Annotated in this window: 51 protein-coding genes and 1 tRNA gene (1 of these 52 only partly in view); 33 read left to right on the top strand and 19 right to left on the bottom strand. The window is 59.3% G+C overall.

The features are described from left to right. Both FPT12_RS11225 and radA read left to right on the top strand, forming a co-directional pair. On the top strand, positions 1-58 hold the final stretch of the coding sequence (locus FPT12_RS11225; protein WP_145016317.1) for an ankyrin repeat domain-containing protein. The gene continues 497 nt to the left of window position 1, outside the view; the window shows 58 of its 555 coding nt (coding positions 498-555); its start codon lies off the left edge, out of view; it ends in the stop codon at positions 56-58. 45 nt (positions 59-103) lie between these two features. Further along, entirely contained in the window at positions 104-1,471 is a 1,368-nt protein-coding gene (gene radA, locus FPT12_RS11220; RefSeq protein ID WP_019691594.1) for a DNA repair protein RadA, read from the top strand. Between the two features lie 28 nt (positions 1,472-1,499). On the opposite strand, the gene FPT12_RS11215 is transcribed toward radA, so the two are convergent. Continuing rightward, complete coding sequence (locus FPT12_RS11215) at positions 1,500-1,868, bottom strand: PilZ domain-containing protein (RefSeq protein WP_145016316.1); 369 nt, start codon at positions 1,866-1,868, stop codon at positions 1,500-1,502. A 159-nt stretch (positions 1,869-2,027) separates the two neighbouring features. On the opposite strand from FPT12_RS11215, the gene FPT12_RS11210 reads away from it, so the two are divergent. From FPT12_RS11210 to yjiA, 3 genes are all read left to right on the top strand, one after another. Then, a complete protein-coding gene (locus FPT12_RS11210; protein ID WP_145016315.1) occupies positions 2,028-4,094 on the top strand; it encodes a carbon starvation CstA family protein in 2,067 nt (688 codons plus the stop codon). 15 nt (positions 4,095-4,109) lie between these two features. After that, a complete protein-coding gene (locus tag FPT12_RS11205; RefSeq protein WP_071553229.1) occupies positions 4,110-4,307 on the top strand; it encodes a YbdD/YjiX family protein in 198 nt (65 codons plus the stop codon). Positions 4,308-4,484: 177 nt separating this feature from the next. Further along, positions 4,485-5,456, top strand: a complete 972-nt coding sequence (gene yjiA / locus FPT12_RS11200) for a GTPase (protein ID WP_145016314.1) — start codon at positions 4,485-4,487, stop codon at positions 5,454-5,456. A gap of 104 nt (positions 5,457-5,560) precedes the next feature. Here the strand turns inward: yjiA and FPT12_RS11195 are convergent, their stop codons facing one another. The 5 genes from FPT12_RS11195 to FPT12_RS11175 form a co-directional block, all read right to left on the bottom strand. Further along, entirely contained in the window at positions 5,561-6,283 is a 723-nt protein-coding gene (locus FPT12_RS11195; RefSeq protein WP_145016313.1) for a GntR family transcriptional regulator, read from the bottom strand. A 43-nt stretch (positions 6,284-6,326) separates the two neighbouring features. Continuing rightward, a complete protein-coding gene (locus FPT12_RS11190) occupies positions 6,327-7,031 on the bottom strand; it encodes a FadR/GntR family transcriptional regulator (RefSeq protein ID WP_145016312.1) in 705 nt (234 codons plus the stop codon). Positions 7,032-7,099: 68 nt separating this feature from the next. Next, positions 7,100-8,413 (bottom strand): C4-dicarboxylate transporter DctA, encoded by a 1,314-nt coding sequence (locus tag FPT12_RS11185; protein WP_019691600.1) that lies wholly within the window; start codon positions 8,411-8,413, stop codon positions 7,100-7,102. A 259-nt stretch (positions 8,414-8,672) separates the two neighbouring features. Next, a complete protein-coding gene (gene glyA / locus FPT12_RS11180; protein ID WP_145016311.1) occupies positions 8,673-9,926 on the bottom strand; it encodes a serine hydroxymethyltransferase in 1,254 nt (417 codons plus the stop codon). A 200-nt stretch (positions 9,927-10,126) separates the two neighbouring features. Further along, positions 10,127-13,975 (bottom strand): bifunctional diguanylate cyclase/phosphodiesterase, encoded by a 3,849-nt coding sequence (locus FPT12_RS11175; RefSeq protein WP_145016310.1) that lies wholly within the window; start codon positions 13,973-13,975, stop codon positions 10,127-10,129. 285 nt (positions 13,976-14,260) lie between these two features. On the opposite strand from FPT12_RS11175, the gene ettA reads away from it, so the two are divergent. Further along, entirely contained in the window at positions 14,261-15,925 is a 1,665-nt protein-coding gene (gene ettA / locus FPT12_RS11170) for an energy-dependent translational throttle protein EttA (protein ID WP_145016309.1), read from the top strand. A 73-nt stretch (positions 15,926-15,998) separates the two neighbouring features. Here the strand turns inward: ettA and FPT12_RS11165 are convergent, their stop codons facing one another. The 3 genes from FPT12_RS11165 to FPT12_RS11155 all read right to left on the bottom strand — a co-directional run bounded on the left by FPT12_RS11165 (position 15,999) and on the right by FPT12_RS11155 (position 19,031). Continuing rightward, complete coding sequence (locus FPT12_RS11165; RefSeq protein ID WP_145016308.1) at positions 15,999-16,490, bottom strand: GreA/GreB family elongation factor; 492 nt, start codon at positions 16,488-16,490, stop codon at positions 15,999-16,001. A gap of 108 nt (positions 16,491-16,598) precedes the next feature. Continuing rightward, entirely contained in the window at positions 16,599-18,452 is a 1,854-nt protein-coding gene (locus FPT12_RS11160; protein ID WP_145016307.1) for a DUF4105 domain-containing protein, read from the bottom strand. A gap of 90 nt (positions 18,453-18,542) precedes the next feature. After that, positions 18,543-19,031 (bottom strand): DUF3015 domain-containing protein, encoded by a 489-nt coding sequence (locus tag FPT12_RS11155; RefSeq protein ID WP_054595506.1) that lies wholly within the window; start codon positions 19,029-19,031, stop codon positions 18,543-18,545. 278 nt (positions 19,032-19,309) lie between these two features. Here FPT12_RS11155 and FPT12_RS11150 point away from each other — a divergent pair, with 278 nt between their 5' ends. Further along, positions 19,310-21,754: a Lon protease family protein gene (locus FPT12_RS11150; protein ID WP_145016306.1), complete on the top strand. Its 2,445-nt coding sequence runs from the start codon at positions 19,310-19,312 to the stop codon at positions 21,752-21,754. 267 nt (positions 21,755-22,021) lie between these two features. Further along, positions 22,022-22,363, top strand: a complete 342-nt coding sequence (locus FPT12_RS11145; protein ID WP_019691608.1) for a hypothetical protein — start codon at positions 22,022-22,024, stop codon at positions 22,361-22,363. A 3-nt stretch (positions 22,364-22,366) separates the two neighbouring features. Here FPT12_RS11145 and FPT12_RS11140 read toward each other — a convergent pair whose 3' ends face one another. Next, complete coding sequence (locus FPT12_RS11140) at positions 22,367-24,196, bottom strand: hypothetical protein (protein WP_145016305.1); 1,830 nt, start codon at positions 24,194-24,196, stop codon at positions 22,367-22,369. 162 nt (positions 24,197-24,358) lie between these two features. Between FPT12_RS11140 and FPT12_RS11135 the strand changes: the two genes are divergently transcribed. From FPT12_RS11135 to FPT12_RS11125, 3 genes are all read left to right on the top strand, one after another. Further along, positions 24,359-24,847, top strand: a complete 489-nt coding sequence (locus FPT12_RS11135) for a TIGR00645 family protein (protein WP_145016304.1) — start codon at positions 24,359-24,361, stop codon at positions 24,845-24,847. Between the two features lie 134 nt (positions 24,848-24,981). Continuing rightward, positions 24,982-25,272, top strand: a complete 291-nt coding sequence (locus FPT12_RS11130; RefSeq protein ID WP_145016303.1) for a DUF6482 family protein — start codon at positions 24,982-24,984, stop codon at positions 25,270-25,272. Positions 25,273-25,398: 126 nt separating this feature from the next. Further along, entirely contained in the window at positions 25,399-26,016 is a 618-nt protein-coding gene (locus FPT12_RS11125; protein ID WP_054595509.1) for an FKBP-type peptidyl-prolyl cis-trans isomerase, read from the top strand. A 71-nt stretch (positions 26,017-26,087) separates the two neighbouring features. Here the strand turns inward: FPT12_RS11125 and FPT12_RS11120 are convergent, their stop codons facing one another. From FPT12_RS11120 to FPT12_RS11110, 3 genes are all read right to left on the bottom strand, one after another. Continuing rightward, positions 26,088-26,345, bottom strand: a complete 258-nt coding sequence (locus tag FPT12_RS11120; RefSeq protein ID WP_145016302.1) for a hypothetical protein — start codon at positions 26,343-26,345, stop codon at positions 26,088-26,090. Positions 26,346-26,550: 205 nt separating this feature from the next. Further along, entirely contained in the window at positions 26,551-26,892 is a 342-nt protein-coding gene (locus tag FPT12_RS11115) for a zinc ribbon domain-containing protein YjdM (protein WP_054595511.1), read from the bottom strand. 120 nt (positions 26,893-27,012) lie between these two features. Beyond that, on the bottom strand, positions 27,013-27,981 hold the full coding sequence (locus FPT12_RS11110; RefSeq protein ID WP_054595512.1) for a polyprenyl synthetase family protein: 969 nt from the start codon (positions 27,979-27,981) through the stop codon (positions 27,013-27,015). A gap of 240 nt (positions 27,982-28,221) precedes the next feature. Between FPT12_RS11110 and rplU the strand changes: the two genes are divergently transcribed. From rplU to FPT12_RS11085, 5 genes are all read left to right on the top strand, one after another. Beyond that, complete coding sequence (gene rplU / locus FPT12_RS11105) at positions 28,222-28,536, top strand: 50S ribosomal protein L21 (protein ID WP_003176051.1); 315 nt, start codon at positions 28,222-28,224, stop codon at positions 28,534-28,536. Positions 28,537-28,571: 35 nt separating this feature from the next. Continuing rightward, complete coding sequence (gene rpmA, locus FPT12_RS11100; protein WP_003176049.1) at positions 28,572-28,829, top strand: 50S ribosomal protein L27; 258 nt, start codon at positions 28,572-28,574, stop codon at positions 28,827-28,829. Between the two features lie 195 nt (positions 28,830-29,024). Continuing rightward, complete coding sequence (gene cgtA, locus FPT12_RS11095) at positions 29,025-30,248, top strand: Obg family GTPase CgtA (protein WP_019691616.1); 1,224 nt, start codon at positions 29,025-29,027, stop codon at positions 30,246-30,248. 123 nt (positions 30,249-30,371) lie between these two features. After that, a complete protein-coding gene (gene proB, locus FPT12_RS11090) occupies positions 30,372-31,490 on the top strand; it encodes a glutamate 5-kinase (protein ID WP_145016431.1) in 1,119 nt (372 codons plus the stop codon). Between the two features lie 11 nt (positions 31,491-31,501). After that, complete coding sequence (locus FPT12_RS11085; protein ID WP_145016301.1) at positions 31,502-31,966, top strand: CreA family protein; 465 nt, start codon at positions 31,502-31,504, stop codon at positions 31,964-31,966. A gap of 182 nt (positions 31,967-32,148) precedes the next feature. Here FPT12_RS11085 and rpsT read toward each other — a convergent pair whose 3' ends face one another. Then, entirely contained in the window at positions 32,149-32,427 is a 279-nt protein-coding gene (gene rpsT / locus FPT12_RS11075) for a 30S ribosomal protein S20 (RefSeq protein WP_003185593.1), read from the bottom strand. Positions 32,428-32,678: 251 nt separating this feature from the next. Between rpsT and murJ the strand changes: the two genes are divergently transcribed. The 6 genes from murJ (at position 32,679) to ispH (ending at position 40,220) form a co-directional block, all read left to right on the top strand. Beyond that, positions 32,679-34,217, top strand: a complete 1,539-nt coding sequence (gene murJ, locus FPT12_RS11070) for a murein biosynthesis integral membrane protein MurJ (protein ID WP_145016300.1) — start codon at positions 32,679-32,681, stop codon at positions 34,215-34,217. A gap of 129 nt (positions 34,218-34,346) precedes the next feature. Beyond that, complete coding sequence (gene ribF, locus FPT12_RS11065) at positions 34,347-35,285, top strand: bifunctional riboflavin kinase/FAD synthetase (RefSeq protein ID WP_145016299.1); 939 nt, start codon at positions 34,347-34,349, stop codon at positions 35,283-35,285. A 13-nt stretch (positions 35,286-35,298) separates the two neighbouring features. After that, positions 35,299-38,130, top strand: coding sequence for an isoleucine--tRNA ligase (ileS, locus tag FPT12_RS11060; RefSeq protein ID WP_145016298.1), 2,832 nt, complete (start codon positions 35,299-35,301; stop codon positions 38,128-38,130). Next, on the top strand, positions 38,123-38,635 hold the full coding sequence (gene lspA, locus FPT12_RS11055; RefSeq protein WP_145016297.1) for a signal peptidase II: 513 nt from the start codon (positions 38,123-38,125) through the stop codon (positions 38,633-38,635). Before ileS ends, lspA begins: the two co-directional genes overlap by 8 nt. A 7-nt stretch (positions 38,636-38,642) precedes the next feature. Continuing rightward, on the top strand, positions 38,643-39,080 hold the full coding sequence (fkpB, locus tag FPT12_RS11050; RefSeq protein WP_173860013.1) for an FKBP-type peptidyl-prolyl cis-trans isomerase: 438 nt from the start codon (positions 38,643-38,645) through the stop codon (positions 39,078-39,080). 192 nt (positions 39,081-39,272) lie between these two features. Further along, the gene (ispH, locus tag FPT12_RS11045) at positions 39,273-40,220 is read left to right on the top strand and encodes a 4-hydroxy-3-methylbut-2-enyl diphosphate reductase (protein ID WP_103319409.1); all 948 of its coding nucleotides are present in this window, start codon (positions 39,273-39,275) and stop codon (positions 40,218-40,220) included. Here ispH and FPT12_RS11040 read toward each other — a convergent pair. Then, positions 40,197-40,745 (bottom strand): GspH/FimT family protein, encoded by a 549-nt coding sequence (locus FPT12_RS11040; RefSeq protein WP_145016296.1) that lies wholly within the window; start codon positions 40,743-40,745, stop codon positions 40,197-40,199. The two genes, ispH and FPT12_RS11040, sit on opposite strands and share 24 nt — an antisense overlap. Before the next feature lie 123 nt (positions 40,746-40,868). Here FPT12_RS11040 and FPT12_RS11035 point away from each other — a divergent pair, with 123 nt between their 5' ends. The 7 genes from FPT12_RS11035 to thiO are packed head-to-tail and all read left to right on the top strand — an operon-like array spanning position 40,869 to position 47,649. Further along, the gene (locus tag FPT12_RS11035; RefSeq protein ID WP_145016295.1) at positions 40,869-41,342 is read left to right on the top strand and encodes a GspH/FimT family pseudopilin; all 474 of its coding nucleotides are present in this window, start codon (positions 40,869-40,871) and stop codon (positions 41,340-41,342) included. Continuing rightward, the gene (gene pilV / locus FPT12_RS11030; protein WP_145016294.1) at positions 41,339-41,785 is read left to right on the top strand and encodes a type IV pilus modification protein PilV; all 447 of its coding nucleotides are present in this window, start codon (positions 41,339-41,341) and stop codon (positions 41,783-41,785) included. Before FPT12_RS11035 ends, pilV begins: the two co-directional genes overlap by 4 nt. Then, on the top strand, positions 41,782-42,486 hold the full coding sequence (locus FPT12_RS11025) for a PilW family protein (RefSeq protein ID WP_145016293.1): 705 nt from the start codon (positions 41,782-41,784) through the stop codon (positions 42,484-42,486). Before pilV ends, FPT12_RS11025 begins: the two co-directional genes overlap by 4 nt. A gap of 5 nt (positions 42,487-42,491) precedes the next feature. Next, the gene (locus FPT12_RS11020) at positions 42,492-42,977 is read left to right on the top strand and encodes a PilX N-terminal domain-containing pilus assembly protein (protein WP_371922540.1); all 486 of its coding nucleotides are present in this window, start codon (positions 42,492-42,494) and stop codon (positions 42,975-42,977) included. After that, on the top strand, positions 42,964-46,071 hold the full coding sequence (locus FPT12_RS11015) for a pilus assembly protein (protein WP_145016291.1): 3,108 nt from the start codon (positions 42,964-42,966) through the stop codon (positions 46,069-46,071). The genes FPT12_RS11020 and FPT12_RS11015 overlap by 14 nt, the downstream gene beginning before the upstream one ends. A gap of 15 nt (positions 46,072-46,086) precedes the next feature. After that, entirely contained in the window at positions 46,087-46,488 is a 402-nt protein-coding gene (locus FPT12_RS11010; protein WP_145016290.1) for a type IV pilin protein, read from the top strand. A gap of 57 nt (positions 46,489-46,545) precedes the next feature. Then, positions 46,546-47,649 carry a glycine oxidase ThiO gene (thiO, locus tag FPT12_RS11005; RefSeq protein WP_145016289.1) on the top strand — a complete coding sequence of 368 codons (1,104 nt, stop codon included), beginning with the start codon at positions 46,546-46,548 and terminating at the stop codon, positions 47,647-47,649. A 4-nt stretch (positions 47,650-47,653) separates the two neighbouring features. Here the strand turns inward: thiO and FPT12_RS11000 are convergent, their stop codons facing one another. The 4 genes from FPT12_RS11000 to FPT12_RS10985 all read right to left on the bottom strand — a co-directional run bounded on the left by FPT12_RS11000 (position 47,654) and on the right by FPT12_RS10985 (position 51,950). After that, the gene (locus FPT12_RS11000) at positions 47,654-49,000 is read right to left on the bottom strand and encodes a sigma-54 dependent transcriptional regulator (RefSeq protein WP_145016288.1); all 1,347 of its coding nucleotides are present in this window, start codon (positions 48,998-49,000) and stop codon (positions 47,654-47,656) included. After that, complete coding sequence (locus FPT12_RS10995) at positions 48,997-50,586, bottom strand: PAS domain-containing sensor histidine kinase (protein WP_145016287.1); 1,590 nt, start codon at positions 50,584-50,586, stop codon at positions 48,997-48,999. Before FPT12_RS10995 ends, FPT12_RS11000 begins: the two co-directional genes overlap by 4 nt. Next, a complete protein-coding gene (locus tag FPT12_RS10990; RefSeq protein ID WP_145016286.1) occupies positions 50,576-50,809 on the bottom strand; it encodes a PP0621 family protein in 234 nt (77 codons plus the stop codon). The genes FPT12_RS10995 and FPT12_RS10990 overlap by 11 nt, the downstream gene beginning before the upstream one ends. A 124-nt stretch (positions 50,810-50,933) precedes the next feature. Further along, a complete protein-coding gene (locus FPT12_RS10985; RefSeq protein WP_123583149.1) occupies positions 50,934-51,950 on the bottom strand; it encodes an outer membrane protein assembly factor BamD in 1,017 nt (338 codons plus the stop codon). Between the two features lie 152 nt (positions 51,951-52,102). Between FPT12_RS10985 and rluD the strand changes: the two genes are divergently transcribed. The 4 genes from rluD (at position 52,103) to FPT12_RS10965 (ending at position 56,854) form a co-directional block, all read left to right on the top strand. Beyond that, entirely contained in the window at positions 52,103-53,065 is a 963-nt protein-coding gene (gene rluD / locus FPT12_RS10980) for a 23S rRNA pseudouridine(1911/1915/1917) synthase RluD (RefSeq protein WP_019691637.1), read from the top strand. Then, complete coding sequence (pgeF, locus tag FPT12_RS10975; protein WP_145016285.1) at positions 53,062-53,787, top strand: peptidoglycan editing factor PgeF; 726 nt, start codon at positions 53,062-53,064, stop codon at positions 53,785-53,787. Before rluD ends, pgeF begins: the two co-directional genes overlap by 4 nt. Before the next feature lie 130 nt (positions 53,788-53,917). Next, the gene (gene clpB, locus FPT12_RS10970; protein ID WP_145016284.1) at positions 53,918-56,482 is read left to right on the top strand and encodes an ATP-dependent chaperone ClpB; all 2,565 of its coding nucleotides are present in this window, start codon (positions 53,918-53,920) and stop codon (positions 56,480-56,482) included. 296 nt (positions 56,483-56,778) lie between these two features. Then, a tRNA-Asn gene (locus FPT12_RS10965) sits at positions 56,779-56,854 on the top strand. Positions 56,855-56,916 lie beyond the last annotated feature (62 nt).

The raw sequence follows: 56,916 nt of genomic DNA, 5'->3' as shown, positions 1-56,916 counted from the left end.
GGGTAACAGCGCCGCGCGTCTGGCCGCGGGCGAAATCCGTACCGCGGCGCCGCGCTGATCGTGTCCAGCTGAGCTATCATCGCGGTTTTTTCCGGGAGTTCAGATGGCCAAGGCAAAGCGCATGTACGGCTGCACCGAGTGCGGCTCGACCTTCCCCAAGTGGGCCGGCCAATGCGGCGAATGCGGGGCCTGGAACACCCTGACTGAAACCCTGGTGGAAAGTGGCGGTGCCGCGGCCCCCAGCGGTCGAACCGGCTGGGCCGGGCAGCAGGCGCAGATCAAGACGCTGGCCGAAGTCAGCGTGGAAGAAATTCCACGCTTCTCCACCGCGTCCGGTGAGCTGGATCGGGTGCTCGGTGGCGGTCTGGTTGACGGCTCGGTGGTGTTGATCGGCGGTGATCCGGGGATCGGCAAGTCGACGATCCTTCTGCAAACCTTGTGCAACCTCGCAACCCGGATGCCGGCGCTTTATGTCACGGGCGAAGAGTCCCAGCAGCAAGTGGCCATGCGTGCCCGACGTCTGGGCTTGCCGCAAGATCAACTGCGGGTCATGACCGAAACCTGCATCGAAACCATCATCGCCACGGCCCGAGTGGAAAAACCCAAGGTCATGGTGATCGACTCGATCCAGACGATTTTCACCGAGCAACTGCAATCGGCACCGGGCGGCGTCTCTCAGGTTCGCGAAAGCGCGGCATTGCTGGTGCGTTACGCGAAACAAAGCGGCACGGCGATTTTCCTCGTCGGCCACGTGACCAAAGAAGGCGCATTGGCGGGGCCCCGAGTGCTGGAGCACATGGTCGACACGGTGCTGTATTTCGAAGGCGAGTCGGATGGACGCTTGCGTCTGTTGCGGGCGGTGAAAAACCGCTTCGGTGCGGTCAACGAGTTGGGCGTGTTTGGTATGACCGACAAGGGCCTGAAGGAAGTCTCCAACCCTTCGGCGATTTTCCTCACCCGCGCGCAGGAAGAAGTGCCGGGCAGCGTAGTGATGGCGACGTGGGAAGGCACGCGACCGATGCTGGTGGAGGTTCAGGCGCTGGTGGACGACAGTCACCTGGCCAACCCGCGCCGTGTCACCCTCGGCCTGGATCAGAATCGTCTGGCCATGCTGTTGGCAGTGCTGCACCGTCATGGCGGTATACCGACTCACGACCAGGACGTATTCCTCAACGTGGTCGGCGGGGTCAAGGTGCTGGAAACGGCATCCGACCTGGCGTTGATGGCGGCCGTGATGTCCAGCCTGCGCAATCGGCCATTGCCTCATGATCTGTTGGTGTTCGGTGAGGTTGGCTTGTCCGGTGAAGTGCGGCCGGTGCCGAGTGGTCAGGAGCGCTTGAAGGAAGCTGCCAAGCACGGCTTCAAACGCGCCATCGTGCCCAAGGGCAATGCGCCGAAGGAAGCGCCCGCCGGGTTGCGGATCATCGCGGTGACGCGACTGGAACAGGCGTTGGACGCGCTATTCGAATAAACACACCCCTCGTAGCTACCGCAGGTGGTCAAATGCGGATCAGCGCGCCCAGCTCCCGCTCAAGTTCGGCTTGATCGCCCGTGTTGAGTTCGACCAGCCGTCGCAGTTTGCTGACAGACTCCAGATCGATGTACCGACAGACGAAGCCTAACTGGTGGTTATTGTCATGGGACAGTTGCACATCCATGCGGATCTCGGTGTCACTGCTCAGGTGAATGTCGACCGAAAACATCTTCTCTGTGTCCCCAAGCCAGGGCTCGGGGCGTTCGATCAACAGGCCCTTGAGTGACAGGTCGAGCAGTTTCACCGGCCAGCGATGCTCGCCTTGGCTGAGCTCGGTTTTGGCATCGAAGGCAATGCGTTTGAAGCGGCGGTGATTGGCGGGGTGGTCCCTCATGGCGCAATCCTCTGGGTGTTCGCTGACTATAGACCAGCATCCGCACAGGCTGCCACTCAAGGCCGGGTTCACGACCTATGTCGGGGTATGGTCTTTGGCGCCAGTAGCGCTAAACTCGGGGTGACTGTCTTTTTTGTCCACTCTGGCTGGAATAAGAAAATGAAAAATAATAATAGCCTGCTGCGCCACTTACCCTGGCTGTTGCTGGCAATTGTAGGCGCCTGTGCCTTGGGCGTAGTGGCTTTGCGGCGAGGCGAGGCGATCAATGCCTTGTGGATTGTGGTCGCGGCAGTGGCCATCTACCTGGTCGCTTACCGTTACTACAGTCTGTTCATTGCCAATAATGTGATGCAGCTCAATCCACTGCGAGCCACCCCAGCTGTCGTCAACAACGACGGTCTGGACTACGTGCCAACCAATAAACACATTCTTTTCGGTCACCACTTCGCGGCCATCGCGGGTGCTGGTCCGTTAGTCGGTCCAGTGTTGGCGGCGCAGATGGGCTATTTGCCCGGTACGCTCTGGCTGATCGCCGGCGTGGTGCTGGCCGGTGCCGTTCAGGACTTCATGGTCCTGTTCATGTCGACCCGCCGCAACGGCCGCTCCCTGGGCGACATGGTCCGTGAAGAAATGGGGCAGATTCCCGGGACCATCGCGCTGTTCGGCTGCTTCCTGATCATGATCATCATCCTCGCGGTGCTGGCGCTGATCGTGGTCAAGGCCCTGGCCGAAAGTCCGTGGGGCATTTTCACAGTGATGGCGACCATCCCGATCGCGATGTTCATGGGCGTGTACATGCGCTACATCCGCCCGGGCCGCATCGGTGAAATCTCCATCGTCGGCGTGCTGCTGTTGCTCGGCTCGATCTGGCTGGGCGGGCAGATTGCCGCTGATCCGGTCTGGGCCAAGGCGTTCAGCTTCACCGGGATCCAGATCACCTGGATGCTGATCGGTTATGGTTTCGTCGCGGCAGTATTGCCGGTCTGGCTGATCCTGGCACCGCGCGACTACCTGTCGACCTTCCTCAAGATCGGTACCATTGTCGCCCTGGCGATTGGTATCCTGATCACCATGCCCGAGCTGAAAATGCCGGCGTTGACCCAGTTCATCGATGGCACCGGGCCGGTGTGGAAGGGCGGTCTGTTCCCGTTCCTGTTCATCACCATTGCCTGTGGCGCGGTCTCGGGTTTCCACGCCTTGATTGCTTCGGGGACCACGCCGAAACTGTTGGCGAGTGAAGGTCATGCCCGTTACATCGGTTACGGTGGCATGCTGATGGAGTCCTTCGTGGCCATCATGGCGATGGTGGCGGCTTCGGTGATCGAGCCGGGCGTGTACTTCGCCATGAACAGCCCGGCGGCGATCGTCGGCGGTGACGTGATGCAAGTCGCGCAAACAGTCAGCAGCTGGGGCTTTGCGATTACGCCCGAAGCGCTGCAAGCGGTGGCCAAGGATATTGGTGAAACCACCGTTCTGGCTCGCGCCGGCGGTGCGCCGACCCTGGCGGTCGGCATCGCGCAGATCCTGCACAGCGTTCTGCCGGGTGAAAACACCATGGCGTTCTGGTATCACTTCGCGATCCTGTTCGAAGCGCTGTTCATCCTGACGGCGGTCGACGCCGGCACCCGTGCCGGGCGTTTCATGCTGCAGGATTTGCTCGGCTCCTTCGTTCCAGCGCTTAAACGTACCGAGTCCTGGACCGCCAACCTGATCGCGACCGCCGGTTGCGTGGCAATGTGGGGCTACCTGCTGTATCAGGGCGTGATCGACCCGCTGGGGGGGATCAACACCTTGTGGCCGCTGTTCGGTATCTCGAACCAGATGCTGGCCGGTATCGCGCTGATGCTCGGCACCGTGGTGCTGATCAAAATGAAACGCCAGCGCTACATCTGGGTGACCTTGCTGCCAGCCGCCTGGCTGCTGATCTGCACCACCACCGCAGGCTTCATCAAGCTGTTCGACGCCAACCCGGCGATCGGCTTCCTGTCGCTGGCCAAAAAATACAGCGATGCCCTGGCCAACGGTCAGATCCTCGCGCCGGCCAAGGACATCACGCAGATGCAGCACGTGATCTACAACGCCTACACCAACGCAACGCTGACGGCGCTGTTCCTGTTCGTGGTCTTCAGCATCCTGTTCTATGCGATCAAGGTCGGTATTTCCGCCTGGGGCAGCAAAGAACGCACGGATAAAGAATCGCCATTCCAGGCTATTCCAGAAGCGTAATCGAGGGTTGCAAACATGTTCAATGACTTGAGTCGCCTCGGTAAATACCTCGGTCAGGCCGCACGCCTGATGGTCGGCATGCCCGACTACGACACCTACGTCGAGCATATGCACACCAAGCACCCGGACAAACCGGTGATGAGCTACGAGGCGTTCTTTCGGGAACGTCAGGAGGCTCGTTACGGTGGCAAGGGTGGGCCGAAGTGCTGTTGACCCGCTGACGGCGGGTTGTCAGATCTGACGTGGGAGCAGACTTGTGTGGGAGCGAGCTTGCTCGCGATGGCATCACCTCGGTGTTGGCGATAAACCGAGTTGTCTGCATCGCGAGCAAGCTCGCTCCCACAAAAAGCCTGCTCCCATTTTTATTTGTGTAGTTGAAGGAGATCGAGTTTGTCCTCTCCCATCCCGGTAACCGTTCTCAGCGGCTTTCTCGGCGCCGGCAAAACCACGCTGCTGCGTCATCTGCTCAAAGCCGAGCACGGCCTGAAAATCGCCGTGATCGAAAACGAATTCAGCGACGCCGGCATTGACACCCAGCTCTTGGGCGATGAGCCGGTGCAAGTCATGACACTGTCCAACGGTTGTGTCTGCTGCACCATTCACACCGACCTGACCAAGGCCCTGTACCTGTTGCTGGAACGCCTGGACAGCGGCGAAATCGCCTTCGACCGTCTGGTGATCGAATGCACCGGCCTGGCCGATCCGGCACCGGTGGCGCAGACCTTCTTCATCGATGAAGAGCTGCGCGAGCGCTACATCCTCGACGGCATCATCACCTTGGTCGATGCAGCGCACGCCGAGCAGCACCTGACCCAGACCATCGCCCAGGCGCAGATTGGCTTTGCCGACCGCTTGCTGGTGAGCAAGCGCGATCTGGTCGACGAGGTGACGTTCAACGCGCTGAGCGAACGTCTGACCCGCATCAATCGTCGGGCGCCGATCCGTGTCGTCGAACATGGCAAGATCGATCTGGCCGAGTTGCTCGACGTGCGTGGTTTCAATCTCAACGCCGACCTCGGCGGTGGTGTAAGCCTGCGCCCGGTGGGCAAGGCGCCGTCTATCGACCGCATCTCGAGCCTGGTGCTGCGGACCGACAAACCGCTGGATATCGACAAGCTCAGCGAGTTCATGAACGAACTGCTGGAAGACCACGGCAAGCAACTGCTGCGCTACAAAGGGGTGCTGAACATTGTCGGCGAACCTCGGCGCATGGTGTTTCAGGGAGTGCTGAAGTTGTACGGTTTTGACTGGGATACCGAGTGGGCCGAGGATGACGCGCGGGAAAGTGTGATCGTGTTTATTGCCGATGATCTGCCGGAAGAGAAGATTCGCGAGGGGTTTGCGCGGGTTGCTGCGGAGTAAGGTCGGATATCTTCTGTGTGTTTGAGGCCGTCATCGCGGGCAAGCCTTGCTCCTGCAAGGCGTGCGTATCACTTGTAGGAGCAAGGCGTGCCCGCGATGGCGATCTAACCGGCGACGCTATCAGGGGCCGATTCCGGGCTCAGCAATTTCTCCTCAAGATGATCCAGGTGCTCGGTCATCAACCCCACGGCAGCCTTGGCGTCTCCGCGCTCTATCGCCTCGACAATCGCCGCATGCTCCTGCCACGCACAATGACTGGGCGACTGTTCTTCGTAGCAGGCGATAGCCAGCGATGTCAGCGGCACCAGGCTACCAAGAAATTGTGCCAGCGGTGCGTTGCCGGCAACTTGCGCCAGTTGCAGATGGAACTCACCCGACAGGCGAATCGCCGGCCCACGCTGGTTTTGCTCGATACAGCGGCGTTCGCGTTCGATCAGTTCGTGTAACTGCGGCAGATGCCGGGAAGTCGGTTGCTGGCAGGCCAGTCGCACCAGGGTGGTTTCAGTCAGCCTGCGGGCGTGGAGTATCTGGCGGGTTTGTTCGGCATCGGGGGCAGCAACTTGCGGACGATGATTGGGCCGCAGGATGACCACTTGCTGATGGGACAATCGCGCCAGTACCTGGCGGATGATGCTGCGGCTGACACCGAATGCCTGGCCAAGGCTTTCTTCGGTGAAGCGGCTGGCCGGGGCGATGCGTTGTTCGAGAATGGCGTCGAAAATCTGCGGATAGATGTCATCGACGCAACGCTTCTTTTCGCTCTGGCGGCGCAAGGGCAGGGCGGCGGAAATCGAGAAAACGGGATTCTTCAAGGCGTAGGAACTCATGGCCTGTCTCCAGTCCGGTTGCCGATAGGGGTTCTACAAGCAGTTATTGGCCCAGATTGTCGTCCGGGATATTCATTTCAATGCCCATGCGTTCCCCTTCCTGAAGAATGTGCCGGCGCATTTCGGCGCTGGCCAGGGCACTGTTTTTACTGCGGATCGCGCGGACCACGGCTTCGTTTTCTTCCAGGCGCCCGGCCAAATGTTCCGGCGAATTGCGCAGCATCTCGGCGCTCTGTTTGAGAGCGTTGCTGGTTTGCTGCACGACGTTCTGGAAGATCGGGTTCGAGGTCAGGGTGAACAGTTCTTCGTGGAATGCGATGTAGGCGTTCATTCCGGCTTCGCTGTCGTTGGCTTCGAGGGCTTCGCGCATGTCCATCAGCGTCAGGCGCAGTTGGCCGATTTCCTTGCTGCTGATGGACTGGGCAACCAATCCGACAATGAACGGTTCGAGGGTGTAACGCAGTTGCAGCACATCCTCGAGACTGGCGCCGGCTACGCCACTGTCGTTGGCTGGCGCGTCGTTCAGGTTGGCCTCAAGCACCACCACGCCTTTGCCGGGCATGGAGCGCACCAGGCCGAGGGTTTCCAGCACGATCACCGCTTCACGCAGGCTAGGCCGGCTGATACCCAGTTGTTCAGCCAGTTCGCGTTGCCCCGGCAACATATCGCCCGAGCGCCACTGCCCGCGCGCCAACGCGGCGCGAAGCTTTTCAACCACTGAATTTACAACTGTCGACGAGGTAATCACTGTTCGCTCCATGAGAGACGGTAAAACGCTGAGTTGTTGTGCCTGCCAGTGACAGGCACAAGGTTCGGTCAAAATTCTTGCTGATGCGCGGGCGGTGCTGATTTACGCGACTGGAAGGTGTAACCCTGCTCGCCGGACAGTACCTTGTTGGCACGCTGGACATCGATGTCTTTTTCCCAGCGGGCGATGGCCACGGTGGCGACACAGTTACCGATCAGGTTGGTCAGTGCCCGGCCAATGCCCATGAACCAGTCCACTGCCAATACCAGCACCAGGCCCACCACCGGAATCGCCGGGATCGCGGTCAGGGTCGCCGCCAGAATCACCAGGGCCGAGCCGGGAATGCCGTGGGCACCTTTGGAGGTGATCAGCGAGACCAGCAGGATGGTCAGCAAATCGCTCATGGCCAGTGGTGTGCCGGTGGCGTTGGCGATAAACACGATGGCCAGGGTCAGGTAGATCGAAAAACCATCGAGGTTGAACGAATAACCGGTTGGAATCACCAGGCCAACTGTCGAGCTACCGATGCCCAGGTGCTCCAGTTTGCGCATGATCTGCGGGAGCACGGCGTCAGAGGAGGCGGTGCCCAGGACGATCAGCAACTCTTCGCGCAGGTATTTGAGAAATGGCAGCAGCCGCAGGCCGGAAAGGCGCATCACCAGCCCCAGGATCAACGACACGAACACCGTACACGTCAGGTAGAACAGGCCGATCAGGCTGCCCAGGTGTTGCAGGGAGTCCAGGCCATATTTGCTGGTGGTGAAGGCAATCGCACCAAACACACCAATCGGTGCCAGACGTACGATCATGCCCATGATGCGGAAGATCACATGGCTGAGCTCGTTGATCAGTCGCGAGATCCCCGACGCCGCTTCACCCACCAGGTTCAGCGCACTGCCAAACAAGACCGAGAACAGCAGCACCTGCAAGATGTTGTTGTCGGCAAAGGCGCCAATCACCGAGGTCGGGATCAGGTCCATCAGAAACTGAGTGGTGGTGTGCATGTGCTGGCCGCGCTGGGCGATATCGCCCATGTCGGCGGTGGAAAGCTGATCCAGATGAATGTTCGCGCCGCTGCCGATACCGGTACTGAACGCGAACACCAGACCGATCACCAGGGCGATGGTGGTCAGCACTTCGAAGTAGATCACCGATTTGAGGCCGATGCGTCCGACCTTTTTCAGGTCGCCAGCGCCGGAAATGCCGCTGACCACCACGCAGAACACGATCAGGCCGATGAGCATTTTGATCAGTTTGATGAAGCCGTCGCCGAGGGGTTTTAACTGGGCGGAGTATTCGGGAAGGGTCAGTCCGCAGATGATGCCGAGCACCAGTCCAAGGACAACTTGAAGGAAGATTGAGCGCGAGCACCATCTGAGCATGGGAGGAATCCTGGTGAGTGTCCCGGGTGCCGTGCGCTGTGCGCATCAGATTCAGGACTTAATTATTGTGGTCTTACCGGTATGTCCAGTGCAGGCGCAGTGTAGGCGCTGTTTTCGGAGGGTCGCAAGCGGAAAATGACAAATTGGCTTTACCGGTCTTACCAGTTGAGCGGTAAGGGCCGATCTTGAGCGGTTTCGCAGGCGAAAAAAAACCGGCCATCACTGGCCGGTTTCTTTTTGCTGCGGTTTAGCGGGCTGATTAAGCGCCGTATACCGGCAGCTTCTTGCAGATGGCCTTGACCTTCTCGCGAACGGCGTCGATCACCGCTTCGTTGTTCAGGTCTGCCAGGATGTCGCAGATCCAGCCGGCCAGCTCTTTGCACTCAGTCTCTTTGAAGCCGCGAGTGGTCACAGCCGGAGTACCGAAACGCAGGCCGGAGGTGACGAACGGGGAGCGTGGATCGTTCGGTACCGAGTTCTTGTTCACAGTGATGAACGCTTTGCCCAGAGCGGCGTCGGCGTCTTTACCGGAGATTTCCTGCTTGATCAGCGACAGCAGGAACAGGTGGTTTTCGGTACCGCCGGAGACCACGTCAAAACCGCGCTCGATGAACACGCCGGCCATGGCCTGGGCGTTCTTGACCACTTGTTGCTGGTAGGTCTTGAACTCAGGCTGCAGGGCTTCCTTGAAGCAGATCGCTTTAGCGGCGATCACGTGTTCCAGCGGGCCGCCCTGGGCGCCCGGGAATACTGCGGAGTTGAGTTTCTTCTCGATGTCGGCGTTGGCGCGAGCCAGGATCAGGCCGCCACGTGGACCGCGCAGGGTCTTGTGGGTCGTGGTGGTGACCACGTCAGCGAATGGCACCGGGTTCGGATAGACGCCAGCAGCGACCAGACCAGCGACGTGAGCCATGTCGACGAACAGGTAGGCGCCCACCTTGTCAGCGATTTCACGGAAGCGCGGGAAGTCCAGGATCTGCGAGTAGGCAGAGAAACCGGCCACGATCATTTTTGGCTTGTGCTCAACAGCCAGACGCTCGACTTCGTCGTAGTCGATCAGGCCGTTGCTGTCGATACCGTACTGAACGGCGTTGTACAGCTTGCCGGAGGAGGAAACGCTGGCGCCGTGGGTCAGGTGACCGCCGTGGGCCAGGCTCATGCCCAGGATGGTGTCGCCCGCTTGCAGCAGGGCCAGGTAAACGGCGCTGTTGGCTTGCGAGCCGGCGTGTGGCTGAACGTTGGCGTAATCGGCGCCGAACAGCTGCTTGGCACGGTCGATGGCCAGTTGCTCAACCACGTCGACGTACTCGCAACCGCCGTAGTAGCGCTTGCCTGGGTAGCCTTCGGCGTACTTGTTGGTCAGAACCGAGCCTTGAGCTTCCATCACCGCAGGGCTGGTGTAGTTTTCCGAAGCGATCAGCTCGATGTGTTCTTCCTGGCGCTGAGCTTCTTGCTCCATGGCGGCAAAAAGGTCGGCGTCGTACTTGGCAATAGTCAAATCACGGCTGAACATGGCGGTCCTCAAGGATCGGGGGGCAGAAAAGGAAGGCATTCTAACCCAATGGGTTTTGTCTGGCATATGAAAGGACATCATGTCGCAGACAAGTGGTGTTCATGACGGGATATGCGGTGATTGTGCAGGCCTCATCGCGAGCAGGCTCGCTCCACAGGCGGTGATATCCATAGATCGTTCCCACGCTCCACATGGGAAGGTCAGTCGAACATGAACAACGCATCATTGCTGAACTGCGCTTCGAAACGCGCCGCCGGCATCGGGCGGCCAAACAGATAACCCTGCACTTCGTCGCAGCCGTGTTCACGCAGGAAGTCGAGCTGTTCGTGGGTTTCCACGCCCTCGGCGATCACCGCCAGGTTCAGGCTGTGGGCCATGGCGATGATCGCTCGGGCAATCTGCGCGTCCTGTTCGCCGGACGGCAGGCCGTCGACGAAGGTCCGGTCGATTTTCAGCACATCGATCGGGAACTGCTTCAAGTAGTTCAGCGATGAATAACCGGTGCCGAAGTCGTCGACCGCGATGCTCAGGCCCAGGTTTTTCAGCCCGGCGAGAATCTGCATGGCTTCGCTGACTTCACGCATCAGGATGCTTTCGGTCAGTTCCAGCTCCAGGCAGGCCGGTGGCAGGCCCGTGTCCTTGAGGATGGTGGCGATGCGCGTGCCAAGCTGGCCGTCGGAGAACTGCCGTGCAGAGATGTTCACCGAGACTTTCGGGACGCGGACCTTGTTCTGGTGCCAGCTCTTGAGCTGACGGCAGGCCTCGCTGATCACCCAGTCACCGACATCCACCACCAGTCCGAGCTCTTCGAGCACTGGTATGAAGTCTCCCGGCGGCACCAGCCCGCGACGTGGATGCTGCCAGCGCAGCAGGGCTTCGGCGCCGGTCAGGCGTTTACCGTCGCCGCTGAGTTGCGGCTGGTAGTACAGAACGAATTCGTTTTGCTCAAGGGCGTGGCGCAGGTCGCTTTCCAGTTCCAGGCGCTCCAGGGCGCTGGCGTTCATGTCCGCCTGATAGAACTGGAAGTTGTTCTTGCCGCGCTCCTTGGCGTGGTACATCGCCGTGTCGGCGTTCTTCATCAGTTGGCTCAGTTCGTTGCCGTCCTGAGGACTCAAGGCGATGCCGATGCTGGCGGTGACAAAGAACTCGCGGCCTTCGAGGACAAACGGCTTCACCAGGCTGGCAAGGATCTGCTCGGCCACATGAATCGCCCGATTCAGCGCGAGCTCACGGCTGGCACGCGGTTGCAGGAGCAAGGTGAACTCATCGCCGCCCATGCGCGCTACCGTGTCGTCATCGTCGACGCAAGCGAGCAGGCGGGTGGCCATTTCCTTGAGCATGCGGTCGCCGGCGGCGTGGCCGAGGGAGTCGTTGATCGGCTTGAAGCGGTCGAGATCGAGGAACATCAGCACGACCCACGACTTCTGCCGCTCTGCCGATTGCAGCGCGGTGTGCAACCGGTCCTGGAACAAGGTGCGGTTGGGCAGGTGGGTCAGGGCGTCATAGTAAGCGAGGCGGTGAATCCGCTGTTCGCTGGCCTTGCGTTCGCTGATGTCAGTAAAGAAGCACACGTAGCTGGCGAGGTCGCCTTCGTCATCGAGTACTGCCGTAATGCCGACCCACGCCGGGTAGTGTTCACCGTTGCGGCGCTTGAGCCAGACTTCGCCTTCCCAGGTGCTGTGCTGGTGCAGTTGCTTGAGCACATAGCGCAGGTGGGCTTCCTGCTGGTCATCGACGGTCAGCATGTTCGGCAACTGGTCGAGGACCTGCGCCACTTCATAACCGCTGACACGGCTGAAGGCTTCGTTGGCCTGCACGATGTAGCCGGCCGGGTCGGTGATCAGAATCGCCGACGTCGAGTGCTCGAAAACCGTGGCCGCCATGCGCAGGTCTTTCTCGGCGCGGCGCTGCTGGCTGATATCGCGACCGACCCCGAGCACACCTTCGAACGCGCCATGTTCATCCCAGACCAGGACCAGGCGCAGTTCGATCGGGATCTTGCGCCCGTCGGCGCGCAAGCAGTCGAACAGGAACAGCTGGGTTTGCACCTGACTGCGCAGTTGCGCCAGTTGCTCGGGTTTATCCAGAGCCTTGCTGACCCGGTCCATCAGGCTGTAGATGCCGGTCAATTGTTGCGGGTTGGCGATGGTTGATTGCCAGCCATTCTGGAAGATCCAGTCAACGTCATAGCCGAGCACGGCGTTCACCGACGGGCTGACGTAATTGAGCGAGAGTTTGCTGTCGGTGGAGAAAATCACGTCGCTGATGCTTTCAGCGAGCATCCGGTAACGCTGCTCGCTGTCGCGCAGGGACTCGCTGGCTTCGATCTGATCGGTAATGTCTTTGGCCACGCCAATGATGCGGGTGACCTGGTCGTGTTTGTCCCGCGCCAGCGCCTGCTCGCGGACTTCGAAACGCCGCCATTTGCCGTCGCGGTGACGGAAGCGCAACTGGCACTGCATCAGTTGGGTGTAACCGGCCTGGCGCTGTTCCTGCCGCAAGCGGTGGTAGTGATCGGCGTCTTCGGGGTGCAGCAGAATCTCCCAGAAGTACTCGCCCATCTGGTGCAGTTCGGTTTTGCTGTAACCCAGCGTCTGGCCCAGGTGGTGGTTACTGAAAATCATCCGCTGGCTGATCACGTCCTGCACGTAGAGATGATCGGGGACGGTACGCACGACATCCGACCAGAAACCTTCACGCTCCAGCAGCGACAGCTCGACAATTTTACGGCTGGTGATATCGCTGATGCTGAGGATCACCGCTTTGGCGTCGTGCTGAGCTTGTGGCAAATGCAACACCAGCCACAGATGCTGGTCGCGGCCCTGGGTGTCCCTGAGCTTGATCTCCAGTTCCAGCTGTTTCTGCTGGTTGAGCACGGCATCGAGCAACTGGTTGCCGATGGCATTGCCATCCAGTGGCCCGCCTTCGATCAGCAGCTTCCAGGCTTGCTCGCTGGACTGGACGTTGAGAAGGTGCAAGGCGACCTGGTTGACCTCGGTGATGCGCAACTCTTGTAGCAACTGTCGGCGTTGTTCGGCGTTCTCCAGCCACCGCTGCAATTGCTCGCTGGTGTGCAGTTGCGCCTTGTCGAGGCAGGCTTTGAGTCCGGAGAGATCCAGTACGCAGAGCGCAACACCGGTGCCGTCGAAAATGTCCCGATAGCGCCGACGTCCGTCGTGCACCTGACGCTGGCGTCGGCGCATATTCAACAATGCGATGAGTGGTAGCAGCGAGAAGGCCAAACCCAGCAGGCATTTGCCGATCAACACCGGCAGCAATTGTTCGAACACTCGTTGCCGGTCAAACAGCCCGCGTAATTGCCAGTCGCTGTTACTGAGTGGTACGACCAGTACGCTGTTCGCCAGGTCATTGGCGTTTACCGTGTCCGGCTTGTTCGAGGGCAACCCGTCGTCGCGGCTGATGATCAGTTGGTTGATGCGGTTTTCCACCACCCACAGCGGACGGATCCCGGTGTCACTCTGTTTGGTCAGTGAAGAGAAAAACGTCGGTCGCAGGCGCAAGACCCAGTAGTCGCGCGTGCCGCCGCTGGCCTGGTGCAGTAACAGGTTCACCACCGAGCCGTCGTTGGCATTGCTGAAGTAATGCACCTGCGCGTGACTGCGCCGGACCAGCTCGCTCAGGTAGTCGGCATCCTGGCTGTCGCTGGTGCTGTCACTGAGGATTTTCCCCGAGGGACTGAGCAGCGCCAGGCTGAGTAAATCAGGCAAGGACTGCTGCAGCTTGCGCAGCAACGCCTGTTGCTGATCAACGGTCTGCGGTTTTTCGACGATCGGTAGCAGATTCAGTGCGATCTGAGCGTTGAGCGCCATGTTCAGGCTGACTTGCGCGGCCAGATCGGCGGTGTAGTCGATGGTGTTCTGGCGCTGGCTGTTCTGGGTTTCGCTCAGTTGGTCGAACAATTGCCAGATCAGCAATCCGATCAACAGCAGGACAAGCGTCGCCAATGCACCTTTCAAGGTGCCGCGCAGGGGCGATCCGGTCGCAGGACTCAGTGCGCTCACGGATGAAGGCGGAGTGACATTGGACAAACTATGATCCTGCGGTTTGGCTGGATTGGCGCGACGTGCACTATAAGCCGGACGCCCGGAGGGCGGCTAGCATGCCTTGAGCTTTGGCAAAGTGCCAGCCCCTCTCGGCTGGACTGCCTTTCATCATTAAGGTAGCTTTGCCGGTTACGCGGGAGCGTTCCAGCTCTTAGACTCAGGCTTTTTTCGCGCGCACCTATTGATAGCGATCAATCGCTGGCGGCGCGTATGGCCTGGCCCGGGCTTCGCCCGTGCTTATATTCATCAGTCACTGACCCTAGGTTCTCCATGGCTCAATACGTCTTCACCATGCATCGGCTGGGCAAAGTTGTTCCGCCGAAGCGGGAAATCCTGAAAAACATTTCGCTGTCGTTCTTCCCGGGCGCCAAGATCGGCGTACTCGGCCTCAACGGCTCGGGTAAATCCACACTGTTGAAAATCATGGCCGGCGTCGACACCGAGTTCGACGGCGAAGCCCGTCCGATGCCGGAATTGAACATCGGCTACCTGCCACAAGAGCCGCTGCTGGATCCGACAAAGACCGTGCGTGACGTGGTCGAGGAAGCGGTCAGCGTGATCAAGGACGCGCAGGCGCGTCTGGATCAGGTTTATGCCGAATACGCCGACCCGGATGCCGACTTCGACAAACTGGCCGCCGAACAGGCCAAGCTCGAAGCTATCCTGCAGGCGGGCGACGGTCACAATCTGGATCGCCAACTGGAAGTCGCTGCCGATGCGCTGCGTCTGCCGGCCTGGGATGCCAAAATCGAACACCTGTCCGGTGGTGAAAAGCGTCGTGTGGCCCTGTGCCGTCTGCTGCTGTCCGCCCCGGACATGCTGCTGCTCGACGAGCCAACCAACCACCTGGACGCCGACTCGGTGGCCTGGCTGGAGCATTTCCTCCACGACTTCCCGGGTACCGTGGTTGCGATCACGCACGACCGTTACTTCCTGGACAACGTCGCCGGCTGGATTCTGGAACTCGACCGCGGCGCCGGTATTCCTTACGAGGGCAACTATTCGGGCTGGCTTGAAGCCAAGTCCGATCGTCTGGCCGCCGAATCGAAGCAGCAGTCGGCCCATGAAAAGGCCATGAAGGAAGAGCTGGAGTGGGTGCGCAAAGGCGCCAAGGCCCGTCAGTCGAAATCCAAGGCGCGTCTGCAACGCTTCGAAGAAATGCAATCGCAGGAATTCCAGAAGCGCAGCGAAACCAACGAGATCTACATCCCGGCCGGTCCACGCCTGGGCGACAAGGTCATCGAATTCAAGAACGTCAGCAAGGGCTATGGCGATCGCGTGTTGATCGACAACCTGTCGTTCTCCATGCCGAAAGGCGCCATCGTCGGCGTGATCGGTGGTAACGGTGCGGGTAAATCCACGCTGTTCCGCATGCTGATGGGCAAGGAAACCCCGGATTCGGGCACCATCGAAGTCGGCGAAACCGTGCAACTGGCCTGCGTCGACCAGAGCCGTGAAGACCTGGACGGCAGCAAGACTGTGTTCCAGCAGATCTCCGACGGTTCCGACCAGATCCGCATCGGCAACTACGAGATCCCGTCGCGCACCTACGTCGGCCGTTTCAACTTCAAGGGCGGCGATCAGCAGAAGTTCGTCAAGGACCTGTCCGGTGGTGAGCGTGGTCGCTTGCACCTGGCCCTGACCCTGAAAGAGGGCGGCAACGTCCTGCTGCTCGACGAACCGTCCAACGACCTCGACGTTGAAACCCTGCGTTCGCTGGAAGAAGCCCTGCTGGACTTCCCGGGCGCCGCCATTGTGATCTCTCACGATCGGTGGTTCCTTGACCGCGTCGCGACCCACATCCTGGCGTACGAAGACGACTCGCAAGCAGTGTTCTTCGAAGGTAACTACACCGAGTACGAAGCCGACCGCAAAAAGCGTCTTGGCGATGCCGCTTCCCAGCCACACCGGGTGCGTCACAAGAAACTGGCCTGATAGGCCGGTTACATGAAAAACGGAGCCTTCGGGCTCCGTTTTTTTGCGCGTCATTCCCAGGCCTGGGGGTGGTTTAACGCGGCTCGATGCGGATGATTTCGATCAACTGATCGCCGGCGGGCCGTTGCCAGAGCACTTCGTCGTTCAGCTGTGCGCCGAGCAGCGCCCGTCCCAGCGGTGAGCTCCAGTTGATCAGGCCTTTGGCGGCATTGGCCTGATCTTCGCCGACCAGTTGCACACGTCGTTCGGTACCGAGTTCATCGGCGTACGTCACCCAACTGCCAATCTGCACTTTCTTGGTGGAAGTGGCCGGCGTCACCACTTGAGCGCTTTGCAGGCGTTGTTTGAAGTAACGCAAATCACGCTCGAGATCGGCCAGCCATTGTGGGTCCGCTTCCTCGCGGGCCGACTGTTCGCCGTGCAGGGTTTGCAGCTCGGCGACTTTGGCCTGCAGCAGGGCGAGGCCTTCGGGCGTGACGTAGTTGGGCTGCGTGCTGACCTGGCGCTCTACCGGCTGGTCGGCTGGTGCAGCGGCGTTATCTTCATTGACGAAAGCGCGGCTCATGGCGGTTCTCCCTGAATGGGTTTCAAGTCATCGTCGCAGGCTTTAGATTTCGGCGGTTGTCCGAAAGCGACCTGTTGCAAGCGATAAGCCTATGGGGGGCTTGCAGCTTCAATAGTGATACCACTTCACTTCCAGCATAACCTCGTTTTCGGGTGACGCGACGCGGCTGAACTCGCGTTGGGCGCTCAGGCGTAGACCCAGGTTACGCGACAGTTCCCACTGCTGGTTCAGGCTAAGGCTGCGCCGTACTTCACCGTTAGTGAAGTAATCACCTTTGGTTTCCAGGCTCAGATTGCCCAGCGGGTTCTTCCACAGAACACCGCTGTTGAAACCGGCGGCGGGTGCGATGAAACCGGCAAAGTCGCTGTTGTGCTCGATGCGCACGGTGCCAAGGACGAAGCCCAGTACATCGTCGCCCAATTGCCAGGTGCCGCCGGCGCCGCCGTTGACATGGCTGACCAGGGTTTCATCGTCGTGCTTTCCCGGGACTCGCTCCAGGCCGCCGGTCACCTGCCAGGACCACGGTTGCAGCAGCTCGTTGCGCGGGGTCAGGGAGCGGATGGTCGCCAGGTCCAGTTGCTGCAATTGCCAGTGATTGCCTTCGTACTGGCGCAGCTTCATCTGGAGAATTTCAATCTGCGCACCGAGCGGAAAGCTTTCGGCATTGTCGTTGAGGTCGTGATAGGCCATGCGCAGGCCATATTCACCAAAGGCTTTGTCGCCACGGGTGCCGATGCCGGCCTGCCAGGTGCGCGACTCGTGACCGTTTTCCGGCAAGCCCGGGCGTTCGATGGACAGCTCCGGTGCCGGGTTCTGATTGATCGCCCGCAGCAGCTCGAAGCTGCGTTGCGCGCGCTGTGGATCGCGTTCCTGGCCGTTGGCACGGTAGCGCTCAAGACGGTAGGCCGCGTCGATAATCAATGCCTGACGATCACGTGGCAGCGCCTTGAAGGTCGGCTCCTGCAAGCGTTTCTGGTCGGCGCTGACCTTCAACACCCATTGTTGTTCATCGTCGGTGAGCGGTTTGGCACGGCTCAACAGCTCACGTTCGCGGGACGGCCGGTAATCGATTTTTTCCACCAGCCCGGCGTCTTTCACCGCTTTGACGGTGTCGGTAGGAATCGCGGTTAGCGGGAATTGTTCGGTGAGCCTGAGGCTCGGTCGTGCCACTTGCAGCAACTCCAGCAAGCGGTAAGAGCAGTTTTCATCAAAGAAGAAATAATCGAACTGAATCTGCTTGAGCTCCCATACATGCTCGACCATGCGCTCGGTTTCTGCCTGCGTCAGGTTCAACCGGTATTCCCACAGATCGCGGTTTTCCAGGCTGCGGTATTCCGAGAGTTTTTCCTGATAGGGCACCAGTGCGAACAACCCTGGATAGCCACCCATCAGGCCTTTCCAGGCATACAGAATGCTGTTGTCCGAACCTTCGATATAGGCGCCGAAATTGATCGCGTAACTGAGCAGGGCAGTGTGGTCGGTTTGCACGTCAGCCTGATCGATGCGCAACAAGGTGTGACCGAACATCGATGACGGGCTGTTCAGATAGGCCGCCGGAAAAATCATCACCGCGCTGTGGGGTGATACGTCCTTGAACCATTGTTTGAACTCGCTGCAATCCACCGTCGGCAAATCGTTCAGGTTCAGTTGGGCTTTCAACCAGCGGGTACGCGCCGGGTAAACACATTGCGCATGCTGCTGGCCTTTGCTGGCGGGAGCGTAGAGCGCTTGTACGGTGGCCGCCAGCTCTGCGTCGGGATGTTCGGCGCCGTTGGCCGCCAGGAAGAACTTCTTGTCGCTGACATAGCTGCGCCAGCCACCGAGTTTTGCGCTTTCGTAGTGGCCCAGGGAAATCCAGAACCGGTCGTTGGCCAGTTGCTGCAAACGTTGGTTGTCGATACGAGGCGCGGCGGACAGCGGGGCGCAGACAAACAGCGCCAGACAGGCAAGGCGTTTGAGCATGGTGGGCTACTTAATTCAAAAAAAAGACCCCAAAAAGGTCAGGTCCCAAGAACAAAACCCGCTCCGGTAACAGAGCGGGTGAGGCCGAGCTTAAGCCGGGGTCGCATATTTGGCCAGACGAGCATCGCCTTTGAGTACTGCCAGGGTATTGGTATGCACGTCTTCAGCGGTCACGTCAGCCTTGCTGAAAATCTGCTGGAAATGCTCGTGGGTGACGGTGGCGAAATACGCACGGTCTTGCGGTGCGACGCCCAGTACCACGGCATAGGTGGTCAGCGCTTCTCCGGAGCCCTTGGCCATGTCTTCGGACAGTTCGTTCATCATGCCGTTCATGGCAATCCAGGATTTGCCGCCATAGGTCAGCGCGGCGTTGGTTGCGCAACCGTTGGTGCCGGATGTCATGCCGAAAGTGGCGTTGCCAGAAGTGCCGTTGGTGGTGGATGCGAGGAAGTGTGCCGGGGTGCCACGCTGACCTTCGAACAGCATGTTGCCCCAACCGCAATCCGGGCCGCCTGGCGCCTGGGCCATGGCGTTGAGGGATGCAACGGTGAAGAGAGTACCAAGAAGAATCCGTTTCATAGCTGTGTTCTCTTTTGTTTGCGTACCAATGGACAGGGGTTCTGGCGCCGCTCCGACGCCATTGGGCTGGTGATTGGTCCAGCCGCGCAGTTTGGAGTCTAGGCACGATCCAGGGGTTCCGTGTTTTTTCGCCAAACATTCCCTGTCATCATTGATGTAGCCCCATCCCGAACGGGGTTCGGCACTTGACTATGCTTTTACCCAAGGCGCGCCTTGCCAGTCAGGCACGGGCAGCGCCAGAATGCCTTCAATTGCCCCGCCTGATGTAAGGAAGCCCGATGCCCGATCCTGTTGCTGCCAGCTTGCGTCTAGCGCCTGAAGCGCTGACCCGTCCGTTTTCCGCTGAACAGTTCAGCTTCTCTACCACTAATGAGCTGGAGCCTTTTCGCGGCGTGCTCGGCCAGGAACGTGCGGTTGAAGCCTTGCAGTTCGGTGTGGCCATGCCACGCCCCGGTTACAACGTGTTTGTCATGGGTGAGCCCGGTACCGGCCGGTTCTCTTTCGTCAAACGCTACCTGAAAGCCGAAGGCAAACGCCTGCAGACCCCGGCGGACTGGGTCTACGTCAACAATTTCGATGAGCCGCGCGAACCTCGCGCACTGGAGTTGCCGTCGGGGACGGCCGGTGCGTTCATCACCGACATCAACGGTCTGATCGACAACCTGCTGGCGACGTTTCCAGCGGTCTTCGAGCACCCGTCCTACCAGCAAAAGAAAAGTGCCATCGACCGCGCCTTCAATCAGCGCTACGACCGTGCACTGGACGTGATCGAGCGCCTGGCACTGGAGAAAGAAGTCGCGCTGTACCGTGACAGCACCAACATCGCCTTCACCCCGATGAGTGAAGGCAAGGCGCTGGACGAAGCGGAATTCGCCCAGTTGCCGGAAGCCGTTCGCGAGCGCTTCCACGACGATATTTCCGGACTGGAAGAGCGGCTGAACGAAGAGTTGGCCAGCTTGCCGCAGTGGAAGCGCGAGTCGAGCAATCAACTGCGCCAGCTCAACGAAGAAACCATCACCTTGGCCTTGCAGCCATTGCTTTCGCCGCTGTCGGAAAAGTACGCAGAAAACGCGGCGGTGTGCGGTTATCTGCAAGCGATGCAGGTGTATCTGCTCAAGACGGTGGTCGAGCAACTGGTCGATGACAGCAAGACCGACGCGGTCGCTCGTAAATTGCTCGAAGAGCAATATGGTCCGAGCCTGGTGGTCGGTCATCCGCACAGTGGCGGTGCCCCTGTGGTGTTCGAACCGCACCCGACTTACGACAACCTGTTCGGCCGTATCGAGTACAGCACTGATCAGGGTGCGCTCTACACCACTTATCGGCAGTTGCGTCCGGGCGCACTGCACCGGGCCAACGGCGGCTTCCTGATTCTGGAAGCCGAAAAAATGCTCAGCGAACCCTTTGTCTGGGATGCGCTGAAGCGGGCCTTGCAGTCACGCAAACTGAAAATGGAATCACCGCTGGGCGAATTGGGCCGACTGGCCACGGTGACCCTGACACCGCAACATATTCCGTTGCAGGTCAAAGTCGTCATCATCGGCGCACGCCAGCTGTATTACACGCTGCAAGACCTCGATCCGGACTTCCAGGAGATGTTCCGGGTACTGGTGGATTTCGATGAAGACATCCCGATGGTCGATGAGAGCCTCGAGCAGTTTGCTCAGTTGCTCAAAACCCGCACCTCGGAAGAAGGCATGGCCCCGCTGACCGCCGATGCGGTGGCGCGCCTGGCGACCTACAGTGCGCGGCTGGCCGAGCATCAGGGCCGTTTGTCGGCGCGCATTGGCGATCTGTTCCAGTTGGTCAGCGAGGCGGACTTCATTCGCGATCTGGCCGGTGACGAGATGACTGATGCCGGGCACATCGAACGTGCGCTCAAGGCCAAGGCCACCCGCACCGGGCGTGTGTCGGCGCGGATTCTCGATGACATGCTGGCCGGGATCATCCTGATCGACACCGCAGGAGCGGCGGTCGGCAAGTGCAACGGGCTGACGGTGCTGGAGGTCGGCGACTCGGCGTTCGGCATACCGGCGCGAATCTCTGCCACGGTTTACCCCGGTGGCAGCGGCATCGTCGACATCGAGCGTGAGGTCAACCTCGGGCAGCCGATCCACTCCAAGGGCGTGATGATCCTCACCGGGTATCTGGGCAGCCGTTACGCCCAGGAATTCCCGTTGGCAATTTCGGCCAGTATCGCGCTGGAACAATCCTACGGTTACGTCGATGGTGACAGTGCATCGCTGGGCGAGGCCTGCACGTTGATTTCGGCATTGTCGAAAACCCCGCTCAAACAGTGCTTCGCGATTACCGGTTCGATCAACCAGTTCGGTGAAGTGCAGGCGGTGGGCGGCGTCAACGAGAAGATCGAAGGCTTCTTCCGTCTTTGCGAGGCGCGTGGCTTGACCGGCGAGCAGGGCGCGATCATTCCTCAGGCCAACGTCGCCACATTGATGCTCGATGAGCGGGTGCTGGCGGCCGTGCGTGCCGGGCAGTTCCATGTCTACGCGGTGCGTCAGGCCGATGAGGCACTGAGCCTGCTGGTGGGTGAGCCTGCCGGCGAGCCGGACGAAGAGGGTCAGTTCCCTGAGGGCAGCGTCAATGCTCGCGTGGTGGAGCGCTTGCGGGTGATCGCGGAATTGATCAGCGAAGATGACTTGAAAGAGGCCGAGAAGGAGCATGCGCAGGCACAGGAGGCATTGGCTGCGGCCAAGCCTGCCTGATGGGTGAACGATCACAGCCTGCGCACTCCTGTAGGAGCTGCCGCAGGCTGCGATCTTTTCAGCGAATTTCCCCTCCTTGAACCGGGCTTTATTGCCGCCCGGGTGGCGTCAAAAAACCAACTACGACCATTCGGCGCCTTCTAAGCTCCGTCAACTTGCTGACTCGACTTTTCTTCTATGCTCAGGACAAGGACATCGACAGTCATCACTGGATCGAGACAGCCTTCCCGTGGAGGCTGAATACCCGATTTACCGAGGGTCGCCGCCATGCCGCGCAACCTCTGCCTCACCCGCCAATGCCTGGGCCTGGTTACCCGTATCGAATGCAGTATTCGCCCGCTTGCGGGGGACACCGGTATGTGGACCTTGTTGTTTGCCGCCGGAATGGCCGGTGAACAACCTTCCGCCATCAAGGCCCAAGGCCCGTTTCATGGTCCTTTCGTGGCCGAGTCGATACTCGATACCATCGTTGAAAGCCTGACTCTGCACGGCTATCAGCTGGCCGATGACCCGCAAATCTGGTGTTTGCACTTGCAAGCCCAGCTGCGGGAAATCAATGGTGGACGCTGCCGAAATCCGGGTGGTTTTCAGTTCAACCCCGAGCATTAGTGACTATTCGACAGGGTTGGGGTTTTCGGCCTTGTCGAGCTTGACCTCGAATCCGTATTCGACGGTATTGAGGTTGGTGCGCTGGTAGGTTTCCAGGCTGGTCGGCTGGCCGTAGAAATAATGCACCTCAACCACCGCCGGGCCTTCTGCGCTGGCGTCGTGGCTGACCGCAAGAATCTCCTTCAGGTAATTTCCGCTCGCGTCCTTGGCGAAGAAGCGCCAGTTCTGGGCGGGGAATACTTTCTGGTCAACCACCAGGGCGTTGCCCTTGAGCTCCAGGCCTTTGGGCAGTTTCTGGGTGTCGAGGTTGTCTTTTGCAATATTGGCCAGAAACAACGGCATCGAGCCGACAGCGTACGCTGGCGTTTCGGGGAACAAGGTCAGGTCGTAGGTGATGGTGGCGCGCAGCGGGTCGATCTCGAAGGCCTCGGCTGGCAATTCGATGGGCTCGCCACGTTTGCCCTTATCGTCCTGGGTGAAGAAGGTCACGGGGGTGTCGCCAGGGCTGAATGAGGAGCCGAGCAGTTCGTCGTTGAAGGTTTTCGGGTGATCGAATTCGATGCGTGCTGCACTGGCGTCCTCGATGGACTGATTGACGTGGATGTTCTTTTTCAGCTGTTCCTCATCCAGTGTGGCGCCTTTGAGCCAGGTTGCGGCCTGATCGTCGTACACGACCACAGGCAGGTTCAGGCTCTGGATGGTTTTATCCGTGGTATTGCGGTCGAAGCGGCGTACTGGCAGTTCCAGGTCTTTGCGGGTGACGGTGACGGCCGAGAAGTCGAGGACGTTGACTTCGAGGTTTTCGATGGGACCGTTGAAGTACACCTTGGTGTAATGATGAGTCTGCTTGTGCTCGAACGCCTGTTGCTCGTCTTCCAGCTGTTTTTCGAACGCATCGCTCCAGGCGGTCTGCTTCTGCATCTCGGCCAGTTGTTTTTGATAGAACCCGATTTGTGCGGCATCTTCGTTGATCGAGCCCGAGCGTGAGAGAAGCTGCCCGGTCGTGTCCCTGGCCTGGACAATCAGCGGATTGAGCGAGGTATCGCGGACGTCTGGCGCCAGTGCTGCGCTGTTGTTGACTTCGACCTCGGCGTAGTTCTTTTCGAGAGCCTTCAGGGTGACGCTGATGTTGTCGTCAGTGCGGGTCTGGCCCACGTCCTTTTTCGTCAGGTCGAAGGTGAATACCTTGCGGGGGGCAATGACCTCGACTTTACCTTTCAGGGTTGTCGGTTGCGGCTGGCTTTTGTTGTCGATGTTCTCGCCCTCGACAAAAGGGTAGGCCACGGTCAGGTCATCCGGATTGGTCAGGCTGGCGCTTGAAGGGCTCAACTGAATGCCGGGATCGGTTTCCGACCATTCGGGCTGGAAAGGGACGACCTTCTTGTTGCTCAGCGTGACCGACTGCCATTCCAGCCCATGCGGAAAGGGGAACTCGGAAGGCATGTTGAAGCTGAAGGGAAACACCGGCTGCAAGTCGGTCAGATACTCGGAGCTGGAGTCCTTGCGCAATACGAACAGGCCATTGATGTAGGTGTCGACCAGCGCCTGTGGGGTGGGATAGTGCTTGAGCAGGGCCATGGCGTCTTCGCCGTATTCGGTGGCGATCGGCTTGATGGCAAGCTTTTGCTGTGCGCGCTCGAGCAGCAGCAACGAGCCGCCGAGGTTGGCCACGGCATCCTTGAGCTGGGGATCCTGAATCGCGTCCAGCGACTTCTCGAACTGTGCGGTCTTCTCCTCGAGGCTCTGCGGGCGCTTCTCATCGCTGGGTGAGCAGCCGCCGATCAGTACCGCGAGGCAAAGGCCGACAGTCGTTAAAGGCAATCGCAAATCCATTTTCCGTTTTTCCTCTACAGCGCAAATAAACAATGCGAATGCTTTGGACACTAGCAGAAAAAGCGCTTTGGCAGACTCGCAGGTTGTGGATTTGTCTGCGGTTTATGGGGTTTTGAGCGGCTGATATACTCGCCGCCGTTTAAAAACCTTGTGTGAGATTCAATGGAACGTTTTGTCGAAAATGCAATGTACGCCTCGCGCTGGCTGTTGGCACCGATCTACTTTGGTTTGTCCCTGGGCCTGCTGGCCCTGGCGCTGAAATTCTTTCAGGAAGTCTTCCACGTTATCCCCAACGTGTTCACGATGGTCGAGTCCGATCTGATTCTGGTGCTGTTGTCGCTGATCGACATGGCGCTGGTAGGCGGCTTGCTGGTGATGGTGATGATTTCCGGGTACGAGAACTTCGTGTCCGAACTCGACATTGATGAAGGCAAGGAGAAGCTCAACTGGTTGGGCACGATGGACTCTTCTTCCCTGAAGATGAAAGTCGCGGCCTCGATCGTGGCCATTTCCTCGATTCACCTGTTGCGCATCTTCATGGACGCCAGGAATGTCGATCCCGAGCACCTGAAGTGGTACGTGATCATTCACATGACCTTCGTGATCTCGGCGTTTGCCATGGGGTATCTGGACAAGCTGACCAAGCACTGAGTGTCGTTCCCGAGCCGTAGCGTGCCGCCCGGCCGTTGTGAAACGGACGGGCGGCGGCGTTTCTGGCTTGTGCTTTTGTGCGCCGAGGCATATCCCTGTAAGTGTCTTGGCTCGCCATTGCGCGGGGTGTGTTCATGAACCTGCAAGAGTTGAACGCCTATGCCATCGCCGGGAAGGTCGATGAGCTGAATCTGATCTCGATGGAAGGCGGGATTTATCTGTTGGAAGCTCGGATACATGGTGCCGCTCATCCGCTCGACGACACCCATGGGCAAACACTGCGCCTGCGTTCGGTGGAGCACGCTCGTGAAGTCCTTCATGCGTTTCCCAAGCTGACATTCAACCTGATTCACACCTCCGTGCACGACGAGATGTGCGGTCTGGGCACCAGCGGGGAAGAGAGCCTGAAGGTGCCCATCTCCTGATAGAGCTGGCACCTATCATCACCGCAATGGCATCTGTGCTAGTCTGCTCGCCCTTTTTATGAAGGGCTATCTGGAAGTGCTGTAGGAATATTGTCCTTTCAGTGGCCCCCAAAGCGGAGCAGTGTCATGTCCGAAGTAAATCTGTCCACCGACGAAACCCGCGTCAGTTACGGTATTGGCCGTCAGTTGGGCGACCAACTGCGCGACAACCCGCCACCGGGCGTTAGCCTGGACGCGATCCTGGCCGGTCTGACCGACGCATTCGCCGGTAAGGAAAGCCGTGTTGGCCAGGAAGCAATGTCTGCCAGCTTCAAGGTTATCCGCGAAATCATGCAGGCCGAAGCTGCTGCCAAGGCTGAAGCGGCCGCTGGCGAAGGCCTGGCGTTCCTGGCTGAAAACGCCAAGCGTGACGGCATCACCACTCTGGCTTCCGGCCTGCAGTTCGAAGTACTGACTCAAGGTGAAGGCGCCAAGCCAACCCGTGAAGATCAAGTGCGCACTCACTACCACGGCACGCTGATCGACGGCACTGTATTCGACAGCTCCTACGATCGTGGTCAGCCTGCAGAATTCCCGGTTGGCGGCGTGATCGCTGGCTGGACCGAAGCCCTGCAACTGATGAACGCCGGTAGCAAATGGCGCCTGTACGTACCGAGCGAACTGGCTTACGGCGCACAAGGCGTTGGCAGCATTCCGCCGCACAGCGTTCTGGTGTTCGACGTCGAGTTGCTCGACGTTCTGTAAGCCCTGTTCGGCTGTACTGGCAGGCTAATGTGGGAGCGAGCCTGCTCGCTCCCACAGTCTTTTGCGGTGTCTCATAGTTCGATCTTGTGGTGCAGATCATTCATCGGGCGCAATGCCCGGGCGTAGCAGAATAGAAACAGGTTGCGCACCAGTTCCTTGAGCACCACCGGCTCGCTGGAACTCAGGCCATTGAGGTCGAGGTCGCCCTGCTCTTGCAGCTCACTCAAGGCTTCTTCTTCCAATACCGCACACACTTCCCCGGTTTCCCGATGCAGGATCCTGAGGTACGGGTGTGGGCGATCCAGCCATGCATCGATCAAGTAAGTCATGATGCTCATCTCCTTTTTAATGGTTTGATGAGAATAATTCCTATTCAATTAATAGCAAGTACCTATTGGCGGTTTCTGCTGTTTTCTGTAGGGGAATTGCCGAGGGTCAAAACGGCGGGCGTTTTGCTATTGGGCGGGATTGTTGGGGGACCAGGTGAGGGTGAGGCTCCATCCCACGCAGGGCGCAGGATGGAATACAGCAGGTTCAGACTTTTCTGACGAACTCGGATTTGAGCTTCATCGGGCCGATACCGTCGATCTTGCAGTCGATGTCGTGGTCGCCATCGCACAGGCGGATGTTCTTGACCTTGGTGCCGACCTTGACCACCAGCGATGTGCCCTTGACCTTGAGGTCCTTGATCACGGTAATGGTGTCGCCATCTTGCAGGACGTTGCCGACCGAATCCTTTTTCACGGTTTCATCGGACGCTGCGTCGGCTTCGCCGTTGGCGGACCATTCGTGGGCGCATTCTGGGCAGATCAGTTGGGCGCCGTCTTCATAGGTGTATTCGGAATTGCATTTCGGGCAGGGTGGCAACGTGCTCACTAAGGCTCCTTGGATTCAGGATGGCTAAAAGCGCACATTATATAGGGTTTTAGGCGGGAGAGGGGGTGGGCGGTGACGACCTGCTGGAGCGAGCTTGCTCGCTCCAGTATGGGGCAGGTGTCAGTGTGTGCGGGCGACCGCAAACTCGCTCAGTTCGACCAATGCATCCCGGTATTCGCTGGCAGGCAGCATTTCGAGGCATTTGATCGCGCGGGCCACGTAATCGCGGGCCAGTTGTGCGGTGTAGTCCAGCGAGCCCGAGGCTTCCACGGCAGCACGGATGCTTTCCAGGTCTTCGATACCACCTTTCTGAATCGCCCGGCGCACCAGTGCCGCCTGCTCCGGCGTGCCTTCGCGCATGGTGTAGATCAGCGGCAGGGTCGGCTTGCCTTCGGCCAGATCGTCACCGACGTTCTTGCCCAGGGTTTCTGCGTCGCCTTTGTAATCCAGCAGGTCGTCGACCAGTTGGAAGGCCACACCGAGGTGGTCGCCAAAGGTGCGCAAGGCTTCGCTCTGTTCTGGCGTCGCGCCAGCCAGGGCCGCGGCACTGTGGGTCGACGCCTCGAAAAGCATCGCGGTTTTGCCGCGGATGACTTCCATGTAGGTTTCTTCGGTAGTGCTGGCGTCGCGCACCTTGGACAGCTGCAGGACTTCGCCTTCAGCGATGATCCGCGTGGCTTGCGAGAGAATCTTCATCACCGGCATCGAGCCCAGTTCGACCATCATCTCGAACGAGCGCGAGTACAGGAAATCACCCACCAGCACGCTCGGGGCATTGCCCCACATGGCGTTGGCGGTCGAGCGGCCACGGCGCATGCCGGACATGTCGACCACGTCGTCGTGCAGCAGGGTGGCGGTGTGCAGGAATTCGATGGTGGCGGCCAGCAAGCGCATGTCGTCGCCTTCGCGCCCCAGGGCCTTGCCACACAGCAACACTAATAAAGGACGCAGGCGTTTACCGCCAGCCGAGGTAATGTAATCGCCGATTTTCGATACCAGCGGCACTCGGGAAGTCAGCTGCTTCTTGATGATGCCGTCGACGGCGTTAAAATCGTCCGCCACCGCGCGGTAGAAAGCTTGGGGTTGCATCAGCGACAGTCGCTCCAGAAGGGTTGCGCGGCATGCTAGGACCCACGTCCGGGCCTGTCAAGGCGCGATGGACGGCCACTTGCAACGCGCTCGTGCCTTGCGTACAATCGCGCACCCTGAACTTCCTGGGCAGCACCTGCCTTACGCAATTGCATTTGGGTCGTTCCATCCCATGCAGCCATGCCAGCCAATACCTCTTCTTATAAAGAGCTGGGTGAGCAGGATTATCGGAGAAATACCATGTCGTACGCAGTAATCGTTACTGGTGGCAAGCAATACAAGGTCGCCCCAGGTGAATACCTGAAGATCGAGAAACTGGAAATCGCTACCGGCGAATCCGTAACTTTTGATCGCGTTCTGTTGGTCGCCAATGGCGATGACGTGAATATCGGCGCTCCAGTTGTTGCTGGCGCTACCGTTGTGGCTGAAGTGATCTCCCAAGGTCGTCACGATAAAGTCCGCATCATCAAGTTCCGTCGTCGTAAGCACCACATGAAGCGTATGGGCCACCGCCAGTGGTACACCGAGATCAAAATCACCGGTATTCAGGCTTAATTTCAGCCTAATTCCTCACTAGGAGAATTGAACTCATGGCACACAAAAAAGCTGGTGGTAGTACCCGTAACGGTCGCGACTCAGAAGCCAAACGCCTTGGCGTGAAGATGTATGGCGGCCAGAAAATCATTCCGGGCAACATCATCGTGCGTCAGCGCGGCACCCAATTCCACGCCGGTTACGGTGTTGGCATGGGTAAAGATCACACCCTCTTCGCGAAAATCGAAGGCGTGATCAAGTTTGAAGTAAAAGGCGCGTTCAACCGCCGTTACGTGAGCGTTGTCGCGGCTTAATTGCGCGATCGCTGGAAAAGCCCTGTCTTGCGACGGGGCTTTTTCGTTTGTGGGGTGAGTCTCTTGCAAAACTGTTTGTATGGGCTGCCGGCGCTGGATTATGCGGTCGTTGATTGAGGTCGCTGCGCTCATTTTTGCAAGAGTCTTATGTCTTAGTGTTTTTCGGCTCGTCCGTATGGCGAGAGGCGTTTTGTTATGAAGTTTGTTGATGAAGTATCGATTCGAGTAAAAGCTGGCGACGGCGGCAATGGCTGCATGAGTTTCCGTCGGGAAAAATTCATCGAAAACGGTGGTCCTAACGGCGGTGACGGTGGTGACGGCGGCTCGGTCTACATGATCGCCGACGAAAACCTCAACACCCTGGTTGACTACCGTTACACCCGGCACTTCGATGCCGAGCGTGGCGCCAACGGCGGCAGCACTGACTGCACCGGTAAAAAAGGTGAAGAGCTGGTTCTGCGGGTTCCGGTCGGCACCACAGTCATTGACTCTGCTACGCAAGAAGTCATTGGCGACCTGACCAAGGCGGGTCAGCGTCTGCTGGTGGCGCATGGCGGCTGGCACGGTCTGGGTAACACCCGTTTCAAATCCAGTACCAACCGCGCGCCGCGCCAGACTACGCCAGGCAAGCCGGGCGAGCAGCGTGACCTCAAGCTGGAAATGAAGGTGTTGGCCGACGTGGGCCTGCTGGGCTTGCCGAACGCCGGCAAAAGTACCTTTATCCGTTCGGTCTCGGCGGCCAAGCCGAAAGTTGCCGATTATCCGTTCACCACGCTGGTGCCAAACCTGGGTGTGGTCAGCGTCGATCGCTGGAAGAGCTTCGTCATTGCCGACATTCCGGGTCTGATCGAAGGTGCTTCCGACGGCGCGGGCCTGGGGATTCGCTTCCTCAAGCACTTGTCGCGGACCCGTCTGTTGCTGCACCTCGTCGACATGGCGCCGCTGGATGACACCAGTGCTCCGGACGCGGCTGAAGTCATTGTCAGCGAGCTGACCAAGTTCAGCCCTTCGCTGGCTGAGCGTGATCGCTGGCTGGTGCTGAACAAGTGTGACCAGATCCTTGAAGAGGAGCACGAAGAGCGGGTCAAGGAAATCGTTGATCGTCTGGAGTGGACCGGTCCGGTCTACGTGATCTCGGCCATTGCCAAAGAAGGCACCGAGCGCCTGACGCGCGACATCATGCGTTACCTGGAGGATCGTGCTGATCGTCTGGCTAACGACCCGGTCTACAAGGAAGAGTTGGCCGATCTCGATCAGCGCATCGAAGACGAGGCCCGTGCCCAGTTGCAGGCGCTGGATGACCAGCGTGCCCTGCGCCGCAGCGGCGTGAAGTCGGTCCATGACATCGGCGACGATGATTGGGACGAAGAAGATGTGGATGACGAAGACGGTCCGGAAATCATTTACGTGCGCGACTGATTCGTTGCAGTAAACTTAAGCGCCGCTCTATCGAGCGGCGTTTTGGTATCTGGAAATCGGTAGTCACGAATAACGTTACGGGCAGCGCTGGGTCGCGCTGTCCTCAAGCTAAGGTTGAAGATGATGCGGAGCAAGGTGACAGGTGCGCAGCGTTGGGTCGTGAAGATCGGCAGCGCTTTGCTGACGGCTGACGGCAAGGGTCTGGATCGCGCAGCAATGAGCGTCTGGGTTGAGCAGATGGTCGCGCTGCATGAGGCGGGTGTCGAGCTGGTGCTGGTGTCCTCGGGGGCGGTAGCGGCAGGCATGAGTCGCCTTGGCTGGACCGCACGACCCAGTGCGATGCACGAGTTGCAGGCGGCTGCCGCCATCGGTCAGATGGGGTTGGTGCAGGCCTGGGAGTCGAGCTTTGCCGAGCATGGCCGGCACACGGCGCAGATTCTCCTGACTCACGATGACTTGTCTGACCGCAAGCGTTACCTCAACGCCCGCAGCACCTTGCGTGCGCTGGTCGATCTCAAGGTCATTCCGGTGATCAACGAGAACGATACGGTGGTCACCGACGAAATCCGTTTCGGCGACAACGATACGCTGGCGGCGCTGGTGGCCAACCTGGTCGAGGCTGACCTGTTGGTGATCCTCACTGATCGTGACGGCATGTTCGACGCCGATCCGCGCTACAACCCTGACGCCAAGCTGATTTACGAAGCGCGCGCCGATGATCCGGCGTTGGATGCGGTTGCGGGCGGCACTGGCGGTGCGTTGGGTCGTGGCGGTATGCAGACCAAATTGCGTGCGGCGCGTCTGGCGGCGCGTTCGGGGGCTCACACGATCATCGTGGGTGGGCGTCTAGAGCGTGTGCTGGATCGTTTGAAGGCGGGCGAGCGCATCGGCACCTTGCTGTCGCCTGAGCGCGGCCTGCTGGCGGCGCGCAAGCAGTGGCTGGCCGGGCACTTGCAGACTCGCGGCACGCTGGTGCTGGATGAGGGGGCGGTCACAGCGTTGTCTCGGGGTAATAAAAGTCTGCTGCCGGTTGGCGTCAAGCTGGTTCAGGGCAGCTTCCGTCGCGGTGAAATGGTGGTGTGCGTGGCGCCGGACGGTCGTGAGATTGCCCGTGGTTTGGCCAACTACAGTGCGCTTGAGGCACAAAAAATCATCGGTCAATCGTCTGAGGCGATTGTCGGTTTGCTGGGTTACATGGCGGAGCCGGAGCTGGTTCACCGCGATAACCTGATTCTGGTTTAAGGAAAACGCGAATGCGCATGGCAAAAGGATTGTTGGGGTTGCTGTTGGCGATGCCGCTGCTGGCTTCGGCTGAAGAAATCGGTCAAGTATCGACTGTATTCAAATTCGTCGGGCCGAATGACCGCATCGTCGTCGAGGCATTTGATGATCCGAAGGTCGATGGCGTGACCTGCTACCTGTCGCGAGCCAAGACGGGCGGCGTGAAGGGTGGTCTGGGGTTGGCCGAAGATCGCTCGGAAGCGTCCATTGCTTGTCGTCAGGTCGGTCCGATCAGCTTCAAGGGTGAGCTCAAGGATGGCGAAGAGGTGTTCAAGGAGCGCACATCGCTGGTGTTCAAGACCATGCAGGTGGTGCGTTTCCTCGACAAGAAGCGCAACACCCTGGTGTACCTGGTCTACAGCGATCGCCTGATCGAAGGCAGTCCGCAGAATGCCGTGACCGCGATTCCGATTTTGCCGTGGACGCACGCCCAATAAGCTGACGCTGTACCCTGTGGGAGCGAGCTTGCTCGCGATGAGGTCGTAGCATTCAACATCATCGTTGACAGCCATGCCGCCATCGCGAGCAAGCTCGCTCCCACATTTTTTTGTGGTGTGCCTGGTAAATCGCAGGCAATAAAAAACCGACCCTGGGGTCGGTTTTTTAATGAGCGTGTCGCTTAGGCAGCAGCGGCAACGTTCAGAGCCTTGACGTGGCCATTCAGGCGGCTCTTATGACGAGCAGCTTTGTTCTTGTGGATGATGCCTTTATCGGCCATACGGTCGATAACTGGCACGGCCAGAACGTAAGCGGCTTGCGCTTTTTCAGCGTCTTTTGCGTCGATGGCTTTAACTACATTCTTGATGTAGGTACGAACCATGGAACGCAGGCTGGCGTTGTGGCTGCGACGCTTCTCAGCCTGTTTTGCACGTTTTTTGGCGGAAGGTGTGTTGGCCACCGTCGAGCTCCTCGAAAGACTTTTTAGGAAATAGCAAACAAAATAGGCCGCGAATCATGCCGATGAGTTGAAGTCTTGTCAAGGGCGGGTGATGCGTTCCGCTGAGTGGTCGATCTAAAGAGGCGGGATATTTATTTCCGGCGCTTGACCTGTAAACTCGCGAGCTTTGGCTCTGTGCTGTTGCGGCGCGGAGTATCGCATAAGTGGGCGGTTTGTTCGCCTGCTGTTTATCGACAGGCAAAAACTCTTCAATGAACCTGCTTAAATCGTTGGCCGCCGTCAGCTCTATCACGATGCTTTCCCGGGTTCTGGGGTTCGTCCGTGACACGCTCGTCGCACGCATATTTGGCGCCGGGATGGCCACAGACGCCTTCTTTATCGCCTTCAAACTGCCCAACCTGTTGCGGCGAATCTTCGCCGAAGGAGCGTTTTCCCAGGCCTTTGTGCCGATCCTGGCGGAATACAAAAGTCAGCAGGGCGAGGAGGCGACACGAACTTTCATCGCTTACGTATCGGGCTTGCTCACGCTGGTACTGGCGCTGGTCACGATTCTGGGGATGGTCGCGGCGCCCTGGGTCATCTGGGCAACGGCCCCGGGGTTTACCAACACGCCGGAAAAATTTCAGCTGACCTCCAGCCTGTTACGAGTGACCTTTCCTTATATATTGCTGATCTCGCTGTCCTCGCTGGCCGGGGCGATCCTCAATACCTGGAACCGTTTTTCGGTGCCAGCCTTCGTGCCGACCCTGCTCAACGTCAGCATGATCGTCTTCGCGCTGTTCCTGACGCCGTATTTCGATCCGCCGGTAATGGCTCTGGGCTGGGCAGTGCTGGTCGGTGGGCTGGCGCAATTGCTCTATCAGCTGCCGCACCTGAAGAAAATCGGCATGTTGGTGTTGCCGCGCCTGAATCTGCGCGACACCGGTGTCTGGCGGGTGATGAAGCAGATGCTGCCGGCGATCCTCGGGGTCTCGGTCAGCCAGATTTCGCTGATCATCAACACCATTTTTGCCTCGTTTCTGGTGGCAGGTTCAGTGTCCTGGATGTATTACGCCGACCGCCTGATGGAGTTGCCCTCCGGTGTTCTCGGTGTGGCGTTGGGCACGATTCTGCTGCCGACGCTGGCCAAAACCTACGCCAGCAAGGACCGTCACGAATACTCGCGCATTCTCGATTGGGGCCTGCGTTTGTGCTTCGTGCTGGTGCTGCCGTGCTCGCTGGCGCTGGGAATTCTGGCGGAGCCACTGACCGTTTCGCTGTTCCAGTACGGTCAATTCAGCGCATTTGATGCCTCGATGACCCAACGTGCGCTGGTTGCCTACTCGGTCGGTTTGCTCGGGATTATCGTGATTAAAGTGCTGGCGCCGGGGTTCTATGCGCAACAAAACATTCGCACACCGGTAAAAATCGCGATTTTCACGCTGGTCGTCACTCAGCTGTTCAACCTGGCCTTGATCGGCCCGTTGAAACACGCAGGGCTGGCCCTGGCCATTAGCGCGGGTGCATGCCTCAACGCCGGTCTGTTGTTCTATCAATTGCGCAAACAGAAGATGTATCAGCCACAGCCAGGCTGGGGCCTGTTCGGGCTCAAGCTGGTGGTCGCGGTGACGGTGATGTCCGCAGTTTTGCTGGGGGCGATGCACTTCATGCCGGCCTGGGACGAAGGGCACATGCTGGAACGCTTCCTGCGTCTGGGGGCTTTGGTCGGTGCCGGTGTGGTGGCCTATTTCGGTATGCTGGCGTTGATGGGCTTCCGTCTGCGAGACTTCAATCGCAAGGCGTTGAACTGAAGACGCGGCATCAATAATCACGGGTCGGGCGCCAGTTTTGTCGGTTCGATCACTTTGGGTTACGGTGTTGCCTGTTGTCGGCCGCCGGGTGTGGTTATAATCGACCACTTTATGAGCAAGAAGCGCGTTATGCAGCTGGTTCGAGGCCTCCACAATTTGCGCCCCCAGCATCGGGGCTGTGTCGCCACTATTGGCAACTTTGACGGTGTTCACCGTGGTCACCAGGCTATCCTGGCCCGACTGCGTGAGCGTGCGCTCGAGTTGGGTGTGCCCAACTGCGTGGTGATTTTCGAGCCGCAGCCGCGTGAGTTTTTCGCCCCGGACACGGCTCCAGCCCGTCTGGCGCGCTTGCGCGACAAGTTGCAGTTGCTGGCCGCCGAAGGGGTTGACCGGGTTCTGTGCCTGGCCTTCAATCATCGTTTGAGCAAGCTCAGCGCTGCCGAGTTCGTCGACACCATTCTGGTCGATGGTCTGGGTGTGCAGCATCTGGAGGTCGGTGACGACTTCCGTTTCGGTTGTGATCGGGTAGGGGATTTCGATTTCCTGCTACAGGCCGGGGCCGTCCAGGGGTTCACCGTCGAAGCGGCGCAGACCGTTGAACTGGACGGGTTGCGTGTCAGCAGCACCCAGGTGCGTAATGCCTTGGCCGCCGCTGATTTTACCTTGGCCGAGCGCTTGCTCGGCCATCCGTTCGGGATTGCCGGGCGGGTCCTGCACGGGCAGAAGCTGGCGCGCCAATTGGGTACACCAACGGCCAACGTGCAACTCAAGCGTCGTCGTGTACCGCTGACCGGGGTTTACCTGGTGAGCGTCGAAGTCGACGGCAAGACCTGGCCGGGCGTCGCCAATATTGGTGTTCGGCCAACGGTTGAAGGTGATGGCAAAGCCCACCTTGAAGTCCATATTCTAGATTTTGCCGGCGATCTGTATGACCGGCGTTTGACGGTGGTTTTCCACCACAAGCTGCGTGAAGAGCAGCGTTTCGCCTCTCTGGAGGCGCTTAAGACGGCGATCAATGCGGATGTCGCCGCCGCCCGTGCCCTAGCGGCACCTAGCGCCAATCGCTAATGAAGAGCCTTAAATGACCGACTATAAAGCCACGCTAAACCTTCCGGACACCGCCTTCCCAATGAAGGCCGGCCTGCCTCAGCGCGAACCGCAGATTCTGCAGCGCTGGGACAGCATTGGCCTGTACCAGAAGTTGCGTGAGATTGGTAAGGATCGTCCGAAGTTCGTTCTGCACGACGGTCCTCCGTACGCCAACGGCACCATTCATATCGGTCATGCGCTCAACAAGATTCTCAAGGACATGATCATCCGCTCGAAGACCCTTTCGGGTTTCGATGCGCCTTATGTTCCGGGCTGGGACTGCCACGGTTTGCCGATCGAGCACAAAGTCGAAGTGACCCACGGCAAGAACCTCACGGCGGATAAAACCCGTGAGCTGTGCCGTGCCTACGCCACCGAGCAGATCGAAGGCCAGAAGTCCGAGTTCATCCGCCTGGGTGTGCTGGGTGACTTCGCCAACCCGTACAAGACTATGGATTTCAAGAACGAGGCCGGTGAAATCCGTGCCTTGGCCGAAATCGTCAAGGGTGGCTTCGTGTTCAAGGGCCTCAAGCCTGTGAACTGGTGCTTCGACTGCGGTTCGGCCCTGGCTGAAGCCGAAGTTGAATACGAGAACAAAAAGTCCTCGACCATCGACGTTGCCTTCCCGATTGCCGACGAAGCCAAACTGGCTGCCGCGTTCGGCCTGCCGTCGCTGGGCAAACCGGCTTCGATCGTAATCTGGACCACCACCCCGTGGACCATCCCGGCCAACCAGGCGCTGAACATTCACCCCGAGTTCAACTACGCCCTGGTCGATGTCGGCGACAAACTGCTGGTACTGGCTGAAGAGCTGGTCGAGTCGTGCCTGGCTCGCTACAACCTCGAAGGTTCGGTCATCGCCACAGCCACTGGCGCGGCGCTGGAACTGATCAATTTCCGTCACCCGTTCTACGATCGCCTGTCGCCGGTTTACCTGGCCGAGTACGTTGAACTGGGCGCCGGCACCGGCGTGGTTCACTCCGCACCGGCTTACGGCGTGGACGACTTCGTGACCTGCAAAGCCTATGGCATGGTCAACGACGACATCCTCAACCTGGTGCAAAGCAACGGCGTGTACGTGCCGTCGCTGGAGTTCTTTGGCGGCCAGTTCATCTGGAAGGCCAACCCGGCCATCGTCGACAAGCTGACCGAAGTCGGTGCGTTGCTGCACACCACCGTCATCGAACACAGCTACATGCACTGCTGGCGTCACAAGACCCCGCTGATCTACCGCGCCACCGCGCAGTGGTTCATCGGCATGGACAAAGAGCCGGCGACTGGCGACACCTTGCGCAAACGCGCGATCAAAGCCATCGAAGACACCAAATTCGTGCCGGCCTGGGGCCAGGCGCGCCTGCACTCGATGATCGCCAACCGTCCGGACTGGTGCATCTCCCGTCAACGTAACTGGGGCGTGCCGATTCCGTTCTTCCTGCACAAGGAAAGCGGCGAACTGCATCCACGTACCGTTGAGCTGATGGAAGAGGTCGCCCGGCGCGTCGAAGTCGAAGGCATCGAAGCCTGGTTCAAGATGGACGCGGCCGAGCTGCTCGGTGACGAAGCGCCGCAGTACGACAAGATCAGCGACACCCTCGACGTCTGGTTCGATTCGGGCACCACGCACTGGCACGTCCTGCGCGGTTCGCACCCGATGGGCCACGAAACCGGCCCGCGTGCCGACCTGTACCTGGAAGGTTCCGACCAACACCGCGGCTGGTTCCACTCGTCGCTGTTGACCGGTTGCGCCATCGACAACCACGCGCCGTACCGCGAACTGCTGACTCACGGTTTCACCGTCGACGAAGCTGGCCGCAAGATGTCCAAGTCCTTGGGCAACGTGATCGCGCCGCAGAAAGTCAACGACACCCTGGGCGCCGATATCATGCGCCTGTGGGTCGCTTCGACCGATTATTCGGGTGAAATGGCGGTTTCCGACCAGATCCTGCAACGCAGTGCGGACGCCTACCGGCGGATCCGTAACACCGCGCGCTTCCTGCTTTCCAACCTGACCGGTTTCAACCCGGCCACCGACATCCTGCCGGCAGAAGAAATGCTCGCGCTGGACCGTTGGGCGGTGGACCGTACCTTGCTGCTGCAACGCGAGCTGCAAGAGCACTACGGTGAATACCGTTTCTGGAACGTCTACTCCAAGGTGCACAACTTCTGTGTGCAGGAGCTGGGCGGTTTCTACCTCGACATCATCAAGGACCGTCAGTACACCACTGGCGCCAACAGCAAGGCCCGCCGTTCGGCGCAAACCGCGCTGTTCCACATCTCTGAAGCGCTGGTGCGCTGGATCGCGCCGATCCTCGCCTTCACCGCTGATGAGCTGTGGCAGTACCTGCCGGGCGAGCGCAACGAATCGGTCATGCTCAATACCTGGTACGAAGGCCTCAGCGAGTTGCCGGAAGGCTTCGAACTGGACCGCGCCTACTGGGAGCGGATCATGGCGGTCAAGGTTGCGGTCAACAAGGAAATGGAAATCCAGCGCGCGGCCAAGGCCGTGGGCGGTAACCTGCAAGCCGAAGTGACGCTGTTCGCCGAAGAAGCGCTGAGCGCCGACCTGGCCAAGCTGAGCAACGAACTGCGCTTCGTGTTGATCACCTCCACCGCCAGCATTGCACCGTTCGTGCAAGCGCCGGCCGACGCGGTTGAAACCGAAGTCAGCGGTCTGAAACTCAAAGTGGTCAAGTCGAGCTTCGCCAAGTGCGCCCGTTGCTGGCACTGCCGTGATGATGTCGGCGTGAACCCGGAGCATCCGGAAATCTGCGGTCGTTGCGTCGACAACATCAGCGGCGCTGGCGAGGTTCGTCACTATGCCTAATGCTGCTAGCCGTTTCGGACGGCTGAGCTGGCTCTGGTTGAGCGTGCTGGTTCTGGTCATTGACCAGGCCAGCAAGCTTCACTTCGAAAGCTCGCTGACCATGTACCAGCAAATCGTGGTGATCCCTGATTACTTCAGCTGGACCCTGGCCTACAACACAGGCGCGGCCTTCAGTTTCCTGGCTGACAGCTCCGGCTGGCAGCGCTGGTTGTTTGCCCTGATCGCGGTCGTGGTCAGTGCGGTGCTGGTGGTCTGGCTCAAGCGTCTGGGGCGCAACGACACCTGGCTGGCGATTGCGCTGGCATTGGTGCTCGGTGGTGCGCTGGGCAACCTGTACGACCGCATTACCCTGGGCCATGTGATCGATTTCATTCTGGTGCATTGGCAGAACCGCTGGTACTTCCCGGCGTTCAACTTTGCCGATAGCGCCATCTGCGTCGGGGCCGTGATGCTCGCGCTGGATATGTTCAAAAGCAAGAAGACCGGAGAAACCGTTCATGACTGAGCAGGTATTGGCTGAGCAACGCATCGGCCAGAACACGGAAGTCACTTTGCACTTTGCATTGCGCCTGGAGAACGGCGACACCGTCGACAGTACCTTCGACAAAGCCCCGGCGACCTTCAAGGTCGGCGACGGCAACCTGCTGCCAGGTTTCGAAGCTGCACTGTTTGGCTTCAAGGCGGGTGACAAGCGTAATCTGACGATTCAGCCAGAAAACGCTTTTGGCCAGCCCAACCCGCAAAACGTGCAGATCATCCCGCGTTCGCAGTTCCAGGATATGGAACTGTCCGAAGGCCTGCTGGTGATCTTCAACGATGCGGCGAATACTGAGCTGCCCGGTGTGGTCAAGGCGTTCGATGACGCTCAGGTGACCATCGACTTCAACCACCCGCTGGCTGGCAAGACATTGACCTTTGACGTGGAAATCATCAACGTCAAAGCGCTGTAACTGATCCAATGGGATCAACTGTGGGAGCGAGCTTGCTCGCGATGGCTGAATACCATTCAACATCAATGTTGGATGTGAGGCCCTCATCGCGAGCAAGCTCGCTCCCACAGTAAGTTTTCACTGTTTTCGAACCCGGTGTTCGAATGACAGGCAGGCATTACTATTTCTTGCGCGCAAGACACGAGGCACAGCATGCAAATCAAACTCGCCAACCCCCGTGGCTTCTGCGCCGGCGTGGACCGGGCGATCGAAATCGTCAACCGCGCCCTGGAAGTCTTCGGGCCGCCAATCTATGTGCGTCACGAAGTGGTCCACAACAAATTCGTCGTTGAAGACCTGCGCGCACGCGGGGCGATCTTCGTTGAAGAACTGGACCAGGTGCCGGACGACGTCATCGTGATTTTCAGCGCCCATGGGGTTTCCCAGGCCGTTCGTACGGAAGCCGCAGGCCGTGGCCTGAAGGTCTTCGATGCGACCTGCCCATTGGTGACCAAGGTGCACATCGAAGTGGCGCGCTACAGCCGTGACGGTCGTGAGTGCATTCTGATCGGCCATGCCGGTCACCCGGAAGTCGAAGGCACCATGGGCCAGTACGACGCCAGCAACGGTGGTGCGATCTACCTCGTCGAAGACGAAAAGGACGTTGCCGCGCTGAACGTGCGTAACCCTGAAACACTCGCTTTCGTCACGCAAACCACCTTGTCGATGGACGACACCAGCCGCGTGATCGATGCCTTGCGAACTCGTTTCCCGGCCATTGGTGGCCCACGCAAGGACGACATCTGCTACGCCACGCAAAACCGTCAGGACGCCGTCAAGCAACTGGCTGACGAATGTGACGTGGTGCTGGTGGTCGGCAGCCCGAACAGCTCCAACTCCAACCGCTTGCGCGAGCTGGCCGAGCGCATGTCCACCCCGGCGTACCTGATCGACGGTGCCGAAGACATGCAGCGCAGCTGGTTCGATGGCGTCGAGCGTATCGGCATCACCGCCGGGGCCTCGGCGCCGGAAGTACTGGTTCGGGGCGTTATCGAGCAACTGCAGGCCTGGGGCGCTACCGGCGCCGATGAACTGGCCGGTCGCGAGGAGAACATCACCTTCTCCATGCCCAAAGAGCTACGCGTTCGCTCCTTGCTCTGATTCCTCACCTCCCACACACAAGGCCTGCTCGGCCTTGTCGCTGCGCAGACTGACGCGGCCGCTTCTGGACAGCACCACCTGGTGATGACTGACCGGCTCGCGGTCCGCGCAGATGTGCAACGTCCCGGCCTGAAAGGCGCCGCTAGGCAACTGTGGCTCGCCCAGACCGCTGAACCGTACAAAACTCCTCACCGGCCGATTGCCCACAATCGGCACCCCGGCGCTTGTCTGGCGCTCGAGCAACAGCGGGTTGCTGCTGTCCTGATGACCCTCGCCACTAATGTCCAGAATGATTCGCCAGCCTTGGCCCCAATCGTCGTTCAACGCGTGGATGACAAGTGTTTGATTACGCAGGATGGCCGCGGTGCGGGCGTTGCGCATGCCGCTGGCGAGTGTTTGCGCCGCGGTCTCGCGACTCACTGATTGCGTGTACTCGCTGAGCACCGGGCTGACCTGGTGCAGAACGATCGCTGCGATTGCCAGTCCGATAAGCAGTTCTATCAGACCGAAACCCTTCTGATGCATGGCATCTCCTTCCCTGGAGTGGGCGTTGGGTTGTGCAACGAATGTCAAAACAACCCTGCGGCTACCGGTTGAATGTTCTAGCTTGATACAGCTAGGTGTAGTCGTTGGCAGCGGAGGGCAGCGATGAATCATCGTACAAAAGGTTTCACGTTGGTCGAGTTGCTGGTGATCCTTGCGGTCATGGCGATTCTGCTCACCCTGGCGGTACCGGCGTTCAACAGTTCTATACAGAACGCCAAGGCCGATACCGAAATCAGTGATCTGCAACGAGGGCTCAATTACGCCCGCCTGGAGGCGATCGACCGGGGCATCACCACGCGCATCCGGCCAACCGCCGGCGGTAGCGTCTGGACCGGGGAGTTGAGGGTGTACGACAGCACCGGTTCACCGGCGAATGTATTGCGGGTTATTCCGGCGATGAGCAGCGGCGCCACTCTGACGCTAACCTCTGGAGTGACCAGCATCGATTTCAACAACTTGGGTGGGTTGTCGGCGCCAGCCACGGCAGTGCTGTTCAATTACGTATCAGGGGCGCAGAGCCGGACGCTCAGCGTGTGTTTAAACGGAAGGATTGTCTTGGGTGGAAGCTGCGGATGACAGGATCGGGATCGCGTGCACAGGACGGCATGACACTGATCGAAGTGTTGGTTGCGTTGTTGATTCTGAGTGTGGGGCTGCTGGGGGCGGCGGCGACTCAGCTGAATGCGCTGAAGTACACCGACAGCTCGCTGATGACCAGCCAGGCGAGCTTTATCGCCTACGACATGATGGACCGGATTCGCGCCAATTCTGCGGCCGACTACACCGTTACGCCGCCGACCTCGGGCAATTTGAATGTCACCCGGGATCAGGACCTGTATGACTTCACCACCAATATCACCAGCTTCGGCGGCCCGACCGCTACGGGCAGTATTACCCTGAACCAGCGGGTGTATACCATCACCATCACCTGGGATGATTCGCGCGCAGCAGCCGCCAGTTCGACCCGCAGCTTTGTCCTGAGCAGCCGCGCCACCGTCGATCCGCTGGTGACGCCATGAACCGTTCGTCCCGGGGATTTGGTCTGATCGAGCTGATGATCGCCCTGGCGATCAGCCTGATCGTGGTGCTCGGCGTGGCGCAAATTTTTATTTCGGCGAAAAGCACCTACATCAGCCAGAACACCTCTGCCGGGATGCAGGAGGATGCGCGGTTTGTCCTGAGCAAAATGATTCAGGAAATCCGCATGGTCGGCATGTTCGGTTGCCTGGGAACGATTACCGATGCGAGCTCGGCCGGCGACTTCAACGCCAACCAGATCACCCCCATCAGCTGGGACAACACCGCACTCAAACTGACCCTGGTGACGTCCGATGTCGGCGGCAACGGTGGCGCGCCGACCTGGACCGTGGTGTCTGACTGCCGAACCAGCGCAACGGCCTACACCGGCGCGCATACACCGACAGCCGGGCAATTGGCGTTTCCGATCCGGCGCTTGGCCTATAGCCTCAGCAATGGCCAGATCCTGATGACCACGAACACAGGCACCGCGGCGCTGGTGAACAACGTCAGTGCTTTCAACGTGACCTTCGGCATGGCCACCAGCGCCACCGATGTTGCCGCGTCGAGTTACAGCAGCAATCCGACTGACCCGACGCGAATCCGCAGTGTGCGCCTGACCCTGACCCTGGCGGACCCCAAGAACCACGTGCGTAATCAGACCTTCAACGTGGTTGCCGCTTTGCGCAACCGGTTGATGTAGGGGCGATGCCGATGATTCTTTCTCCCCTCAAGACACACGCCCAGCGCGGCATGGCACTGCTGATGAGCCTGGTGTTTCTGCTGTTGTTGACGCTCATCGGTATCTCGTCGATGCAGAACGCCACGCTCCAGGAAAAAATGGCCGGCAGCGTGACGCTGCGCAATCAATCCTTCCAGGGGGCGGAAGCGGCACTGCGTATCGGTGAAAGCGCCGTACAACTGAGTACATACACCCTGGCGATGTGTGCCAACACCACTCAGTGTGCCCCGCCGGCCGAGTCTTCGGTGATCGCGGCTGCCGGGTTCAATTCTACCTCTGGGGTGACCTGGATCGTTGCCGGCAGCGGTTTTTATGGTGTACAGAACATCGGCACCACACAGGGCGCGGTGAATATTCCGAGCAACACCTCGGCGACGCTCTATCGGGTCACCGCCGTCGGGTTGGCGGGTACCTCGCGCAGTGTGGTGGAGAGCATTTATGCGAAATACTGAGGCTCGTCGTTGGGAGCCGGGCCATTGGTTGACGCAGTTAGCCTGCGGCTGGCTGCTGGGTCTTTATCTGGCCGCTCCGGCGTATGCCTTCACGCCATCGGACTCACCACTGCTCGGCGCGTCGGCAGTTGCGCCAAACGTGATGTTGTTGCTCGATGATTCGGGGAGCATGAACAGCATCATCTACGCTCCCGGTTTTGACCCGACGGTGTCGCGGACCCCGGCCAAGCAATGCAATGCGTTTTCCGGGTCGTGTTTTAGCGGGTCAGACATCGTAGGTGATCCGATTTTTCTGTCCAGCCTGCCGACGTCGGGTTGTTCCAACGGTTACTACGCGTTCTACAACAACAGCACGACGCCATTGTGTCTCAAGCTTCCCGATCCGGTGGGTAACGGCAATACCCGTTATTACGACGACTACATTTCCTACGTGGTAAGCCTGGCCAACGGTAAGAACCGTGACTTTACCGATGGCTCGATACCCAACGACTACCGCATCAACGTGGCGCGCAACGTTTCCACCACGTTGGTTACCAGTAACCGTTCACTGCGTATTGGTCTTGCGACCTTCAATCCCCCGGTCAACAACGACTCCGGGAATGGTGGATATATCGCCCGCTCCATCAGTGATCTGGCGCCGGTCAGCGGCAGCGTGACCCAGGCCCAGGCCGATGCGAACTACAACGCACTGATTTCTGCCATCAATGGCTTAAGCGCGGTGACCAACACTCCGCTGGCGGAAACCTACTATGAGATCACCCGCTATTTTCGCGGTATGACGCCCTACTACAACTCGACGCCGAAAACCTATACCAGCCCGATCCAGTATCGCTGCCAGAAGAACTACGGAGTGGTCATCACCGATGGCTTGCCAACCTACGACCGAACGTTCCCGAGCAACGACCCCTTGGGCGGTAGCAAGCTGCCCAACTGGGACGGGATCAACAATGACGGCAACAACCTCAACGGTGATGCCGAAGGCGATACCCTGTACCTGGATGACATTGCCAAGTTCGCCTTCGATATAGACATGCGCTCCACCGGCACTGACGCGGCAGGAAAAAGCTGGTCATCGACGGACTTTCCCAAGCAAAACATGAACACCTACACCGTGGGCTTTACTGCTGCCAACCAGATGTTGTCGGATGCGGCCAACTACGGGCAGGGCAAGTATTATCAGGCAACCGACAGCGCCAGCCTCAACACCGCACTGTCGGCCGCGTTGAGCGACATTACCGCCAAGGCCGGCTCGGGTGGCAGCGGCGTCACCAGCAGCAATACGGTGGCCAGTGGCTCCAGTTATTTCCAGACCAGCTACGACCCCAAGGACTGGCGCGGCACCATCAAATCCTTTGGCTTTACCTCCAGTGGCGCCGTGAACACCGCCTCAGTGCTGTGGACCACCGACACGGCCATCGTTCCCGGCGCGACGGCGCCGACCTATCAGTCCTGGAACACCACGACCAACGCGGCGGTCACTCTGGCCTATGGCAACTTCTCCAGCACCCAGCAAACCAGTCTCAGCCAGAACCTGCCGAGCGGCATCAGCGGCAGTGATCTGGTGGAGTGGAGCAAGGGCACCAATAAAACCGGCTTGAAGACTCGTACCGTGCTGCTTGGGGACATCATCAACTCGCCATTGACGCTGGCATCACCCACCGACAAAACCGCTTCAGACCTGGCCGGCAGCACCAGTTACAGCACGTTCCTGACCAGCAAAGCCGCGAACATGAACACCAGCCTGGTGGTGAATGCCAACGACGGCTTCGTGAATGTCATCAACGCCGGCAGTGGTGCGCGGCGCTACGGCTATATGCCTTCCAGCGTGCTGTCGTCGCTGCATTTCATCGCCGACACCGCCTACATCAATGGCACCAGCCACAAGTTTCTCAACGATGGTCAGGTCGGTGTATTCGATGCTCAGCTCAACAGCGCCTGGAAAACCCTGGCCCTGGGTGGCGTGGGGGCGGGCGGCAAGACCTTTTACGCCGTGCAGCTTTTCGACGGGACGGCGGGGAACGTGACCAATGCCTTGTGGGAAATCAGTGCACCGGCCACCGCCAACACCGCGAACGTTTTCAATGATCTGGGTTATGCCTATGCGCGGCCGGAAGTGGCACGCTTGGCCGATGGTCGCTGGGCGGCCTTCATATCCAACGGCTACGGCAGCAACTCGGGCGTTGCCGCGTTGTACGTGGTGGATATTCGCGATGGTTCGCTGATCAGGAAAATCGTTATCGACAGCACCGAAACCACCAACGGCCTGTCATCGGTCAAGCTCAAGGTCGACTCACAAAGCATTGTGCAGGCGGCCTATGGCGGTGATTTGAAAGGCCGGTTGTGGAAGTTCGACTTGAGCAGCTCGAACCCCGCCAGCTGGGGCATAGCCTTTTCCGGTAAGCCGCTATTCACTGCACCGGGCGGCGCGACGCAGCCGATCACTGCGCAACCGTTGCTGGCGGACCATCCGATCAACGGCAAAGAGGTGTTTTTCGGCACCGGGAAATTCAACGAGACCGCTGACAAGCTCAGCAAGGACCTGCAAGCGTTCTATGGGGTGTGGGATGCCGATGGCGGCTCGGGGCAGATCACCGTGTCGAGCTTGCAGGCGCAGGCTGTAACCGGGGTCTTCACGGGGACCGCCGGGGGGCAGTTCATCACTACCTCACAGAACCCCGTGACCTATCCGGCGCAGAACGGCTGGTACTTGCCGCTGGTGTACAACAATGCCCTGACCGGTGAGCGGGTGATCAATCAGGCTGCGCTGGTGCTCGGGCGAATTGTATTTACCACGGCCAGCATTGACACCACGGATCCCTGTTCAAGCTTTGGCAACGGCAAACTGGTCGAACTCGATGCGTTCAGCGGTAAGATGCTCAACTATGCGGTGCTCGACACCAATGGCGATGGCCTGGTCGACACGAACGACACGATCTCCAGCGGGGTGATCTTTACCGGTGGTATTCCGACGCTGAATGCGATCGTCAACAGTGCAGCCCGCAAAATCGTGAACGATTCCAGTGGCGGCATCACCACTCTGGTTGAAAAATCCGGCGGCGGTAGCCGTCGAATCATGTGGCGACAAATACAGTAAGTGAGAGTTGAGGCAATGCGCAGATCCAACCAAGGTTTTACCCTGATCGAAATCATGATCGTGATCGCGATCATCGGGATTGTGGTGACCATTTCCGCTCCACTCCTTACCGAGTACGTGAAGCGAAGCCATCGCACCGAAATTGCCGGGCTGCTGTCCGAGCAGGCGCAAAATCTTGAACGGTTCTATTCGAAAAATAATGTGTACAGCAACGCTACCGGGCTGAGTGCTGGCAACGACTACTACACCATTACCCCGACACTGACCGATCAGACCTTCTTGCTCACCGCCGTGCGCAAGGCCGGGTCAACGATGGCCAGTGACAAGTGTGGGGATTTCACCCTCACCAACACCGGCGTCAGAGGCATGAACAATGCGACGACCGGGCTGACCACCAAGGATTGCTGGGGTCGCTGAGTACCTTTCCTCGGGCGCGTTTGGCGCCCTCCGTGTTTTTTATGGTTGGATCAGATGATGGCCAAGCAACAGCAAGTGGTGATTGTCGGCGGTGGGGTGATCGGCCTGCTGACCGCGTTTAATCTGGCGTCGCACGTGCAAAGCGTGGTTCTGCTGGACCGCTCAAACGTGGGCCAGGAATCCTCCTGGGCTGGCGGCGGCATTGTTTCGCCGCTGTACCCGTGGCGCTATAGCCCGGCGGTCACCGCATTGGCTCACTGGTCGCAGGATTTTTATCCACAGCTGGCTGAACGTCTGTTTGCGAGCACCGGAGTCGATCCCGAGGTGCACACCACGGGCCTGTACTGGCTGGATCTGGATGACGAGGCCGAGGCGCTGGCCTGGGCAAAACGCGAAAATCGTCCGTTGAGTTCTGTGGATATTTCAGCCACTCACGATGCCGTACCGGTATTGGGGCCGGGGTTCTCGCGGGCAATCTACATGGCTGATGTCGCTAACGTGCGTAACCCGCGACTGGTGAAGTCCCTCAAGGCGGCCTTGCTGGCACTGCCCAACGTGACTATTCATGAACAGTGCGAGGTCCGCGCGTTCATTCGTGAAGGCGATGCGGTAGTGGGCGTCGAGAGTTCAAAAGGCCCGATCCCTGGCGATCAGGTGGTACTGACCGCCGGCGCCTGGAGCGGTGATTTACTGAAAACCCTGGGCCTGGATCTGCCGGTCGAGCCGGTCAAGGGGCAGATGATTCTCTACAAGTGCGCCTCGGACTTTCTGTCGAGCATGGTTCTGGCCAAGGGCCGTTATGCCATTCCGCGCCGAGACGGACACATCCTGATCGGCAGTACGCTGGAACACGAAGGGTTCGACAAGACGCCGACCGAGCCCGCGCTGGAAAGCCTCAAGGCCTCGGCGGTCGAGCTGATTCCGGCGCTGGCCGAGGCCGAGGTGGTCGGGCATTGGGCAGGGTTGCGGCCGGGTTCGCCGGAAGGGATTCCGTATATCGGCGCAGTGCCCGGATTTGCCGGGTTATGGCTCAATTGCGGGCATTACCGTAACGGGTTGGTGCTGGCACCGGCGTCGTGTCAGTTGTTTGCGGATGTAATGCTGGGGCGCGAGCCGGTTATCGATCCGGCGCCTTATGCGCCGACCGGGCGAATCTTTTAAGGTCTTATTCCAGCCCCAGTTTTTTCAACCTGTAACGCATCGACCGAAACGACAGGTTCAGCCGTTGGGCCGCTGCTGTGCGGTTCCAGCGGGTTTCTTCGAGGGCCTGGAGAATCAGTTTGCGTTCGACATTCTCCAGATATTGCTCAAGGTTGTCGATTTTCGTCAGGTCCGGCAATCCGGTATCGGCGCTGCAATTACCCTCAGTCAGGCGCAGGTCGCTGGCTTCGATCTGCTTGTTTTCGCAAAGGGTGTACGCGCGCTCGAGCATGTTTTCCAGCTCGCGGACGTTGCCCGGAAAACGGTAGTGCTTGAGTGCATCGAGGGCTTGCGGATGGAGATGGGCGGCCGGCAAGCCGCTGCCTGCCGCGAGACGCTTGAGTACATGACTGGCCAACAGCTCGATGTCGTCACGGCGCTCGCGCAACGGTGGGACGCGCAGTTCGATCACATTCAGCCGGTAGTACAAATCCTGCCGAAAGCGCCCGGCGGCCACTTCGGCATCCAGATCCCTATGGGTGGCGCAGAGTATTCGCACATTGATGATGGCTTCCTGCTGTCCGCCGATGCTGCGTACCGCCTTCTCCTGAATCGCGCGCAGCAGTTTGACCTGCATCGCCAGCGGCAAGTCGGCCACTTCATCGAGAAACAGTGTGCCGCCGTTGGCCGCCTGGAACAGCCCGGGTTTGTCTTCGATGGCGCCGCTGAAACTGCCTTTGCGATGACCGAAAAACTCGCTTTCCATCAATTCGGATGGAATCGCCCCGCAGTTGACCGGCACAAACGGCTGGCTGCTGCGTGGGCCTTGTTCATGAATCAGCCGGGCGACCAGTTCCTTGCCGCTGCCGGATTCGCCGCTGATGTACACCGGTGCCTGGCTGCGCGCCAGTTTGTCGATTTGCTTGCGCAGGTTGCGCATGGGCACTGAGTCGCCGAGCAACCGGCGATCGATGGCATTGGCAGCGTCGCCCGCGACCGGCAAACGCAGGGCGCTGACCACCAGCTCCCGCAGTCGGGTGAGGTCCACCGGTTTGGTCAGGAAGTCGAAGGCCCCGGCTTTCAGCGCGTTGATGGCAGTATCGAGGCTGCCATAAGCGGTGATCATTGCTACGGGCACGTATGGATGGGTCAGCTGAATGTGCTGCACCAGCTCCAGGCCGGTACCGTCGGGCAACCGCATGTCGGTCAGGCACAGGTCGAACCGTTCTTTGGCCAGCAACGACCGGGCTTCGCCGGCATTGCGCGCGCTCAGCGTGTCGAGTTTCATTCGGCCGAGGGTGATTTCCAGAAGTTCGCGAATATCCGGTTCGTCATCGACGATCAGGACTTTTTGCCGTGGGCTTGTCTTCAACTTTGTTTCCGTCCGTGAGCAAAGGTGATGCGAAAGCAGCCGCCGCCATGGCGTGGTTTGAAGTCTAGGCGGGCCTGGTTGCTTTCGCACAGCTCACGGGACAGATAGAGACCCAGGCCAGTACCCTGGCTACTGGTGGTGAAGAACGGTTCGAACAAATGCGCTTGCTGCTCCGCTGAAACGCCGGGGCCATTGTCCAGTACATCCAGAGTTGGAAGCTGACTGTCGGGGTCGATAAATAGCGTGAGCCAGACTTCGGCCTGTTCGTGCGCAAGGCCGCTGTGGCGCCAGGCATTGCGCAGCAGGTTATCGAGCACCTGAGTCAGTTGGTCAGGGTCCATCAAGGTGGTGAAAGGCCCTGCGCCCATGCTCAGATGAATCTGCTGACGATCTGTCGCACCTTCGCGCACCGTGTACACGAACTGCTCCAGCCACTGCTTCAAGTCGAGCCGTTGCGGTACGACTTGCTGCCGCCGTGAAAGCTGCAGGACGTTTTCTATCACTCGGTTCATGCGTTGAGAGTGGTCTTGAATAATCTGCGTCAGACGGCGGTCGGCGCCGATCAGTTCCTCAGATTCGTTCAGCAACTGCGCCGCATGGCTGATGGCACCCAATGGATTGCGGATTTCATGGGCAATGCCTGCGGTCAGCCGGCCCAGTGCTGCAAGCTTGAGTTGCTGGGCTTGTTGCGCGACCTGGGCAAGGTCTTCGAGAAATACCAGGGTCTGACGTTGTTCGTTCAAGCCCAGCGCGATGAAGCTCGGTTGCAGTTCCAGGCCGGTACGGGCGACTTTCAGGCTTTGTGGGCGCAAGGTCGGGTTGTTGAACCAGAGTTGCAGGCGCTCGACCAAGGCTGTCGAATAATCGTCGATGAGCTGGCCGTCGAGGTGTGTCTGGCCAAACAGGTTCAAGGCGCTGTAATTGGCCAACTGAACCCGGCGCTCACTGTCGAGCACCAGGATGCCGGTGCGCATGCGTTGCAGGATCAGCGCATTGAGCGCTTCCAGGCTGACCACTTCGCTGGCGCGCTGCTGGGCCAGACTCTCGCTGACCTCCAGTTGTCGGGTCAAACCTTGTACCAGCAAGGCTGCGGCAAAGCACAGGGCGCCCAGAGTACCAGCTTGCAAATAGTGATTGGCGCCAGTCGGGTGGCTGCCGCTCAGGGAGAACGTCAGGGAAATGATGCCGATGGCGGCGACCGCCGCGAGCAGCAGGCCGATGCGCCGGCGCAGCAATGTATTGCCGATCGCCACTGACACGATCAGCAGATTGCCGATGGCGCTGGGGACGCCACCTGCGGCATAGAACAGCACTGACAACAGCAGGAGATCAACCAGCGTGAGGCCGAAGATCTGTGCGGGTTGTCTGGGGTTTCCCGCAAACACCACCAGCAGGATATTCAGAATCAGGTACAACCAACTACCAGTGCGCAGCAGGTCGTCGTTGGTGAACTCCAGCAACTGGCTGTCCATGTTGCTGGAGATCAACAGCACCAGAAGGAGACCGATGCTTAAACGGTAGAGATGATAGAGGCGCAGCAGTCGCTGGGCCTGTTTGTCGCCGGGACTCGAGATCTCAGCGATCACGAGAACCCGGGCCTTGCTCGAGGTGAGCCTGGCTGCAATACCACTGTTGTTGAAGGCTCAGCGCGCGGTCGCGTGGCAGGTGTACACCGCAATGGGCGCAGCGAACCATGGGCGGTGCATCGAGTTCGCTGGGCGTATGGGAGGTTTCGGCTGGGCGCTTGTACTTGCGCCAGAACCATACTGCTGCAGCAATCAGGGCAATCCAGAACAGTAAACGAAGCATGATGAGCCGCTTTGCAATGAATAATCCGGCAGTTTAGCCAAGGACTGGAGAAGCGCACAGCGCAATAAAACGCGGCCATAAAAAAGGGAGACTCGAAAGTCTCCCTTTTTGGCGCATCCGGGTGTCAGTCGAACACACCGAAGGTCAGGCGGCTGAACCACGAGCGGTCGCTGCTGTTGCCTTCGGCCTCGTGCGGCTGTTCTTCAACCGCATCGCCTTCTTTGGGCTTGAGCTCGGCAGGGATCGCGTCCTTGGCATCCTGGAACTGCTTCATCACGTCCTGGTTGGCGCGGGTTTCGCCCGGCGGCAGCGGTGGACGGGATTCGATCAGACCCAGAGTGGCCTTGCTCATCCATGAACGGTTGTCGGCTTCGGCAACGCGCGGTACGAACTGGCCGTCGACCAGGGTCGGGTGGTTCGGGTAGTTGAGCTTCAGGGTTTCGAGGCTGGTGTTGGCCAATTCGTCCAGGTGCAGGCGCTGGTAGGACTCGACCATCACCGCAAGGCCGTCCCCGACCGAAGGGGTTTCCTGGAAGTTTTCCACGACATAACGACCACGGTTGGCCGCTGCAACGTACGCCTGACGGGTCAGGTAGTAGTCGGCTACGTGAATTTCGTAGGACGCCAGCAGGTTACGCAGATAAATCATGCGTTGCTTGGCGTCTGGCGCGTAGCGGCTGTTCGGGTAACGGCTGGTGAGCTGGGCGAACTCGTTGTAGGAGTCACGTGCGGCGCCCGGGTCACGCTTGGTCATGTCCAGCGGCAGGAAACGCGCCAGCAGGCCGACGTCCTGGTCAAAGGAGGTCAGGCCCTTGAGGTAGTACGCGTAATCGACGTTCGGGTGCTGCGGGTGCAGGCGGATAAAACGCTCGGCGGCAGACTTGGCAGCCTCAGGCTCGGCGTTCTTGTAGTTCGCATAAATCAGTTCGAGTTGAGCCTGATCAGCATAGCGGCCGAACGGATAACGCGATTCCAGAGCCTTCAACTTGGCGGTGGCGCTGGTATAGCTATTGTTATCCAGATCGTGCTGAGCCTGCTGGTACAGCTCGACCTCGCTCAGGTTTTCGTCGACGACTTCCTTCGATGAGCAAGCAGCGGTCAATGCGAGGATGGCGATCAGCAGCAGGTGTTTCACTTGCATGGCGGCTTGCGTCCCTATGACGGCCGCTGTCTTGGGCGGGGCCGTCCTGTTATGATGAGTGCCCCGTTGAAAAGCCTCGGGGCAAAAGACGCCGTATTTAACCACAAGCGCGCAGCCGAAACCAAAGGCTGTAGCCGACGCCTAGTCTGAGCATGTCCGATAAAATTGAACTTCGCGCAGAGGTGCCGTCCGAACTGGGCGGCCAACGCCTCGATCAAGTCGCCGCACAATTATTCGCTGAGCACTCGCGCTCGCGCCTTTCCGCCTGGATCAAAGACGGCCGCCTGACTGTGGATGGAGCGGTTATCCGCCCGCGAGACATTGTCCACGGCGGCGCCATCCTTGAGCTGACTGCCGAGCAGGAAGCTCAAGGAGAATGGGTTGCTCAGGACATCGCCCTGGACATCGTCTATGAAGATGACGACATCCTGGTGATCAACAAGCCTGCGGGCCTGGTGGTGCATCCTGCCGCCGGTCACGCCGACGGCACCTTGCTCAACGCCTTGCTGCACCACGTGCCGGACATCATCAATGTACCGCGCGCCGGTATCGTGCACCGTCTGGACAAGGACACCACCGGTCTGATGGTGGTGGCCAAGACCATTCAGGCGCAGACGCAGCTGGTCACTCAGTTGCAGAGCCGCAGTGTCAGCCGGATCTACGAATGCATCGTGATCGGCGTGGTCACTGCCGGCGGCAAGATCAACGCGCCGATCGGTCGTCACGGCCAGCAACGCCAGCGCATGGCGGTGATGGAAGGTGGCAAGCAGGCGGTCAGCCATTACCGCGTGCTCGAGCGTTTCCGCTCCCACACTCACGTGCGGGTCAAGCTGGAAACCGGTCGTACGCACCAGATTCGCGTGCACATGGCCCACATCAACTTCCCGTTGGTCGGAGATCCTGCCTACGGCGGTCGCTTCCGTATTCCGCCGGCAGCCAGTGTGACCATGGTTGAATCGCTGAAACATTTCCCGCGTCAGGCGCTGCATGCGCGTTTCCTGGAACTGGATCATCCGACCACCGGTAAGCGCATGAGCTGGGAATCGCCACTGCCGGACGATTTCGTCTGGTTGCTGTCGCTGCTCAAGCAAGACCGTGAGGCGTTCATTGGATGATTGACTGGCTGATTCCTGACTGGCCCGCGCCTGTCGGGGTAAAAGCCTGCGTCACCACCCGGGCGGGCGGCGTCAGCCTGGCGCCGTTCGACAGCCTCAATCTGGGCGATCACGTCGACGACAACCCCGAAGCGGTTGCCGAGAACCGCCGTCGCCTCACCGATTATTTCGCTATTCAGCCGGCCTGGTTGCAACAGGTTCACGGGGTTACCGTGGCCTATGCCGACCCGACGGCAGTGGCGACGGCCGATGCCAGCTGGACGGCCACACCGGGCATCGCCTGTACGGCAATGACGGCGGACTGCCTGCCAGCCTTGTTCTGTGATCGCGCCGGTACTCGCGTCGCCGCCGCTCACGCCGGTTGGCGAGGTCTGGCGGCGGGTGTGCTGGAGGCAACTGTCGAAAGCCTGGCCGTAGACCCTGCCGAGGTGCTGGTCTGGCTCGGCCCGGCCATTGGTCCGAAAGCATTCGAAGTCGGCCCGGAAGTTCGCGAAGTCTTTGTCCGGCAGCTCGCGGAAACCGATCCGGCCTTCGTCCCGAGCCAAAACGCCGGCAAGTTCATGGCCGACATCTATACGCTGGCGCGCCTGCGTCTGGCAGCCTGTGGTGTTACTGCTGTTTACGGTGGCGGCTTCTGTACCGTGACCGATCCACGCTTCTTCTCTTACCGCCGCAGTCCACGCACCGGTCGGTTTGCTTCCCTGGTCTGGCTCGAACGCTAGACTTATCTGATCTGCGTCAATCAAACGCTGCTTGAATCTTCCAGAATCGACCGCATCTAGTGGGGTATCTGGCAGGTTTCTCTATTTAGGTGTGTCCATCGCTCCGGCCTGCTCAAAAGGAAGGTGACCAATGCGTATAGACCGTTTAACCAGTAAATTGCAGTTAGCCTTATCCGATGCCCAATCCCTGGCTGTTGGCCTCGATCATCCGGGTATTGAGTCTGCGCACCTGATGCAAGCGCTGCTGGAGCAGCAGGGCGGCTCGATCAAGCCGTTGCTGATGCAAGTCGGTTTTGACATCAACAGCCTGCGCAAAGAGTTGAGCAAAGAGCTCGACCATCTGCCAAAAATCCAGAATCCCACCGGCGACGTGAACATGTCGCAGGATCTGGCGCGCCTGCTCAACCAGGCCGATCGTCTGGCCCAGCAGAAGGGTGACCAATTCATCTCCAGCGAGCTGGTGCTGCTCGCCGCCATGGACGAGAACAGCAAGCTCGGCAAGTTGCTGCTCGGTCAGGGCGTCAGCAAGAAAGCCCTGGAAAACGCGATCAACAACCTGCGCGGCGGCGAAGCGGTGAATGACGCCAACGCCGAGGAGTCGCGTCAGGCGCTGGACAAATACACCATCGACCTGACCAAGCGTGCCGAAGAAGGCAAGCTTGACCCGGTGATCGGCCGTGACGACGAGATTCGCCGGACCATCCAGGTTCTGCAGCGCCGCACCAAAAACAACCCGGTGCTGATCGGCGAGCCTGGCGTGGGTAAAACTGCCATCGCCGAAGGCCTGGCCCAGCGCATCATCAACGGCGAAGTGCCGGATGGCCTGAAAGGCAAGCGCCTGCTGTCGCTGGATATGGGCGCGTTGATTGCCGGAGCCAAGTACCGTGGCGAGTTCGAAGAGCGCCTGAAATCCCTGCTTAACGAGCTGTCGAAGCAGGAAGGCCAGATCATCCTGTTCATCGACGAACTGCACACTATGGTCGGCGCCGGTAAAGCCGAAGGTTCGATGGACGCCGGCAACATGCTCAAGCCGGCCCTGGCCCGTGGCGAGCTGCATTGCGTCGGCGCGACCACGCTCAACGAGTATCGCCAATATATCGAGAAGGACGCAGCCCTTGAGCGGCGCTTCCAGAAAGTGTTGGTGGACGAGCCAAGCGAAGAAGACACCATCGCGATCCTGCGTGGCCTGAAAGAGCGCTACGAAGTTCACCACAAGGTGGCGATCACCGACGGCGCGATCATTGCGGCCGCCAAGCTGAGCCATCGCTACATCACTGACCGTCAGTTGCCGGACAAGGCGATTGACCTGATCGACGAAGCGGCCAGCCGCATTCGCATGGAAATCGACTCCAAGCCGGAAGTGCTGGATCGTCTGGAGCGGCGTTTGATTCAACTCAAGGTTGAATCCCAGGCGCTGAAGAAAGAAAGCGACGAAGCGGCGAAGAAGCGTCTTGAAAAGCTCCAGGAAGAAATCGTTCGTCACGAGCGTGAGTACTCGGACCTCGAAGAAATCTGGAATTCGGAAAAAGCCGAAGTGCAGGGCTCGGCGCAGATCCAGCAGAAAATCGAACAGTCCCGTCAGGAACTGGAAGCTGCCCGCCGCAAAGGTGACCTCAACCGCATGGCCGAGTTGCAGTACGGGGTGATCCCGGACCTGGAGCGCAGCCTGCAAATGGTCGACCAGCACGGCAAGAGCGAAAACCAGTTGCTGCGCAGCAAGGTGACTGAAGAAGAGATCGCCGAAGTCGTGTCGAAATGGACCGGTATTCCGGTGTCGAAAATGCTCGAAGGCGAGCGCGACAAACTGCTGAAGATGGAAAGTCTGTTGCATCAACGCGTGATCGGTCAGAACGAGGCCGTGGTGGCGGTGGCCAACGCCGTGCGCCGTTCGCGTGCCGGGTTGTCCGACCCGAATCGCCCAAGCGGTTCGTTCATGTTCCTCGGCCCGACCGGCGTCGGTAAAACCGAATTGTGCAAAGCCTTGGCCGAGTTCCTCTTTGATACCGAAGAGGCGATGGTGCGGATCGACATGTCCGAGTTCATGGAAAAACATTCCGTGGCGCGGCTGATCGGTGCGCCACCAGGCTACGTGGGCTACGAGGAGGGCGGTTACCTGACCGAGGCGGTGCGTCGCAAGCCCTATTCGGTGATCCTCCTGGACGAAGTCGAGAAGGCTCACCCGGACGTGTTCAACGTGCTGCTGCAAGTGCTGGAAGATGGCCGTCTGACCGACAGTCACGGGCGTACCGTGGATTTCCGCAATACGGTGATCGTCATGACCTCCAACCTGGGTTCGGTGCAGATCCAGGAACTGGTCGGTGATCGTGAGGCGCAGCGTGCTGCGGTGATGGATGCAGTGTCGACGCACTTCCGGCCGGAGTTCATCAACCGGATCGACGAGGTGGTGATCTTCGAGCCATTGGCACGGGATCAGATTGCCGGCATTACCGAGATCCAGTTGGGTCGCCTGCGCAGCCGTCTGGCCGAACGCGAGCTGAAACTGACGCTGAGCAGCGAGGCGCTGGATAAGTTGATTGCGGTGGGTTACGACCCGGTCTATGGCGCACGGCCGCTCAAACGAGCGATCCAGCGCTGGATCGAAAACCCGCTGGCACAGCTGATTCTGGCCGGCACTTTCTTGCCAGGTACCACTGTGACGGCCACCGTTGCGAACGACGAAATCGTTTTCAACTGAGCGTTCACTGCACGCTAATGGAGGAGGCCCCGCATCGCGGGGCCTTTTTTTTCTTAGGGTGTTGAACTGTAAGGAAAAGGCTTGTAAAGTGCGCCCCGCAGTAAGTCGCCCCAAGGGTTTCTTCTCCCCAAGTCGAAATCTGAAATAAGTTGCAAATCATTGTCTTGAAAGCAATTTAGGGGGTTGACAGAGGTGTTTAAGATTGTAGAATAGCGCGCCTCAGACACACGAACGCAGCGATGCGAACGGGTCGAAGAGGTGAAGCAAGCTTCACAGTTGTAATTGAAATATGTAGTTCCGTGATAGCTCAGTCGGTAGAGCAAATGACTGTTAATCATTGGGTCCCAGGTTCGAGTCCTGGTCACGGAGCCAATTTCAAACCGGGGTATAGCGCAGTCCGGTAGCGCGCCTGCTTTGGGAGCAGGATGTCAGGA

Origin of the sequence: Pseudomonas sp. H3(2019), from assembly GCF_007713465.1 — a bacterium.
Lineage (GTDB): Bacteria > Pseudomonadota > Gammaproteobacteria > Pseudomonadales > Pseudomonadaceae > Aquipseudomonas.
Note: the sequence above shows the minus strand (reverse complement) of the source record. Positions and strands in the feature narration are given on the sequence as shown.

Excerpts from the sequence above, each read along its gene's own strand:
- FPT12_RS11020 (WP_371922540.1), top strand. The coding sequence starts at position 42,492 with ATGCCGATGATTCTTTCTCCCCTCAAGACACACGCCCAGCGCGGCATG.
- FPT12_RS11135 (WP_145016304.1), top strand. The coding sequence starts at position 24,359 with ATGGAACGTTTTGTCGAAAATGCAATGTACGCCTCGCGCTGGCTGTTG.
- FPT12_RS11025 (WP_145016293.1), top strand. The coding sequence starts at position 41,782 with ATGAACCGTTCGTCCCGGGGATTTGGTCTGATCGAGCTGATGATCGCC.
- rplU (WP_003176051.1), top strand. The coding sequence starts at position 28,222 with ATGTCGTACGCAGTAATCGTTACTGGTGGCAAGCAATACAAGGTCGCC.
- FPT12_RS11125 (WP_054595509.1), top strand. The coding sequence starts at position 25,399 with ATGTCCGAAGTAAATCTGTCCACCGACGAAACCCGCGTCAGTTACGGT.
- FPT12_RS11130 (WP_145016303.1), top strand. The coding sequence starts at position 24,982 with ATGAACCTGCAAGAGTTGAACGCCTATGCCATCGCCGGGAAGGTCGAT.
- pilV (WP_145016294.1), top strand. The coding sequence starts at position 41,339 with ATGACAGGATCGGGATCGCGTGCACAGGACGGCATGACACTGATCGAA.
- proB (WP_145016431.1), top strand. The coding sequence starts at position 30,372 with ATGCGGAGCAAGGTGACAGGTGCGCAGCGTTGGGTCGTGAAGATCGGC.
- FPT12_RS11015 (WP_145016291.1), top strand. The coding sequence starts at position 42,964 with ATGCGAAATACTGAGGCTCGTCGTTGGGAGCCGGGCCATTGGTTGACG.
- FPT12_RS11040 (WP_145016296.1), bottom strand. The coding sequence starts at position 40,745 with ATGCATCAGAAGGGTTTCGGTCTGATAGAACTGCTTATCGGACTGGCA.
- FPT12_RS11215 (WP_145016316.1), bottom strand. The coding sequence starts at position 1,868 with ATGAGGGACCACCCCGCCAATCACCGCCGCTTCAAACGCATTGCCTTC.
- ettA (WP_145016309.1), top strand. The coding sequence starts at position 14,261 with ATGGCTCAATACGTCTTCACCATGCATCGGCTGGGCAAAGTTGTTCCG.
- ispH (WP_103319409.1), top strand. The coding sequence starts at position 39,273 with ATGCAAATCAAACTCGCCAACCCCCGTGGCTTCTGCGCCGGCGTGGAC.
- FPT12_RS11085 (WP_145016301.1), top strand. The coding sequence starts at position 31,502 with ATGCGCATGGCAAAAGGATTGTTGGGGTTGCTGTTGGCGATGCCGCTG.
- FPT12_RS11120 (WP_145016302.1), bottom strand. The coding sequence starts at position 26,345 with ATGACTTACTTGATCGATGCATGGCTGGATCGCCCACACCCGTACCTC.
- lspA (WP_145016297.1), top strand. The coding sequence starts at position 38,123 with ATGCCTAATGCTGCTAGCCGTTTCGGACGGCTGAGCTGGCTCTGGTTG.
- ribF (WP_145016299.1), top strand. The coding sequence starts at position 34,347 with ATGCAGCTGGTTCGAGGCCTCCACAATTTGCGCCCCCAGCATCGGGGC.
- rluD (WP_019691637.1), top strand. The coding sequence starts at position 52,103 with ATGTCCGATAAAATTGAACTTCGCGCAGAGGTGCCGTCCGAACTGGGC.
- FPT12_RS11140 (WP_145016305.1), bottom strand. The coding sequence starts at position 24,196 with ATGGATTTGCGATTGCCTTTAACGACTGTCGGCCTTTGCCTCGCGGTA.
- thiO (WP_145016289.1), top strand. The coding sequence starts at position 46,546 with ATGGCCAAGCAACAGCAAGTGGTGATTGTCGGCGGTGGGGTGATCGGC.
- FPT12_RS11165 (WP_145016308.1), bottom strand. The coding sequence starts at position 16,490 with ATGAGCCGCGCTTTCGTCAATGAAGATAACGCCGCTGCACCAGCCGAC.
- FPT12_RS10985 (WP_123583149.1), bottom strand. The coding sequence starts at position 51,950 with ATGCAAGTGAAACACCTGCTGCTGATCGCCATCCTCGCATTGACCGCT.
- FPT12_RS11205 (WP_071553229.1), top strand. The coding sequence starts at position 4,110 with ATGTTCAATGACTTGAGTCGCCTCGGTAAATACCTCGGTCAGGCCGCA.
- FPT12_RS10990 (WP_145016286.1), bottom strand. The coding sequence starts at position 50,809 with ATGCTTCGTTTACTGTTCTGGATTGCCCTGATTGCTGCAGCAGTATGG.
- FPT12_RS11155 (WP_054595506.1), bottom strand. The coding sequence starts at position 19,031 with ATGAAACGGATTCTTCTTGGTACTCTCTTCACCGTTGCATCCCTCAAC.
- glyA (WP_145016311.1), bottom strand. The coding sequence starts at position 9,926 with ATGTTCAGCCGTGATTTGACTATTGCCAAGTACGACGCCGACCTTTTT.
- FPT12_RS11010 (WP_145016290.1), top strand. The coding sequence starts at position 46,087 with ATGCGCAGATCCAACCAAGGTTTTACCCTGATCGAAATCATGATCGTG.
- FPT12_RS11185 (WP_019691600.1), bottom strand. The coding sequence starts at position 8,413 with ATGCTCAGATGGTGCTCGCGCTCAATCTTCCTTCAAGTTGTCCTTGGA.
- FPT12_RS11035 (WP_145016295.1), top strand. The coding sequence starts at position 40,869 with ATGAATCATCGTACAAAAGGTTTCACGTTGGTCGAGTTGCTGGTGATC.
- cgtA (WP_019691616.1), top strand. The coding sequence starts at position 29,025 with ATGAAGTTTGTTGATGAAGTATCGATTCGAGTAAAAGCTGGCGACGGC.
- ileS (WP_145016298.1), top strand. The coding sequence starts at position 35,299 with ATGACCGACTATAAAGCCACGCTAAACCTTCCGGACACCGCCTTCCCA.
- rpmA (WP_003176049.1), top strand. The coding sequence starts at position 28,572 with ATGGCACACAAAAAAGCTGGTGGTAGTACCCGTAACGGTCGCGACTCA.
- FPT12_RS11160 (WP_145016307.1), bottom strand. The coding sequence starts at position 18,452 with ATGCTCAAACGCCTTGCCTGTCTGGCGCTGTTTGTCTGCGCCCCGCTG.
- FPT12_RS11145 (WP_019691608.1), top strand. The coding sequence starts at position 22,022 with ATGCCGCGCAACCTCTGCCTCACCCGCCAATGCCTGGGCCTGGTTACC.
- FPT12_RS11210 (WP_145016315.1), top strand. The coding sequence starts at position 2,028 with ATGAAAAATAATAATAGCCTGCTGCGCCACTTACCCTGGCTGTTGCTG.
- FPT12_RS11150 (WP_145016306.1), top strand. The coding sequence starts at position 19,310 with ATGCCCGATCCTGTTGCTGCCAGCTTGCGTCTAGCGCCTGAAGCGCTG.
- murJ (WP_145016300.1), top strand. The coding sequence starts at position 32,679 with ATGAACCTGCTTAAATCGTTGGCCGCCGTCAGCTCTATCACGATGCTT.
- FPT12_RS11195 (WP_145016313.1), bottom strand. The coding sequence starts at position 6,283 with ATGAGTTCCTACGCCTTGAAGAATCCCGTTTTCTCGATTTCCGCCGCC.
- radA (WP_019691594.1), top strand. The coding sequence starts at position 104 with ATGGCCAAGGCAAAGCGCATGTACGGCTGCACCGAGTGCGGCTCGACC.
- FPT12_RS11110 (WP_054595512.1), bottom strand. The coding sequence starts at position 27,981 with ATGCAACCCCAAGCTTTCTACCGCGCGGTGGCGGACGATTTTAACGCC.
- clpB (WP_145016284.1), top strand. The coding sequence starts at position 53,918 with ATGCGTATAGACCGTTTAACCAGTAAATTGCAGTTAGCCTTATCCGAT.
- pgeF (WP_145016285.1), top strand. The coding sequence starts at position 53,062 with ATGATTGACTGGCTGATTCCTGACTGGCCCGCGCCTGTCGGGGTAAAA.